Raw genomic sequence first — 45,163 nt, forward strand, 5'->3', positions numbered from 1 at the left:
CCCCAGGATTACAGCATCGCGGCACAAATTGCTGGGGCCGCGTTGCGGCCCTTTCGCGACACAAGGCCTGTGCCAGGCTTTAGATATGGACGGCGACCTTCAGTGCTTCCAGCGCCGGCTCGACCTGGATGCCCAGCGCTGCCCCCAGCTCCATTACCCGGGGTTGATGGGCGGGTTTGCGGTGATGATGTTTCTCGATACCGCGCTAGGCTGAGGCTGAACACCGGCCTGTGGGAGCGGCCTTGTGTCGCGAACGGGCCGCGNGCCCTTTCGCGACACAAGGCCGCTCCCACAATCGGGCCAGCTTTCAGAAATTGAGCAAGACAGTTGCTCCCACAATGAACCGTATCGGCGTTTAGCCCACCATCGGCACATGCCGCGGGTGGCTGCTGACCCGCTCCAGCCAGGCCCTTACCGCCGGGTACTCCGCCAGGTCGAAGCCGCCCTGCTGCGCCACATGGGTGTAGGCATACAACGCCACATCGGCAATCGAGTAGTGCTCACCCACCAGGTAAGGCGTCATCTGCAACTGTCGCTCCATCACCTTCAGCGCCTTGTAGCCGCCCTTGTGCAATTTGCGGTACTCGTCCAAGCGCTCGTCCGGCAGCCCCAGGTAGAACTGGATGAACCGCGCCACGGCAATGTACGGCTCATGGCTGTACTGCTCGAAAAACTGCCACTGCAGCACCTGGGTACGCAGGCGCGGCTCGCTGGGCAGGAACTCGCTGCCATCGGCCAGGAAGTTGAGAATGGCGTTGGACTCCCACAGGTAGCTACCGTCTTCCAGTTCCAGCACCGGTACCTTGCCGTTAGGGTTCATCGCCAGAAACTCGGGCGTTTCGGTCTCGCCCTTGAGGATGTCCACCGGGTGCCATTCATAGGGCCGGCCCAGCAGGCTCAACATGAGCTTGACCTTGTAACAGTTACCCGACTGGTAGTCGCCATAGACCTTGTACATCGACCCTCCCTGCAAAGCAGTTTCGCAATTGCGCCCAATATTTGGCGACTGTACGGCTAAAAGCAATGGCCGCTGTATGGCAAGGATCAACCTTGCTCGCTGTAGTCTGAAAAAACTGCTTACACCTTTACAAGGATTTTATTCATGACCGATGCCACTTCCGCACGCCTGCGGCCCCTGGCAGACACCGCCCCCTCGGCGGTGGTCGCCGGCTTCATTGCCATGCTCACCGGCTATACCAGTTCGCTGGTGTTGATGTTCCAGGCCGGCCAGGCGGCCGGGCTGACCACCGCGCAGATCTCGTCATGGATCTGGGCGCTGTCGATCGGCATGGCGGTATGCAGCATCGGCCTGTCGCTACGCTACCGCACACCGGTCACCGTCGCCTGGTCCACCCCCGGCGCGGCGCTGCTGATCACCAGCCTGGGTGGGGTCAGCTATGGCGAAGCCATTGGCGCCTACATTACCTGCGCCTTGCTGGTGCTGGTGTGCGGCCTGACCGGCAGCTTCGAGCGCCTGGTCAAACGCATCCCGGCCTCGCTGGCCTCGGCGCTGCTGGCGGGCATCCTGTTCAAGATCGGCAGCGAAATCTTCGTGGCCGCCCAGCACCGCACGCTGCTGGTGCTGGGCATGTTCTTCAGCTATCTGCTGGTCAAGCGCCTGTCGCCGCGTTATTGCGTGCTGGCCGCGCTGTTGGTGGGCACGGCATTGTCCGGCGCGTTGGGCCTGCTGGACTTCAGCGGCTTCCACCTAGAAGTGGCCAAGCCGGTGTGGACCACCCCAAGCTTCTCACTGGCGGCAACCATCAGCATCGGCATTCCGCTGTTCGTGGTGGCCATGACCTCACAGAACATGCCAGGCGTGGCCGTCCTGCGTGCCGACGGCTACCAGGTACCGGCCTCGCCGCTGATTTCGGCCACCGGCTTTGCCTCGCTGCTGCTGGCGCCGTTTGGCTCGCATGGGGTCAACCTGGCGGCGATCAGCGCGGCGATCTGCACCGGGCCGCATGCCCATGAAGACCCGGCCAAACGCTACACCGCGGCGGTGTGGTGCGGGATTTTCTACGGCATTGCCGGGGTGTTCGGCGCCACCTTGGCGGCACTGTTCGCGGCATTGCCGAAAGAACTGGTGCTGTCGATTGCGGCACTGGCCCTGTTTGGTTCGATCATGAACGGTTTGACCGTGGCCATGAGCGAGGCGCGTGAGCGGGAGGCCGCGGTGATCACCTTTATGGTGACCGCTTCGGGGCTGACCTTGTTCTCGATTGGTTCGGCGTTCTGGGGGATTGTGGCGGGGGTGTTGGCCTTGGTGATTCTTAACCCGCGCAGGGGGTGAGGGTTGTTGTTGCCTGGGGTGGCCTCTTCGCGGGTAAACCCGCTCCTACGACGGGAAATCACACAACCCGCGAATGGGCCGGCACAGGCAACGAGATTACAACCTGAAATGCCCCACCATGCCCTTCAAATCGGTGCCCAGCTGCGCCAGCTCGACACTGGACCGGGCATTGTCCTGCATCGCCAACGCCGCCTGGTCCGCACTGCCACGAATCTGCGTGACACTGCGGCTGATCTCTTCCGCCACCGAACTCTGCTGCTCGGCCGCTGCGGCAATCTGCTGGTTCATCTGCTGAATCAATGACACCGCTGCGGCAATGCTGCCCAGCGCACTTTCGGTTTGCAGTGCATCGGCCACGGCCAGCCGCACCAGCTCGGTACTGCCGCGGATCTGCGCCACTGACTGCTGGGCATTGCCGCGCAGGCTGGCCACCAAGGTCTCGATCTGCTCGGTGGATTGCCGGGTACGCCGCGCCAGGGCGCGCACTTCATCGGCCACCACGGCAAAGCCGCGCCCCTGCTCGCCGGCGCGGGCAGCCTCGATGGCGGCATTCAACGCCAGCAGGTTGGTTTGCTCGGCCACGCTCTTGATCACTTCCAGCACGTCACCAATGGTGTGGATTTCGGCACTGAGGCTGTCGATGCCGGCACTGGCAGCTTCTGCCGCCGACGCCAGCTGCTCGATGCGCTGCATGCTCTGGCGCACCACCTGCTGGCCGGTGTCGACCTTCTCGTCCGCCGCCTGGGCCGCCTGCGCCGCCTCCTCGGCATTGCGCGCCACATCGTGCACCGTGGCAGTCATCTGCTGCATGGCGGTCGCCACCTGTTCGGTTTCCTCCTTCTGGCTGCCCACCTCGCGGTTGGTCTGCTCAGTCACCGTCGACAACGCCTGGGCGCTGCCGGCCAATTGTTCGATGCCCTGCTGCAAGCCGCTGACAATGCCCGAGAGCCCCGCCGCCATCTGCTGCATGGCCTGCATCAGTTGCCCCACCTCATCCCGGCGCGGCGCCTGGGCGTCGAAGCCCAGCTCACCCGCCGCAATGCGCTGGGCACGGGCAATCACATGCTTCAACGGGCCGACCACAGCCCGGGTAATCAGCCAGGCCGCCAACACGCCTACAAGCAGCGCCAGCGCCGTCGCCAGGCCGATGGCCAAGGCATTACGCTGCAGCTCGCCCTGTAGGGCCTGCTCCTGCCCAAGATAGGCCTGGTCGACACGCCCGGTAACCCGCTCGGCGCTGGCTTGCAACTGCGCCTTGAGCCCCTGCTCGCGGGCCAGCTGGTCGGTGTATTCGTTGAGCTTTTCCGAGAAACTGCCAATGTGCCCAGCCACTTCGCCCAACACACTCTGATAACCGGCATCGCCAACCGCGCCTTGCAACTGGCTGACCAGGCCAGCGGCCTCCACCGTCTGGGCAATACGCTCCTGGCTCACACCCTCCTCGCCCTTGCGGCTTTTTTCCAGGCGTACCCGTGCTTCGTCCATGGCCTGCAGCATCAGCCGCGACACCTGGGCCACCTGCGCGGCTTGCTCCAGAAACTCGCCACCCTGCTGGCCCTGGGACTGCTTGAGGGTGTACACGCCGTCATCGGCCAGGCCGGCCTGCAGCACATCAAGGTTGTTGGACACGTTGGACACCGACCAGCTGGCCATGTCCAGCGCCAGCTCCTTGGCTTGCACGGCCTCGACAAAGGCTTCGAAGGCCTGGCCATAGGCCGCAAGATCGGTTTGCGCCGCCGCCAGCGCCGGCAGGCCTCGGGCGCGCTCCACCAAGCCCTGCAGGCCGCCACGCAAGGCGTCGGCCTGCTGCATGTCGGAGCGCAGGGCAAACGCCTGCTCGTGCTCGCGCAAACGCAGCAAGTCGGTATTGAACTGGGCCAGCTGACGCAAGCTGTCGAAGCGCTGGCCAACGCTGTGCAACGCCGCGACGCCGATAGCCGCCACCGCCAGTGTCAGCAGCAGCACCAAGGCAAAGCCCAGGCCAAGTTTGCGGGCCATGCCCAGGTTGGCCAGCACACCGTGCTTGCTCGCGCCCATCGCCGATCCCCTTTCAGCCAGTGAGGTTATCCCGAAGGCTAAGGGTGGCAACGTTATCTGCCAATGAACAAGGGGCTGACGTCAGAATAGTGTCAAATAGCTATGTCTTGTCGTTTTTGGCTGCAAAAGGGTCGCTTTCAGTGCCAGCTGTAAACGATATCACTAGGCCATCAATGATAGCCCGTCCCTCAACCTTCGGCCGCGCTTGGCCATATTAAATCGACGCAAGTAAAACATTCATTTATTCCAATCCACACTTTATTAATCACTCTTGACGCCATTAAATTTGCGCCAAAAGTGGGGTATTGAAATTTTTTTAAACACCCCTGCACACAATAAAAACGTCGCTATCGTGATCGGTAACTGGCCCGTTCTCCGGACCTGCAGTGCACCCTGGAGCTTGCAATGAAAACAGCCATATTTACTGCTGTGGTCACCCCGTTGCTGCTGTTTACTGTGCCAACCGTTGGCTATGCCGAAACTTCCACCGCCCCGTTGTTCACCCTTGGCTTACAAGGGAGCTACACCCAACTGGAACTCAACGGCCGTAATAATGAAACCGAAGATATGCCCGAAGGGGGCTTATTCCTCAACTACGGCAACAAGATGACGGCCACGCAAGGCCTTGTCTACCAGGCCGAGGCCAGTGGCATGTACTCGAAACAGCATGACCAGAAGCTCAAGGACGGCCAGGCCGACCTGGACCTGGGTTGGCGGTTGGCACTGGCCGAACGGCATTCTGTCGACCTGCTGCTGGGCGCCGGTTACAAATGGAACCGGTTGGAACCCAATACCAGCCGCCATGATGTCGACCTTACCAACCGCACGCCGTTCGCCAAGCTGGCGGCGGGTTACAATTACCGCTTCAATAATGCCACCTTGCGTTTCGAGGCGGGCATACGCCAGGTTATCAATGGCGATTCGCAATTGAAAATACATGGCATCAGCAACGAAGAGCTTGATTTGAAAGATACCACCAACCCCTTTGCCGAACTTAGTGTGCTGTTCAACCAACACGGTACTGTGCCGGTATACGCTTCGCTTTACTTCAGCCGCTACAACTATGAACTGGATGGGCAGTTCCGGATGACTGACTCGGACGAACAAACCCGTGACGAGTATGGCCTGAAAATAGGTGTCAGCTTTTAGCCGGGTGGCCGGCGGACTGCCCGGCTCGCTCAGAACGGTCTGGGCACGTCCATCCTGTCCATGCGCGACATAGTAGGCTTGGGCCTGGTGATCGCATTTGCCAGGGGCGGGCTTGCCCACGCAGCAGCCCGCACGGTATCCACTCAGATCGCCGTAGCCCCACCATCCACCGTCAGGCAATGCCCGGTGGTAAACGCTGCGCCGTCACTGCACAGGTACAGTACAGCGCTGGCGATTTCCTCGACCTTGCCAATGCGCCCCACCGGGTGCATGGCTGCGGCGAACTCGGCCTTGCGCGGGTCGGCCTGGTAGGCGCGGCGGAACATGTCGGTGTCGATCACAGCCGGGCACACGGCGTTCACGCGGATGCCCTTCTTGGCGTACTCGATGGCCGCCGACTTGGTCAGGCCGATGACGGCATGCTTGCTGGCGCTGTAGATGCTCATCTTTGGCGCCGCCCCAAGCCCCGCCACCGACGCGGTATTGACGATGGCCCCACCGCCCTGGGCCAGCAACAAGGGCAACTGATACTTCATGCACAACCACACGCCCTTCACGTTCACGCCCATGATCGCATCGAACTCCGCTTCACTGCCTTCGGCCAGGCGGTGTTGCTCAATCTCGATCCCCGCGTTGTTGAAGGCGTAGTCCAGCCGGCCGTAGGCGGCCATCAGGCGCTCATGCAACTGGCGCACCTCGGCGTCGCGGGTCACGTCGCAAGCAATGAACAGCGCTTCGCCGCCCGCCGCGTGGATCTGCGCCACGGTGGCCTCGCCGCCGACCGGGTCGAGGTCGGCCACCACCACTTTCATGCCCTCGTGGGCGAACGCCAGGGCGGTTGCCCGGCCGATGCCGGCACCCGCGCCGGTCACCAGGGCTACCTGGCCAGAAAAGGTCATGCTCATCGCGTGCTCCTGTGAGGGGTTGGGTGGGGTTCAGAGCATAGTCAGCCACCGCTCGGCCGGGCAGCATCATCACAGCAACGGTTGGGCTACCATGCTTGTCAGTGATTTTAAGGAACCGCCTTCATCAACAAGGTAGATTGAACGCCTTACGCCCTCCACAGCCCACAAGGACCCGCCATGACCCAGACCAACCGCCGCTTCCTGCTTGCCAAACGCCCGGTCGGCGCCGTGCGCCGTGACGACTTCAGCTTCGAGACCGTACCCGCCGAACAACCCGGCGAAGGCCAGGTACTGGTGCGCAACCTGTACCTGTCGCTGGACCCGGCCATGCGCGGCTGGATGAACGAAGGCAAGTCCTACATCCCGCCCGTGGCCCTGGGCCAGGTAATGCGTGCGCTGGGTGTAGGTGAAGTGGTTGCCTCCAATCACCCCGGCTACCAGCCCGGCGACCACGTGAGCGGCGCCCTCGGTGTGCAGGACTACTTCACCGGCGAGCCCCAGGGCCTGCACAAGATCGACCCCAAGCTGGCCCCCCTGCCCCGTTACCTGTCAGCCTTGGGCATGACCGGCATGACCGCCTACTTCGCCCTGCTGGAGGTCGGCCAACCCAAAGCTGGCGATACCGTGGTCATTTCCGGCGCGGCCGGTGCGGTGGGCAGCATTGTCGGGCAGATTGCCAAGATCAAAGGCTGCCGCGTGGTCGGCATTGCCGGCGGTGCCGAGAAGTGCCAGTACTTGAAGGACGAACTGGGCTTTGACGGCGTGATCGACTACAAGGCTGAAGACGTGCTGGCCGGCCTGAAGCGCGAATGCCCCAAAGGCGTGGACGTGTACTTCGACAACGTGGGCGGCGACATCCTCGATGCCGTGCTGACGCGCATCAACTTCAAGGCACGCATCGTGATTTGCGGCGCGATCAGCCAGTACAACAACAAAGAAGCGGTAAAAGGCCCGGCCAACTACCTGTCGCTGCTGGTGAACCGCGCGCGCATGGAAGGCTTTGTGGTGATGGATTACAGCAAAGACTACGGCAAAGCCGCGCTGGAGATTGCCGGCTGGCTGGCCAGCGGGCAGGTGAAGAGCAAAGAGGACGTGGTGGAAGGGCTGGAAACCTTCCCGGAGACCTTGTTGAAGCTGTTCAGCGGGGAGAATTTTGGCAAGTTGGTGTTGAAGGTTTAAACGCCACCGATGGCCCGACACAGGCCGTCGTAGGAGCGGGTTTACCCGCGAAAGGGCCGGTCCTGCGGGCCAATTTCCACAGGCCCTTCACCGTTGCCGCCGCCACCGTATTCGCGGGTAAACCCGCTCCTACACGGATCGGGGGTGCAGCCACATCAATGGTTCGACACAGGCATCGGTGGCCCGAAAGGGCCAGGCCTGCCGACCAATTTCCACCCGCCGTCCACCGTTGCCGCCGCCACCGTATTCGCGGGGGACACACAGCGGTGGCTCGGCACAGGCCGTTGTTGGACAGCCGCAGGTTAATTACCCACGAATCTCCGCCACCACCGCTGCCAACGCTTGCGCAGGGTCTGCAGCCTGGCTGATCGGCCGGCCAATCACCAGGTAGTCCGAACCGGCATCCAGTGCCTGACGCGGGGTGAGGATGCGGCGCTGGTCATCCTGCGCGCTGCCCGCCGGGCGAATGCCCGGGGTCACCAATTGCAACGATGGGTGCGCCGCCTTCAGTGCCGGGGCCTCGAGCGCCGAGCACACCAAACCGTCCATACCCGCTTTTTCCGCCAGCGCCGCCAAACGCAGCACTTGCTCTTGGGGGTCGACATCCAGGCCAATGCCGGCCAGGTCTTCACGCTCCATGCTGGTCAGCACGGTCACGCCAATCAGCAACGGCTGCGGGCCGCTGCGCTTGGCCAGCTCTTCACGGCAGGCCACCATCATGCGCAGGCCACCGGAGCAATGTACGTTGACCATCCACACGCCCATCTCGGCGGCAGCCTTTACCGCCATGGCGGTGGTGTTGGGAATGTCGTGGAACTTGAGGTCCAGGAACACTTCGAAGCCCTTGTCACACAGGGTTTCGACAATGCCCGAAGCGCTGCTGGTGAACAGCTCCTTGCCAACCTTCACCCGGCACAGCGCAGGGTCAAGCTGGTCAGCCAGCTTCAGGGCGGCCTCACGGGTAGGGAAATCCAGGGCGACGATCAGGGGCGTCTGGCAGGCGGACATGGGCAGGGTCTCTTGGCAAGTCGAAAACGGCGCGCATTGTAAACGAAGTGACGCAGGCTTTGGGGCCCGCAGGTCACGGAATTGGCCCTGCACGGCCTGGCACCTATAATTGAACCAACGGAACGGGCAATTGCTCAAAACTTATGTAACCGTTGCCCATGGCCCGATCTAAGGAGAACGACAATGCCCTGGTATGCCTGGCTGATACTCATCATAGCCCTCGGCTCGATTGTCGGCGGGTTGATGATGCTACGCGACACGGCCAAAAAACTGCCGCTGACCGAAGAGCAACTGCGCAAGGTACATGAGCGCAATGCCGAGGCGGATGCCAAGGACGCTCAAGACCGCTAAAACGCCCAGCCCTTCAGGCGCTGCGCCTGCGGGAGCGCGCCATTCCCGGCACACAAAGGCCGGGCCAGGGCATCACCCCGGCCCCTGCCCGCTTACTCCACCATCACCTTGTCCCGGTTGCGCTCCAGCAACGCATTGCCTATGCCCTTTATTTCCAGCAACTCATCCACTGAAGCAAACGGCCCATTGGCGTCGCGGTAGGCCACGATAGCCTCCGCCTTAGCCTTGCCAATGCCGTTCAGCTCCTTTTGCAGGGTGAGGGCATCTGCCGTGTTCAAGTCCAGCCTCGGCGCCTGCTGTGCCTGGGCCACCACCGGCACCGGTTCGGCCACTGCCATGGTGCTGGCCGGGGCGGCGCTAAGGGAGAACGACAAACTGGTGAACAGCGGCAGCAGCAGGTACGACAGAACGTTATTGCGCATGGTCAACACTCCTTGGGTTGGTCATTTTCCAGCAACCGCTTTCCTTCGGCTGCGCAACCAACCCTAGCGGGTAACCCGGCCGCAAAATACCCAACCACCCCGGCGAATGGTTACCGAATCGGTCAGCAAAACGCTCAACTTCGCCCACCCACCAACAGTGGCCGTTTCCTCCTCGCTCGGCCCCGGCCCTTGATGCACAAGACCACGGCCCTGTGCCTGTAGCCAAATCCCGGTTGGTTCGACGCCCACTGCCCACCAATGCCCGGCCATTCTCCTACAACGCCCGCCGAACAAGGCTCACCCCGTAAAGCAGCCGGCCGTGGCGGCTTCAAGCGCATCTGGAACATGGCGATACCAACGCCCCGCTCAACACCCCCGATCGATGTACAGGGCTTCCCCCGCGAATGCGGTGGCGGTTCGCGGGTAAACCCCCGCCGACAACGGTCGGCAATAACGGCGAAGCTACTTGCCTTGGGGTGCACACCCAGCACATCAGACTTTCCTGAAACCCTGCCCCACCTCTTCAGCTCGACAACCAAGCGAACTATCCTACGCGCCAGTCAGAAGCAGCTGAATTGTCGGGGAAATGCCCCAGGGATAACTTCACCGGGTCGCCCTGTTGGTGACCGGGTGTGAGAACTCGTTGTGCACTGCTGCTCTACTGTTCAATGGCAGCCATTCGCGGGCAGGCTTCGGCTTGGCCGGTTTCAGTGCATCGGTTTCTCACCCCGCGCAATGGCTGCCACCTTTGTCCGTGAGAAAGATCGAGGTGGTGAGTTCTAACAACGCACTGGAATCTCACCATGAAAAACAACAACCAATCCCCCCTCCTCACCGCAGGCATCGAAACCTTCCTCGAAGCCGGCAACCCCACCCTGGACCTGCTCCGCGTCCAACCCGGCATCCCCGTCGATGACGCCTATGAACACGTCTCCGTCCTGCTGGGCTACTGCAAGCACTTGGTACGCGAAGGTGACATGGAAGACGACCACAAGATGCTGGGCGCAGCGGACTACCTGCTGGCCACCGCAAAAGCCCTGATGAACGACATCGAGATTGCGAAAAACAGGCAGCACTGAAGGGAATGACGCGAGACCAGGCGAGGCTATGCCTCGCTTGCAGTCAGAAGAGATGGGCTTCATCAGGCCAGTCGTGGCGAGGGCAAACCACTGCATTGACCAAGCCCCCCACACTGTGGGCGCGGGCGCGCCCGCGAACACCGGCACCGCCGGTGGCATCCACCCCATGCCTACAGGATCACAGCCCCCACCCGCCGCTCAAATCTCACTGCGCGGATAAACACTGATAAAAGCCGAAATGGCAATCGCATCCCCATCATCCACCTTCACCCGCGGGCTCTGCCCCGAGCGTTTGATATCCGAGGCAAAATCAGCGGTCTTGAATGCCTGCTCAAGCTCGTCACCGCCCACCCCGGCATAAACGACCACCTGGGTACCGGTATTGTGCTTTTGCAGGGGCAGCTGCTTGATCTGAACCTGCACCCCCGCCTTGGTCAGCGCAACGGCAATTTCCTTGGCAAAGCGCACAGCTTCCTTGTCATCCTTGTGGATATTCAGTAACACCACCGGCGCCAGCGTCTTAGCCTTCAGCTCGCCCGCCAATGCCTTGAACGCATCATGCGCCTGCGGCGTCAGCGCTCTGGGCTTCAGGCTGGCCTCCAGCTTCAACCGCTGGGCCTTCTCACGTTCCAGTTCGGCCCTGAGCGCATCGTTCTGCTCAATGAGTTGTTCGATCTCCAGCCTGGCCTGCACGTCCGACTCGTGGACGACAGTAACCGCCTGCGCCCCACGGGAAACGGTCACTTCGGCTTGCTGGTTTTTTACATCCGAGGTCATATGGGCAATGATCATCGCACTGGCGGCGATCAGCGCAGCGATTACCGCAGTGGCAGAGGCTATGGCATGGATAAGGCTGGCTGCGTCTGCTGAAATATCAGGCATAAACAACTTCTTGAAGTTAGGGGTGTTCATCGGGCGGATGCTCTGGTGCGGATACAAGTCAAGCCAAGAAGGCTAGTGAGTCCTGGCAGAGTGCGATAATTTTTCGGGTTTTGCTGGAAAACACAAATACTCCACCAATGTTGCATGCCACACTGCGCCCTCTACGCTCCCTCTAGTGAATAAACCCAGCGGCCGCGCAAGGACAATGTCGGCTGTTGCCCACTCGCATTCGCGCTGCGCCCCTTCGGAAGTGGACCTGCCTGGCAGCCCTATCAGCCATCACGCAGTTTAATCAGTGGATCTCCCTTAATAGCCTCAGAAGACTTAAGGCTGGTAAGGCGTGAAAACTATCGCGTGGGGTTACAGACTTGATCTGAGAAAGCGATACATCCTCTTACGCGCCAAAAGAGAACCGTACAATGCCGCTCAGGGTGAACAAATAAAATTTTGTACTCAGCTGCGCTCCTTTTGACCTCATCGGTTACCTACGTGAGTGGCCTCACTTAAATATTCACGCCCTGCGTAACCTCATAACAAGGAATCATGAACTAGACAAGTAGCCCCTCATCCTTCCCTATATTGCTTCAGCATGCCCTCAACCAGCCGCAGCCCCCCTGCGCGTAGCGGCACAACGCCAGTTATCCCGTAAGGCTGGCAACCTGACGCGATCTGCTGTATCTATGATGCCCTTTCGACCCGGGGAGAAGGCTGTGGAGTGGTACGAGTCGCTTTTTTTGCAAATGTGTAGTCATGTTCTAACCCAGTCCAAGATGGCAAATCGCCGCGGACTCACTGGGGCTTTGACTATGGACACCCCATCGACTCGCGATCTGGTGGAGAGTTACGAGCGTAATGTGGCAGTAGCGTTCAGCGCAGCAGAAATGAAAGACCATCTTTCACAAGGTGCAAACTGCGTGGTCCTGATCATTGTGAAAGAGCACCAATTTCAGAATTTCTTGACCGATATCAACCGTCAGCAAGAGGTCGTCTTGAGTGCCACATTGCGTACGGATGCCCGATCCACCGAGTTTGCCAATTACCATGTCGACATCGCGATTATCCGACCCACCTCGTCAGGCCCCATGGACATCGCTCACTAAAACATGACGTTCGTTATAGCCCCTAACGCCGGGCAAGCGCCGCTTACACTCATCTTCCGAAAGTGTAGGCGGCAGAAATTGCAGCGCTCACCTGGCGGCGCCCTGAGCATCCTATGAAAACTCCAGCTATGATGCCCCCGGGCCCTGATCGATGTGCAAAGCGACGGCTCATTCAGGGTGAGTAGCCCCCTCGCCTGCATCATGGACCTGAACGCTCGTGGCAATAACCAAGCCATGGCTTTTACAAGCTGGCTCCACCTGCCTCAACGAGGTAGCGCAGCAAAACTCATGCGGCTAATCATTTTGCCCATCATCACCTTCTTGACGGCGCCTTCAGTCGGCACCGCATATGACGAAGGATTGCTCATCAGCCTTTAAAGCACTCCAGGCTGCAGCAGCAAAGCCCAAAGCGTTGACGCAGCCAGCAAGATATAGAAAAGTCTGTGGTAAGGGAGCGCTCCCCCGGCCCAGAACATCCCCGAGAGCATCACCAACCAGCCCAACGGTAGAAGGTAACTGTGGGCCTGTCCTGTGTCGCGGAATCGACTAATACATCGGTCGACCTCTGACTTTCTTGATAGAAAGGGTGAGGTTCACTGGCTGTCTATAGGGTGATGCCGTAACATAGGATTGTGAATATCACGCTTTACGCAAAAGGTCTTTGTTTACTGGCCATTTGACACTCAGTTACGAAATTTCTACCAAGATCGCACCGCGTGTCAGCGCCAGCTTTGCGATCTGGATGCCAACCTTCACCCGGCACAGCACAGGATCTAACTGCTCAGCCAGCCTCAGAGGGGTCTCGGCAGGCGGACACGAGCAGGGGCCCTTAGCTAGTCGAAATAGGCAAGCCGTGTAACCCACTTTGCGCATGCTTTGGAGCCAGCGGGTCACGAAAATGACCGAGCGCTGTGGCATCGCCGAGCGCCTGGGAATATGATGTGATCATCACTTAAAGATGACTATCATACTTCGGCTAGTGAAGCCGGCAGGATTAATACCGAACAAATAATCCCCAGCCTCCTCCTCGGTATCACCGGACCGCGCTACAACGCGGTATCCTCGTGTACTACAGGAGACCTCAGCTCTCTGGTAACAGCGGTCCCATGACGAAGATAGGCCTGAACAGTTGATGTGAACGCCTGTCTTACCTCTCACCGTCTTCATTTCCGAGGACGCAGCGCATCCGGTAAGGGCAATTGCAGCGATTAGCAGAAGTGCATTGTACATTCAGATCCTCTAGTCACAACTGGGACTGAGCCCCATCCAAGAGCATTAGCACTTGGATGGATGACAAAATCTGCGAATTACCTACCCTGTTGACTGTACCACCTCTGCGTCGAAATGCGGCCTGCTATTCACCGCCATGATGCGCTAGTGTTTCCGGCGACCACCAGCTCCGCTCGGACGCCCCTCCCGCCGGGCCAGTATCAAGCAGGGTCAGCCACGGTGTTTACCACGAAAGTAATTGATCAGGCCTTGGGTGGAACCGTCTTCGGCGCTGTCTTCCAGGCTACCGACCAAGCGCTGGTAAACGCCCTTGCCCAGTTCCTTGCCCAGCTCGACGCCCCACTGATCGAAGGCGTTGATACCCCAGATAACGCTCTGTACGAACACCTTGTGCTCGTACATGGCCACCAGCGCACCCAGCCGGCGCGGGCTGATGCGCTCGACCACCAACGTGTTGCTCGGGCGGTTACCCGGGATCACCTTGTGCGGGGCCAGCTTTTCGATGTCTGCTTCGTTGAGGCCTTTAGCGCGCAATTCGGCTTCAGCTTCCTCGCGGGTTTTGCCCAGCATCAGCGCCTGGCTCTGCGACAGGCAGTTGGCGTACAGCCACTGGTGGTGGTCGGCCACCGGGTTGAAGCTCACCACCGGCACGATGAAGTCGGCCGGAATCAGCTGGGTGCCCTGGTGCAGCAACTGGTGGTAGGCATGCTGGCCGTTGCAGCCCACGCCGCCCCAGATCACCGGCCCGGTGTCGGTCTTCACCGGGGTACCGTCTTGCAGCACGCTCTTGCCGTTGGATTCCATGTCCAGCTGCTGCAGGTGCTTGGTGATGTTGCGCAGGTAGTGGTCGTACGGCAGGATCGCGTGGCTGTTCGCGTCCCAGAAGTTGCCATACCACACGCCCAGCAGGGCCAGTAGCACCGGCATGTTCTTGTCGAACGGTGCGGTCTGGAAGTGCTGGTCCATGGTGTAGGCACCGGACAGCAGTTCCTTGAAGTTGGCAGTGCCGATGGCCAGGGCGATCGGCAAGCCGATCGCCGACCACAGCGAGTAGCGCCCGCCCACCCAGTCCCACATCGGGAAGATGTTTTCTTCGCGGATACCGAACGCTACAGCAGCGGCCTTGTTGCTGGAAACTGCAATGAAATGGCGGTACAGCTCGGCTTCCGAGCCGCCTTGGGCCAGGTACCAGGTACGCGCGGCCATGGCGTTTTTCAGCGTCTCGAGGGTGTTGAACGACTTCGACGAGACGATGAACAGGGTGGTTTCGGCGCGCAGGTTGGCCGACAGCTCGTGGAACTCGCTGCCGTCGATATTGGCCAGGTAGTGGCAGCGCACGCCGCGCTGGGCATAGGGTAGCAGCGCTTCGGACACCAGCTCGGGGCCCAGGAACGAACCGCCAATGCCAATGTTGACCACGTCGGTGATCGGCTTTTCGCTGTAGCCGCGCCACAGGCCATCGTGAATGCGRCCRACCAGTTCGGTAATCTGGTTGAGCACCTTGTGCACTTCCGGCATGACGTTCACGCCGTTGACGCTGAGTTTGTCACCTACGGGCCGGCGCAAGGCGGTGTGAAGCACCGGGCGGCCTTCGGAGGCGTTGATGATCTCACCGCTGAACATCGACTTGATGGCGTCTTGCAGGCCCACTTCATTGGCCAGGCTGACCAGCAGGTCGCGGCTTTGCTCAGTGATCAGGTTTTTTGAGTAGTCGAGGAACAGGCCGCAAGCGCTAAGGGAAAACTGGTCGAAGCGCTTGGCATCGGCGGCGAAGGCTTCGCGCATGCTAAAGCTTTGCATGGCGTCGCGGTGTTTCTGAAGCGCCTGCCAGGCGGGCAGGGCCGTCACATCGTGGGGTGTACGGTAATACGCCATTGCGCGGGGTTCCCTTGGTGCGTGGTGAGGGCTTGGACACGGCAGTCGTTGCCGGGTTCAGGCTGGCACCATTATAGGCAAAGGCCACGTGCTGGGAATGGGTATGGCAGGGGGATTTTGGTGGGGCATTGCAAGCAAGCCCGCCCCTACAGGTAAACGTGCAGGAGCGGGCTTGCCCGCGAATGGGCTGTAAGGCAGCCCAGGACCGTTATGCGGTCTTCTCTTCCACATGCAGGTAGAGGTTGTCGATCAACCGTGTGTTACCCAGGTAAGCCGCCGCAATCACCACCAGGTCTCGATCATCGATCATTGCCGGGCGCAAGCTTACGGCATGGCGTACTTCCAGGTAATCCGGGCGGAAACCCGCTGCGCTCAGTTGCGCCTGGCCTTCAGCGACCAGCGCGGCAAAATCCCGCTGTCCACGGCTGATGCCCGCTGCAATGTGCTGCAGTGTGCGGTACAGCGCTGGCGCAACAGTACGCTGCTCTGGCGTGAGGTAGCCATTGCGCGACGACAGCGCCAAGCCGTCTTCGGCACGCACGGTGGGTTCACCGATGATCTGGATCGGCATGTTCAGGTCGCGCACCATGGCGCGGATCACCGCCAACTGCTGATAGTCCTTCTCGCCGAACACGGCAAGGTCTGGCTGGACCATGTTGAAGAGCTTGTTGACCACGGTGGCCACGCCCTCGAAATGCCCAGGCCGGCTGGCGCCGCACAGGCCTTCGGAAAGCTGGGGCACGCTGACGCGTGTTTGCACGCTCATGCCGTCGGGGTACATCTCTTCCACGGTGGGCGCGAACAGCAGGTTGCAGCCGGCCTGCACCAGGCGCTCCTGGTCGGCTGCCAGGGTGCGTGGGTATTTGTCGAGGTCTTCGTTGGCGCCGAACTGCAGCGGGTTGACGAAGACACTGGCGACCACGAAGTCGGCGCGCTGGGCAGCCTTGGTCACCAAGGCTGCATGGCCGCTGTGCAGGTTGCCCATGGTCGGCACGAAACCGATGCGTTTGCCCTCACCGCGCGCGCGGGCCACTGCCGCGCGCAGTTCGCGGACGGTCTTGACTGTATTCATGCACTGAACCCGTGTTCGCTGCCTGGGAAACTGACTTGCTTGACCGCCTCGACGTAAGCGACGAGGGCGCTATGGATATCCGGTTGGCCCTGCATGAAGTTCTTCACGAACTTCGGTACCCGGCCGCTCAGCGACAGGCCGAGCATGTCGTGCAGTACCAGTACCTGGCCATCGGTGGCGCTGCCGGCGCCAATGCCGATTACCGGGATGCCAACGGCATTGGTGATTTCCGCTGCCAGCTCGCTGGGTACGCACTCGAGCAGCAGCATGGCCGCACCGGCCTGTTCCAGGGCAATGGCGTCGGCGCGCATCTGCCGGGCCTGGGCCTCCTGGCGGCCCTGCACTTTGTAGCCGCCCAGCACGTTGACGGTTTGCGGGGTCAGGCCCATGTGCGCGCACACCGGCACACCACGCTCGGCCAGCAAGCGGATGGTTTCGGCCAGCCAGGCTGCGCCTTCGATCTTGACCATGTGGGCGCCGGCCTGCATCAGCGTGGCGCTGTTGGCAAAGGCCTGCTCCGGCGTGGCGTGGGCCATGAACGGCAGGTCGGTGAGGATCAGCGCGCCGTCGTTGCCGCGTTTGACGCTGGCGGTGTGGTAGGCCATCTCCGCCGTGGTGACCGGCAAGGTGCTGTCGTGGCCCTGCAGGACCATTCCCAGCGAGTCGCCCACCAGCAACACTTCAACGCCGGCCTGGCTGGCGGCCTTGGCGAAGGTCGCGTCGTAGCAGGTCAGCATGGTGATTTTTTCACCCTTGGCCTTGAGGCCGTTAAGGGTGGTAAGGGTTACTTCAGGCATGTAGGAAATTCCTCGTTCAGGCGCTGTAAAAAACGACTGCATTCAACGCGTGTAGTCATCTTCCGGAGCGGCACATCATCGCGCGTGATGTTCGGGCACAGGTCCGTCCGGGCCTAAATACGGGTATGCGGCACTTTGGTGCCACACGGGACGCCTATAGTCGTGAGCGAGGTGGGGGAAGTCAATCACCCTGTTACCGCATTGTTACGATCAGGGTGTTACTGGCGTTACCGAGGTGGTAATGCAGGCTGGAACGCCCGGTCTACAGGCGTTCCAGGCCGACGAATGGGCATTCGTCGAGCAGTTGCGCGAGGGCACGACCATCGGCCAGGCGGAAATCGCCCGGTACCAGCTCGGCCAACGGATACAGCACGAAGGGGCGGGCATGCATGTGGTAATGCGGCACTTTCAGGCGTGGCTGGTCGAGCACCTGGTCACCGAACAGTAAGATGTCCAGGTCCAGCGTACGTGGGCCCCAGCGTTCCTTGCGCACGCGGCCCTGGTCGTTTTCGATGGCCTGCAACGCATCGAGCAATGCCAGTGGCGCCAGGGCGGTGTCCAGGGCGGCGACAGCGTTGGTGTAGCGCGGTTGGCCGGGCAGCAGCGAATCACTGGTGTACAGGGCCGAGGCGGCTACCAGGCGCGTGGCTTCGACCTGGTCCAGCGCCTGCAAGGCGCTACGCAACTGCTCGGCAGGTGCGTCCAGGTTGCTGCCCAGACCTACGTAGGCGCGAATGGTCACTCGAACGCCTCGTCGCCACTGCGCTTGCGTTTGCTGCCGCTGCGCTTGCGCTTGCGCGGGCCGGCACTTTCGTCACGGCTACCAAGCTCGCGGATCATCTCGCGGCGCTCGCTGTCGTTTGCCTCCTGGTAATCGGTCCACCACTGGCCCAGGTCGTCGGTTTCTTCCCCGGCGCTTTCACGCAGCAGCAGGAAGTCGTAACCGGCGCGGAAACGCGGGTTGTCCAGCAGCATGTCGGCGCGCTTGCCGCTGCGGCGCGGCAGGCGCTCCTGCATGTCCCAGATCTCGCGGATCGGCAGGGTGAAACGCTTGGGGATGGCAATGCGCGCGCACTGCTCGGCGATCAGGTCGTGGGCTGCACCGTTCATGGCCGGGATCGGCGGCACGCCCTGGTTCTGCAGGTGCAGCACACGGGCCGGCAGAGCTGGCCAGAGCAGAGCAGCAAACAGGAAGGCTGGCGTCACCGGCTTGCCCTGCTTCACGCGCAGGTCGGTGTTGTTCAGTGCCTGGCTGATGAGCGTGTGGGTGTAGGTTGGCCGCTCATCCAGCGCGTGGGCACTGGCCGGGAACAGCGGTTCGAATAACTCCAGGTCAACCAGCATTTCGAAGGCGATGGCACCTTGGCCGCTGAGGAACAGCTTGAGGCATTCCTCGAACAGGCGCGCGGGTGGAATTTCGCGCAGCATCGGGGCCAGGCCGCGAATCGGCAGGTAGGTGTGCTTTTCGATGCCAAAGTCGAGCTTGGCAGCAAAGCGCACCGCGCGCAGCATGCGCACCGGGTCTTCCTGGTAGCGGTGGGTCGGGTCCCCGATCAGCCGCAGCAGGCGATTGCGCACGTCGTGCACACCGTTGGCGTAATCGAGAATGCGCTCGCTGACCGGATCGTAGTACAGGGCGTTGATGGTGAAGTCGCGGCGTTGCGCGTCCTCTTCCAGGGTGCCGTACACGTTGTCTCGCAGAATGCGGCCACTGGCGTTATGCGACGAACGGTGGGCATCGCCCTGGTCGTCCTCGGAGTGGTGGGCGCGGAAGGTGGCGACTTCAATGATCTCACGGCCGAAATGCACATGGACCAATTTGAAGCGACGACCAATGATGCGGGCGTTGCGGAACTCGGCACGGACCTGTTCGGGGGTGGCGCTGGTGGCGACGTCGAAGTCCTTCGGCGTGATGCCCAGCATCAGGTCGCGGACACAGCCACCGACCAGGTAAGCCTGGTAGCCGGCGCTTTGCAGGCGCTCCACGATGTTCACCGCATGACGGCTGAACTGGTGGCGCTGCAGCGAGTGCTGGCTCTTGTTGATCACCTCGGGCGTGGTGCGCCTGTGGTGCGGGCCCGGTACGGGCGGGCGGAAAGACTGGAACAGCTTCTTCAGCATGGGATGCACTGTGTGAAGGAATGTTCGGCCAAGAATAGGAGAATGGCCGCATGATGGGCGGGGATTCTAGCATTTACTCGGGGAATGGTGTAGGCGGGTAGCAGGATGCCTGCCAGAAGGGTAGAAACGACAAGGGGAGCCTAAGCTCCCCAAGAAGTCGTTACGTGCTCTTATTGTTTTTTTGCTGGGCTTCTTGTTTTTGTTGAGTGCCCTGTCCACAAATCTCGAAGCTTGTGGACGACCCCCAAACCGGGGGTAAAGAGCAAACGGATTGCTTTGGCCGCTGATGACACGTTGATCTGTTGATCCAACCAGTTCAGGCGCTGCTTTTAGTGCAGTTTTTGTTGTTCTCTGCCTGGTTGTGGGGCAAGCCCCAAACACGCATCCTCTCCAAAAGAATCAGTTAGCTGCGCCTCCGCCATCTTGTTTTTATTGTGCGTGAGCCGTTTCGTCTTGTTCTTATTTTAGATTTCAGTGCTTGTTATTGTTTTTGTACTAAGCATATAGCAGGTGCCGTGCCAACTTTTGGAAACTCAGTAAAATCAATGGGTTGAGAGGGTTCGACGATTTTCGATAGGTCGAAAATGTCGGGATTTCGTTACCGTACGCCTCGGGAACTGTTACGGCGGAAAGGTTGGGTAACAGATTTTTACGGGAGGTGAGGTGTTACCTGGGGTGTTCGCCGTAACACGTTCAGCGCCTGTGAGGCCGAGCGCCGCCCGCGCGGCGCTTCGCGGCTAAAGCCGCGCCTACATGTGTTCGGGCTAATTTTTTCTGTGGGATTTGAGCGCGAACGCCTTGGCGCATGGCTCGAGATTGCGTCGTACAACAAGGCGGTCGCGCGTGCGTGGCACAGGAGGGACTGGCCCGAAACAAATGTAGGCGCGGCTTCAGCCGCGAAGCGCCGCGCGGGCGGCGCTCGATCTCACCGACGCCGCATAGGCTACGGCGTACGGTGCGCAGGTCGGTTATTCGCTGGTAGCGTTGCTCTTGCGCCGTGGTATGCCCAGGCGTTGGCGGCGTTCCCACAGGCACTTGCGGCTGACGCCGAGCTTGCGTGCCAGTTCGGTCTCGGTCATGTGGTCCTGGTGCTCAAGCACGAAGTGCTGGAAGTAGTCTTCCAGCGACAGATCTTCGGTCGGCTCGTGGCTGGCATTGCCTGCGTTGGCCACCACCAGGGCATTGTCGAGGATGTCATCCTCTTCCAGGTCGCTCAGCTCGATGTCGATGCCCAGCAGCTCGGCGGAAATTTCTGCGCTCTCGCTGAGAATCACCGCGCGCTCCACGGCGTTTTCCAGTTCTCGCACGTTACCGGGCCAGCTGTAGTGACGAATGGCTTGCTCGGCCTCGGCCGAGAAGTGCAGGTCGTCGCGGCCGATGCGAGCACTTTGGCGGGCGAGGAAGACGCTGGCGATCTCGTTGACGTCGCTGCCACGCTCGCGCAGGGCCGGCAGCTTCAGGGCGATGACGTGCAGTCGGTAATACAAGTCTTCACGGAACTGGCCGGCCTTGGCCAGGTTCTTCAGGTCGCGGTGGGTCGCGGCGATCAGGCGCACATCGACCTTTTGCGACTGCACCGAACCTACCCGGCGTATCTCGCCTTCCTGCAGCACACGCAGCAGGCGAGCCTGGGCTTCCAGCGGCAGTTCGCCAATTTCATCGAGGAACAGCGTACCGCCATCGGCGGCCTCCACCAAGCCGGCGCGCCCGGCGCTGGCGCCGGTGAACGCGCCTTTTTCGTGGCCGAACAGTTCAGATTCGATCAGCGTTTCGGGGATGGCCGCGCAGTTCACCGAGATCATCGGTGCCTTGGCCCGGCGAGACAGGTTGTGCAGGGCGCGGGCCACCAACTCTTTACCGGTGCCGGACTCGCCCTGGATCAGCACATTGGAGTCGGTAGGCGCGACTTTGCGGATCTTGCTGTACATGTCCTGCATGGGCTGGCACGAGCCGATGATACCGATCTCGCCATTGGCCGTTGCCGCGCTGCCTTTGTCGGACGCTGTAGCCTTGCCATTGCTTGCGCGTGGCTCGGCAGGCGGTGCAGCAGCGGGGGCGTTCTGCCGGTCACGCAGAATACGCGCTACTGCCTGCAGCATCTCGTCATGGTCGAAGGGCTTGGCAATGTAGTCCACCGCGCCCATTTTCATCGAGTCCACCGCTGAGCGCAGGCTGGCGTAACTGGTCATGATCAGCACCGGGGTGCCCTGGCCGAGCTTGATCAGCTCGGTGCCGGGCGCGCCTGGCAGGCGCAGGTCGCTGACGATGAGGTCGAAAGTGGCAATGCTGAAGCGTTCCTGGGCTTCCTGCACCGAGCCGGCCTCGCTGACCTGGTACTGGTTCCGCTCAAGCAGGCGACGCAGGGCCGAGCGGATGATGGTTTCGTCTTCGACGATCAGAATGTGCGGCATTGATTCAATTCTCTCGACGGTCTCGAATTTCAGGGGACGTCGCTACGACATGCCGGGGCAGGGTCACGCGGATCCGGGTGCCACGTTGCCGTTCGATATCGGCCGGGCTGTCGATGGTGATTTGCCCATAATGCTCTTCCACGATGGAATAGACCAGAGCGAGCCCCAGTCCGGTTCCTTCGCCCGGGTCCTTGGTGGTGAAGAAGGGTTCGAACAGGCGGTCCATGATGTTCTTCGGAATCCCGCTGCCTTCGTCTTCGACGATCAGGTCGACGGTGTGCTCGTTAACCTCGCTGCGCACGCGCACGGCGCTACCGGGCGGCGAGGCATCGCGGGCGTTGGAGAGCAGGTTGATCAGCACCTGGGCCAGGCGCTGCGGGTCACCTTCGGCCCAATGGTCCGGGTCGCAAAGGTTGAAGAACTGTACTTCGAAATTGCGCCGGTTCAACGCCAGCAGACCGATGGCGTCTTGTGCCACTTCGGCCAGGCACACCGGTTCCTCGCTGTTCTGGTGGCTGCCGCCAGCATGGGCGAAGCTCATCAGCGACTGGACGATGCGCGATACGCGCTTGGTCTGGTCAAGGATCTGGCTGGACAACTCGATGATTTCACCATCGCCTTCGCGTTCCTCGCGCAGGTTTTGCGCCAGGCAGGCGATGCCGGTGATCGGGTTGCCGATCTCGTGGGCCACGCCGGCGGCCAGTCGGCCGATGCTGGCCAGGCGCTCGGAGTGCACCAGCTTGTCTTCCAGTGCCTGGGTTTCGGTAAGGTCCTCCACCAGCAATACCAGCCCGCTGTTACCGGGTGCCAGTGGCTCGTCGATGGCTGCCTTGTGCAGGTTCAGCCAGCGTGGCTGGCCGTCCAGCGCCAGGCGCTGTTTGTGCAGGTGCTCGTCGGGCACGTTGATGAAGCCTTGCAGCAGGCCGCGCCAAGGCTCGTCGATGGTGACCAGGCGCGAGCCGACCACATGCTTGGCGGCGATGCCGGTGAGCTCTTCCATGGCCTTGTTCCACATCAGGATTTCCTGGTCCTTGGCCAGTGAGCAGACGCCCATGGGCAATTCCTGCAGGGTCTGGCGATGGTAGCGGCGCAAGGCATCGAGTTCGGCGGCCAGCCCGGTCAGGCGCGAGTGGTAGTCTTCCAGGCGGCTTTCGATGAAGTGGATGTCTTCGGTCACGTAGTTTTCGTTGCCGGACTTGTACGGCAGGAAAGTCTCGACCATGTCCTGGGCCACGCTCGGCCCCATCAGGCCGGACAAGTTGGCTTCGATGCGGTCGCGCAGGCGGCGCAGGGCATAGGGGCGGCGTTCGTCGAACGGCAGGTAGAGGTCGCGCAGTGCTTGCTCGACTTCCTTTTGCGCGGCCTTGGCGCCCAGCGGCTTGGCCAGCTGGGTGGCGAATTCCTGCGGCGAGGCGGCGTGCAGCTCGCGGCGCTGCGGACGGCGCACGTTATCCACGGCACAGGCTTCGGCCGCGCTGACCTCTTCGGTGCTGGCGTTGGTGAACAGTGAGATCAGGGTGAACAGCAGCACGTTGGCCGCCAACGAGGCGATGGCTGCCATGTGCCAGCTGGTGTCGTCCAGCACATAGATCATGTCCAGCAGCGGGATGTAGAAACCCTGCAAGTTGCCGAGAAGCGGCAGCAGCATGGTCACCATCCACACCAGAGTGCCGGCCAGCAGCCCGGCGATGAAACCGCGGCGGTTGGCGGTTGGCCAGTAGAGTACCGACAGCACCCCAGGCAGGAACTGCAAGGTGGCGACGAAGGCGACGATGCCCAGGTTGGCCAGGCTCTGGTGGTAGTTCTGGCTCAGGTAGAACATGAAGCCGGCAGTGATGATGGCGACGATCAATGCACGGCGGGTCCACTTCAGCCAACGGTAGATGTTGCCTTCGGCCGGGGGCTGGTAAAGCGGCAGCACCAAGTGGTTCAGGGCCATGCCCGACAGCGCCAGGGTGGTGACGATGATCAGGCCGCTGGCTGCCGACAGGCCGCCAATGTAGGCCAGCAGTGCCAATGCCTGGTTGTTGGCGGCGATGCCCAGGCCCAGGGTGAAGTACTCGGGGTTGGTGCTGGCGCCCAGGCGCAGGCCGGCCCACAGCACCAGCGGCACGGCAAGACTCATCAGCAGCAGGAACAGCGGCAGGCCCCAGCTGGCGCTGACCAGCGAGCGCGGGTTGAGGTTTTCGGTAAAGGCCATGTGGTACATGTGCGGCATGACGATGGCCGAGGCGAAGAACACCAGCAGCAGGGTGCGCCATGGGCCTTCCTGCAGGGGGGTGTGCAGGGCGGCAAGGGCGGTCTGGTTCTGCAACAGCCAGACTTCCAGCTCGTGCGGGCCGCCGAATACGCCATACAAGGCATACAGGCCGATGCCGCCCAAGGCCAGCAGCTTGATCACCGACTCGAAGGCGATGGCGAAAACCAACCCCTCATGTTTCTCGCGCGTGGCGATGTGCCGCGAGCCGAAGAAGATGGTGAACAGAATGATCAGCGTGCAAAAGGCAAAGGCCACCCGGGCCTTGACCGGTTCACCGGTAAGGATGCTGATCGAATCGGCCACCGCCTGGATCTGCAAGGCCAGCAATGGCAGCACGCCAATCAGCATGATGATGGTGGTCAAGGCCCCGGCCCAGGTACTGCGGAAGCGGAAGGCCAGCAGGTCGGCCAGCGATGACAGCTGATAGGTGCGGGTGATCTTGAGGATCGGGTAGAGCAGCACCGGCGCCAGCAGGAATGCGCCAGACACCCCCAGGTAACAGGCAAGGAAACCGTAGCCGTACTGGTAGGCCAGGCCAACCGAGCCATAGAAGGCCCAGGCACTGGCGTAGACGCCCAGCGACAGGGTGTAGGTGAGTGGGTGGCGAATGATCGAACGCGGGATCAGCCCGCGCTCGCTGATCCAGGCCACGCCGAACAGCACCATGAGGTACCCGGCGCTGATCAGGATCATCTGGGTCAGGCTAAAGCTCATCGGCATCTCTTTGGCTCTGCAGGATGAAGGTGACGACGATCAGGATCAGCCAGAGCAGGTAGGGGCGGTACCAGGCTCCGGTCGGTTCGATCCACCAGTCCATGATGGCCGGGGAGAACAGGTAGATCCCCACGACCAGAAGCAGGACCAAACGATAGATGTACATGCTGGCCTCGATGGTTGGGCGCTGCGGGCTTGAACTTATTATTGGCGCAAATGGCAGGGGGGATGCTAGCGGGAATCCACAGCGTTCGCCAAGGGTTTGAATTTATTGGGCTTTTGTTTTTAGGGGGGCTTTACCTGTGCCGGCCCTTTCGCGGGCATGCNCGCGCCCGCGAAGAGGCCGGTAAAGGTTCAGCGCAGATCAGCCTCTGGCACCGTGGTCCGCTGCGCGATGGCTTCCGGCCGCCATTGCGTGCGCGCGACTGCCAGCACCTCTGCCGGCGTCGCCAACAGCAGTTCCGGGTCTGTCTCCTGCCCCAGCGCCCGAAGTGCCCGCAGCAGCAGGGGGGTAGCATGCTCCGCCTGCAGTGGCGGTGAACGGTACGACTTGCCCAGCTTGTGCCCATCCGGCTGCACGATCAGCGGAATATGCAGGTAACGCGGCTGTGAGAAGCCCAGCAACTCCTGCAGGTACAGCTGGCGCGGAGTGTTGTCGAGCAGGTCGGCACCCCGCACGATGTCGGTAACACCCTGCCAGGCATCGTCCAGCACCACGGCCAACTGGTAGGCGTACAACCCGTCACGACGCTGGATGACGAAATCGCCCACCTCACGCCCCAGGTGTTGCTGGTACTCACCCTGCACCCGGTCGGTAAAGCGGTAGATCAGCTCTGGCACCCGCAAGCGGATGGCCGCCCCTTCACGGGCATGCCCGGCGTTACGGCAAAAGCCCGGGTAGATGCCGTTGTAGCGTTCCAGTTGCTTGCGCGAGCAGGTGCATGCATACGCCAGGCCCATGTTGAACAGGCGGTCTACCACGGCAGCATAGGCATCGTGGCGCTGGCTCTGGAATACCACCTCGCCATCCCAGTGCAGGCCATAACGTTCCAGCGTCTGAAGGATGGCATCGCGGGCGCCGGGCATTTCCCGGGGCGGGTCGGTGTCTTCCATGCGCAGCAGCCAACGGCCGTTGACGGCGCGGGCATCGAGCCAGGAGGCGAGGGCGGCGACCAGCGAGCCGAAGTGCAGGAAGCCGCTGGGGGTGGGGGCGAAGCGCCCGATGTAGCTGGAGTCGGTCATGGTCAGGCTGGGCATATAAATGAAACGGGGCGCATGATGCGCCCCGTTCAGGTGGAAGAAAGATCAGCCTTTGCCGACCGTTTTTTCCTTTTTCTCGGCAATTTCCTTGCAGTCGAAGCACAGGTCGGCGGTAGGGCGGGCTTCCAGGCGGCGCAAGCCGATCTCGATGCCGCACGACTCGCACCAGCCGTACTCTTCGTCCTGAATCTTCTGCAGGGTTTTATCGATTTTCTTGATCAGCTTGCGCTCGCGGTCGCGGTTGCGCAGTTCGAGGGCAAACTCCTCTTCCTGGGATGCGCGGTCTGCGGGATCTGCGAAGTTGGCTGCTTCTTCTTTCATATGGTCAACGGTCTTGTCGACGCCGACCATCAGCTCTTGCTTCCAGCCAGTGAGGATCTTGGTGAAGTGCTTGCGCATGGGCTCACCCATGTACTCCTCACCCTTGGTCTCCTGATAGGGTGCAACCCCATAAAGATTCTGGTTGGCTTTTTGCTTTTCTAGGGTGGACATGAATAGACCGCCTCTCACTCATCTGATCCAATGCGCAGGATGCTCCATCTCCGGCGACCGCCGGCCCTGCGACTGCGAGCCGCCGAACTTACCAGATAGATCGGGGGTGCGCTACCCCGCCCGATCCTGCTAATTGACACCGGCCTGAGCGGTACGTTCGGTGGTGTGCAGAGGTAGAATCTCCAGTTTAGACCCAATTGAGAGAAGGTCATGGCCCAACCCTACAGTGCGCGCAGCCGCGCCATCGAACCTTTCCACGTCATGGCGCTGCTGGCCCGGGCCAACGAGCTGCAGGCGGCCGGGCACGACGTGATCCACCTGGAAATCGGTGAGCCGGACTTCACCACGGCCGCACCCATCGTCGCGGCCGGCCAGGCCGCGCTGGCCGCCGGGCACACGCGCTACACCGCCGCACGCGGTCTGCCGGCACTGCGTGAGGCAATTGCCGGTTTTTATGGGCAGCGCTATGGCCTGAACATCGACCCGGAACGCATCCTTATTACCCCAGGTGGCTCCGGCGCGCTGCTGCTGGCCAGCAGCCTGCTGGTGGACCCGGGCAAGCACTGGCTGCTGGCCGATCCGGGTTACCCGTGCAATCGCCACTTCCTGCGCCTGGTCGAGGGCGGGGCCCAATTGGTACCGGTGGGCCCGGACGTGAACTACCAGCTGACTGCCGACCTGGTTGAGCGCTACTGGGACAAGGACACTGTCGGAGCCCTGGTCGCTTCGCCGGCTAACCCGACCGGTACCGTGCTGGGGCGCGAAGCATTGGCCCGCCTGGCCAAAACCACCCATGAGCGGCATGGCCACTTGGTGGTGGACGAGATCTACCACGGCCTCACCTATGGCATGGACGCGCCGAGCGTGCTGGAAGTCGACGACTCGGCATTCGTCCTAAATAGTTTTTCCAAGTATTTCGGCATGACCGGTTGGCGCCTTGGCTGGTTGGTGGCCCCGCCCGGTGCGGTCGCCGACCTGGAGAAACTGGCGCAGAACCTGTACATCAGTGCGCCGAGCATGGCCCAGCATGCCGCGCTGGCCTGTTTCCAGCCCGAGGCGCTGGCCATTTTCGAAGAGCGCCGCGCCGAATTCGCCCGCCGTCGCGACTACCTGCTGCCCGCCCTGCGTGAACTGGGCTTCCGCATCGCCGTCGAGCCGCAAGGCGCGTTCTACCTGTATGCCGATATCAGCGCTTTTGGCGGGGACGCGTTCGCATTCTGCCGACACTTCCTGGAAACCGAGCACGTGGCGTTCACGCCGGGCCTGGACTTCGGTCGCCACCTGGCCGGGCACCATGTGCGCTTCGCTTATACCCAGAGCCTGCCGCGCCTGGAAGAAGCGGTGCAGCGTATTGCCCGTGGCCTGCAGAGCTGGCAAGGCTGATGCGTTTCTCTCCTTCACTCGAGCAGGGCCGCCTGTTGCGTCGCTACAAGCGCTTTCTGGCCGATATCGAACTGGCCAGCGGCGAGCAGATGACTATCCACTGCCCGAATACCGGCTCCATGCTCAACTGCATGCGTGAAGGTGGGCAGGTGTGGTTCAGCCGCTCCAACGACCCCAAGCGCAAGCTGCCAGGGACCTGGGAAATCAGCGAAACCCCCCAGGGGCGGTTGGCCTGCGTGAATACCGGGCGGGCCAATGCGTTGGTCGAAGAGGCCCTGCGCGCCGGCACAATCACTGAACTGGTCGGTTTCACTGCACTCAAGCGTGAAGTGGCCTATGGCGAAGAAGGCAGCCGTATCGACTTTCGCCTGGAGTTCGAGGGTGCCCCGGCCTATGTCGAGGTCAAGAGTGTGACGCTGGGCTACCCCGACACTGCAGTTGCGGCCTTCCCTGATGCGGTGACTCAACGCGGTGCGAAACACCTGCGTGAGCTGGCAAAGCTGGCCCGGCAGGGCGTGCGGGCCGTGCAGCTGTATTGCGTGAACCTGACCGGTATCGACGCTGTGCGCCCGGCTGAAGAAATTGATACAGCCTACGCCCAGGCGCTGCGCGCTGCCGTAGCGGACGGGGTGGAGGTGCTGGCCTACGGCACTCGGCTGGACGCCGAGGGTATCGTCATCGATCGCCGCTTGCCGGTGCTGCTTACCCCATGAACCAGAGGCCCTGGCTGTCTTCGTGGCAGCCCAGGGGCTGCAGCTGCTCACCCTCGCAGGGGCCTGCCACGCATTCGCCGCTTTCTATCAGGAACAGGGCTCCGTGATGGGCGCAGTGGATGAGGCTGGCGCTGTCATCCAGAAACGCGTCCTCTGCCCAGTTCAGCGGGATGTCCCGGTGCGGGCAGCGGTTGCGGTACAGGTACACCTGGCCTTGGCGACGCACGCCGAACAGTTCGAGGCCGTCTACGCTGAAGGCGCGGCTTTGGCCCTCGGCCAGGCCGAGGGATGTACAAAGGAAGTGCATGGCAAGGATGACCCGTGAAACACGTGATGGCTTGACGCTCCAATGCGAATAATTATCAAATTGATCGCATTCGCTGCGCCTGGCTGCCTATGGTGCGCAGTTCCGCTGCTCGCCACAAGGCGTGTAGCCCGCCTTCAGAAGGAACCCGATGATGCGCCGTCCAGCTGCTTTTCTCGCTCTGTGTGCAAGCCTTGTGCTCTCTACCCAAGCCTTGGCAGCCGAGCTGCCGCAACGCTGGGTCAGCGCGGGTGGCGCCTTGAGCGAGTGGATAACCGCATTGGGAGGTGAAGCGCGCCTGGTCGGTGTGGACACTACCAGTCAGCACCCGGCCTCGTTGAAAGCCTTGCCCAGTGTGGGTTATCAGCGACAACTGTCGGCCGAGGGCATTCTCAGCCTGCGCCCGGATGTGCTGGTCGGCACCGAGGAAATGGGGCCGCCACCGGTACTGGCGCAAATCCGCAAGGCCGGCGTGCGGGTCGAGTTGTTCTCCAGCAAGGCCGAGCTGCCGGCTGTAGATGAAAACCTCAGGCACCTGGGGCAGTTGCTCGGTGCAGAGCAGCAAGCGTCCGCGCTTGCTGCGGACTACCGCCAGCGGCTCGATGCGTTGCATGCCAACGTCAAGCTGGCCCAGGCCGGGCAGCAGGCTCCTGGGGTGTTGCTGCTGGTCGGCCATGCCGGGGCCAAGCCGCTGATCGCCGGGCAAGGCACTGCCGGTGACTGGCTGCTGGACCAGGCGGGTGGGCGTAACCTGGCCGCGCACCCAGGCTACAAGAACTTCTCCAACGAAGCCTTGGCGGCGCTTGACCCGGATGTGATCGTGTTTTCCGACCGGGCGCTGGCCGATGAGCAGGCCTTGCAGGCGCTGTTGAAAGAAAACCCCGCGCTGGCTGCTTCGCGGGCCGTGCGTGAGAAACGCCTGGTCTCACTGGACCCGACGCTGCTGGTCGGCGGGCTCGGGCCTCGGCTACCGGCGACCTTGCAGTCGCTGGCAGCCACCTTCTACCCGGCTGCTCAGGCCAGCTTCGCACAATGAAACAGCGGGTCTCTCCACGTACGTTGTTCATTAGCCTGAGCCTGCTGTGCCTGTTGGCAATCTGGCTGTCACTGGCGCTGGGGCCAGTCAGCCTGCCGATGTTCGATACGCTGCGCGCTGGCCTGCGCCTGTTGGGACTGCCCGTTTCCGAAGATGGCCTGCAGCAGGCCGAGATGATCCTTGGTCAGATCCGCCTGCCGCGCACCCTGTTGGGGTTGGCGGTGGGCGCGGTGCTGGCGCTGTCCGGGGTGGGCATGCAGGGGCTGTTCCGCAACCCGCTGGCCGACCCCGGGCTGGTAGGGGTTGCCGCCGGCGCTGCGATGGGGGCAGCGGTTGCCATTGTTGGCGGCGCCTGGTTTGGCGGCATGCCGGATGCTTTCGCGCCTTATCTGCTGTCGTTCTGCGCGTTTGTCGGCGGGCTTGGGGTAACTGCGCTGGTCTACCGCCTGGGGCGCCGCGATGGCCAGACCAACGTCGCCACGATGCTATTGGCTGGCGTGGCCATGACCGCGCTGGGGGGCGCGGCCGTGGGGCTGTTCTCTTACCTGGCCGATGACGCCACCTTGCGCACGCTGACGTTCTGGAACCTTGGCAGCCTCAATGGCGCCAGCTATGAGCGGCTGTGGCCATTGTTGCTGGTGGCGACAGGGGTGGCGGTGTGGCTGCCGCGCCGGGCCAAGGCGCTGAATGCCCTGTTGCTGGGTGAGTCGGAGGCGCGTCACCTGGGCGTTGACGTGGAGCGGCTCAAGCGTGAGCTGGTGTTCTGCACGGCGCTGGGCGTGGGGGCGGCAGTGGCGGCAGCCGGGTTGATCGGCTTCATCGGCCTGGTGGTGCCGCACCTGGTACGTCTGCTGGCCGGGCCTGATCACCGTGTGGTGCTGCCTGCCTCGCTGCTGGCCGGCGGTGTACTGATGTTGTTCGCCGACCTGGCGGCGCGGCTGCTACTGGCGCCTGCCGAGCTGCCGATTGGTATCGTAACGGCCTTCATTGGTGCGCCGTTCTTCCTGTTCCTGCTGATGCGAGGGCGCGGCTGATGTTGCATGTAGAGGGCCTGTACCTGCGCAGGGGCAGCAATGAGGTGCTGCACGACATTCACCTGCAGTTGCCTCCGGGGCAGGTCGTGGGTGTGCTCGGTCCCAACGGTGCCGGCAAGAGCAGCTTGCTGAGTGTGCTGTGCGGTGAACTGGCGCCCGACCGCGGGCGGGTAACGCTGCAGGGCCGCCCGCTGGCCGATTGGGCCGGACAGGAACGGGCAAGGCGCCTGGCAGTGTTGCCGCAGGTGTCCAGCCTGGGTTTCTCGTTTCGGGTGGAGGAAGTGGTAGGCATGGGGCGCATGCCTCATGGCACCGGTCAGCGGCGCGATGCGGAAATTGTCGAAGCGGCGTTGCGGGCGGCAGATGCCTGGCACCTGGTAGAGCGCAGCTACCTGGCGCTTTCCGGTGGCGAGCGGCAACGGGTACACCTGGCCCGCGTGCTGGCGCAACTATGGCCGGGGGAGGAGGGCAGCACGTTGTTGCTCGACGAGCCGACCTCAATGCTCGACCCGCTGCATCAGCACACCACCCTGGAAGCCGTACGCCGCTTCGCCGACTGCGGTGCTGCAGTGTTGGTGATCCTGCATGACCTGAACCTGGCAGCACGTTACTGTGACCGTATCCTGTTGCTGGAACAGGGGCGCTGCCACGCGTTTGCCACGCCCGAAGAGGCACTGACCCCAGCGGCACTGAAGGCGGTGTACGGTATTGACGTGTTGGTGCAGGCGCACCCCGAGCGCGGGCACCCGCTGATCATCACCCGTTGATGTTCTCAACGCGTGCAGGGCCTTTGTGAAAGTGGCCTTGTCTTGCGACCGGCCCGCCCCCGGTGCAGGCCATTGAAAGTGTGGATGACATGGAGTAACTGCCGATGCGACACCCGATGCTGTCCGGTTTCTCGCTGTGCCTGGTACTGGCGATAGGCGGCTGTCAGGCCAGCCTGCCGCCGTTGCCCGCCTGGCAGAGCAGTGAAGGTCGCACGCACGCCGAGCTGGGAAAGATTGTCGACCTGTCCAATGAGCAGGTCATAAGCCCTGAAACGCTGGTGCAGCGCCTGGCTGATGCACCCCGAGTGCTTGTCGGCGAGAAGCATGACAACCCTGACCATCACGCGCTGCAACTGTGGCTGCTGCGCGCTCTTCAAGGCCAGCGCACTCAGGGCAGCCTGTTGCTGGAGATGCTGCAGCCCAGCCAGCAATCGCGGGTGGACAAGCTGGTGGGGCAGCCTTTGCCGGAAGACTTGCCCAAGGCACTGGCCTGGCAGGAGGGCTGGGATTGGCAGTTGTACGGGCCGATTGTCACCGAAGCCTTGCAGCATGGGGTGACGTTGCTGGCCGCCAACCTTTCGCCCGCCGAGATGCGTCAGGCCTATCGACAGCCGGCGCCGGTGCAGGGCGAAAAGTCCAATGCACCCGCGGTAAAGGCTGCCTTGCTGGAACAGGTGCGCGCCGGGCATTGCGGGATGCTGCCGGAAAACCAGTTACCGGCGATGCTGGCCGTTCAGCAGCAGCGCGACCGGCGCATGGCCGAGCGCTTGCAGGCGGCACCGCAACCGGCACTGCTGTTTGCCGGGGCTTACCATGTGCGCAAGGACCTGGGCATACCCTTGCATCTGGCTGACCTCGGGGCGACGGGGGAGAGCAAGGTATTGCTGCTTGCTGAGGTGGGCGAGCGAATCGAGCCTGGCGAGGCTGATTATGTGTGGTACACGGCGGCGATGCCGGAGCAGGATTATTGTGCGCAGCTGCGGCGTTGATCCTGAAAAAGCACAGGCAAAAAAAGACCCGGCAAATTGCCGGGTCAATAACCGTGATTAGCCTGATGAGGAGATAATCTGAGAGTCCGAACCAGGGGCTCTTAGCTCATCCAACCAGTCTCGCGACCAGTTGTGATAATCATAACAATTCTCATTTAGCCGTCAATCCCTTTACCCCTATTATTTTGGTTTTTTTTGCGTAGGGTTTTTCGCGTCCAATTGTTGGTTGAGTGCTTCCTTGCGTTCGAGCGGCAAATCGTTCCAGTGCATGTCCAGCAGGGCGCCTTCAATGGCATACAACAGCACCTTCGATGCACGGAACCCTCGTGTCTTCACGGCCTGGTACGCACCCACCGCGCCCAGGCGGCGCAAATCCGATGCACTGTGGATGCCGGCTGCATGCAGCCACTGCGCAGACGTCTTGCCAAGGTTCTTCAGATGCTGCAATTCATCGTTCATCGAGCCTCCTTGCGATGGCTGAACGGGAATGGGGGATAAATCGCGAGCAGGTCTGAGAGGAGTGTAGCGGGCGTTGGGAAATATGCGGCTTTTTGCCATCGGGTGATGAGCGGCCTGNGGGCAGGCACGGGAAGATGACGAACTTACAGGCCAGGCAACCGCTGGCGAATCTGCTCGATCACTTGATCCATGCTGCCGGCAGCATGGGTATCGACGCGGGTGCTGTGCACCAGCTCCTGCGCATCCAGCGCCTCACGGCTGGCCTGCTGGGCCTTGATCACCTCCAGCGTGGCATCCGAGGGGTCGCTGTTTTCAGCCTGGCGCTGCTCCAGCCAACTGGCGATGACCGCCTCTGGCGCGTGGCAGTCGAGGATGAGGAACGGCACGCCGGTCTGGCTGGCAACCTCTGCCGCAGCCTGGCGTTGTTCACGCTTGAGGTAGGTGGCGTCCAGCACCACCGGGAAGCCGGCGCGCAGCACGGTCGCAGCTATCTCGTGCAGGCGCAGATAGGTCGCAGCGCTGGCGTCCTGGTCATAGATGCCTGTGCTCAGTTGGCCGGCGTCGGCCTGCTGTTGTTCGCCGAACAGGCGTTTGCGCTCCACGTCCGAACGCACGCGCACTGCACCCAAGGCCTCGACCAGGCGCATGGCCACGTGACTTTTGCCCACCGCCGAAACACCATGGGTGATGGCCAGCAGGCGCGACGGGATGGCGCTGTAACTTTCGGCCAGGTTGGCGTAGTTGCGGTAGGTGCGCAGGGTGGTGGCACGTTGCACGCCATCGGCGTCGGCCGGCATGCTGAACAGTGCGACCTTGGCCCGCACCAGCGCGCGGTAGGCTTTGTAGAAGTTGAGCAGTTCCAGGCCTTCGTAGTCCCCTGTCAGTTCCAGGTACTGGCTGATGAAGCGTCGGGCCAGGCACTTCAGGCCACGGTCTTCCAGGTCCATGGCCAGGAAGGCGGTGTCGGCGTAGACGTCGGTCAGTCGGAAAGGCTCGTTGAATTCGATGCAATCGAAGATCACCACCTTGCCATCGATCAAGGTGGCGTTGCCCAGGTGAATGTCACCGTGGCACTCACGGATGAAGCCATTGGCCTTGCGCTTTTCCAGCAGCCCTTGCAGGCGCTCGAAGCTGCTGCGGGCCCAGGCCTGCAGGGCGTCAAGTTGCTGCAGATCGGCTTTGTCGCTGAGGAATGGGCGAATTTGCTCGAAGTTCTGCTCCACCGGGGCCATCACGCTCTCTGGCGTGCCCAGCGGGTGCTCCATCGGCACACGCGGAGCCTGAAGGTGAAAATCGGCAATCTGCCGGGCCATCTGGTCGATGTGCGTGGCGTTCAGTTCGCCATTGGCCTGCAGGGTGTTGAGCATCTGCCCTTGGGGGAACTGGCGCATCTTCAGCGCGTACTCGATGGCTACGCCTTCGCCACCGATCTGCGGTGCGTCGACGCTACCGGTGATGGGCAACACTTCCAGGTACAGGCCTTCGGTCAGGCGTTGGTTCAGGCGCAATTCTTCGTTACAGAAATGCTGGCGCTGGTCCAGTCCGGTGAAGTCCAGGAAGCCGAAATTCATCGGTTTCTTGATCTTGTAGGCGTATTCGCCAGTGAGCAGGACCCAGGAGATATGCGTCTCGATGAGCTGAAACCCCTCCACGGGGTGAGGGTACAGGGCAGGGTTCTGCAACGCAGTAATAAGAGCTTGGCTCACGGCAAATCCTTCCGGGGCAAGGGAATTCGAATGCGCCATTATGGTCAATGGTGCCGTCCCTGCCTACCGCCGGGCCGTCTGCCCAGCCTTTATAAAGTGCGTATAATCCGCCGCCATGACCCGAACCCGAAATTCCCGCACCCCTCAGAAACGCCCGACCGGCCGCTCCCGCGCCTGGCTGGGCTGGGCTTTGAAGCTCAGCCTGGTTGGCCTGGTGATCGTCGCCGGCTTCGCGGTTTACCTCGATGCCGTCGTCCAGGAAAAGTTCTCCGGCAAGCGCTGGACCATCCCGGCCAAAGTGTATGCCCGACCGCTGGAGCTGTTCACCGGCCAGAAGTTGAGCAAGAACGACTTCCTCACCGAGCTCGATGCGCTCGGTTACCGTCGCGAAAACGCGGCCAACGGCCCGGGCGCTGCGTCCGTCAGCGGCAATACCGTCGACCTCAATACCCGTGGCTTCCAGTTCTACGAGGGCATGGAGCCGGCGCAGTTCGTCCGTGTACGCTTCTCTGGCGATTACGTTGCGGGCCTTTCCGGTGCCAACGGCAAGGCGCTTGACGTGGTGCGGCTGGAGCCGCTGATGATCGGCGGCATCTATCCGAAAAATCTCGAAGACCGCATCCTGATCAAGATCGATCAGGTACCCAAATATCTGCTCGAAACCTTGGTGGCCACGGAAGACCGCGAGTTCTACAGTCACTTCGGCGTGTCGCCAAAGTCCATCGTCCGGGCCATGTGGGTCAACACGTCGTCCGGCTCGATGCGCCAGGGTGGCAGTACCCTGACCCAGCAGTTGGTGAAGAACTTCTACCTCAGCAGCGAGCGCAGCCTCAGCCGCAAGCTGACCGAGGCGATGATGGCGGTCCTGCTCGAACTGCACTACGACAAGCGCGAAATCCTTGAGGCTTACCTCAACGAGGTGTTCGTCGGCCAGGACGGTCAACGCGCGGTGCACGGCTTTGGTCTGGCGAGTCAGTTCTTCTTCAGCCAGCCGCTGTCCGAGCTGAAACTGCATCAGATCGCCCTGCTGGTGGGCATGGTCAAAGGCCCGTCCTACTACAACCCGCGGCGTCACCCCGAGCGTGCCTTGGCTCGCCGCAACCTGGTGCTCGACCTGGTGGCCGAGCAGGGCGTGGCCAGCCAGGCAGAAGTCGATGCGGCGAAGAAAATGCCGCTGGGCGTGACCAAGCGTGGCAGCCTGGCCGACAGCTCGTTCCCTGCCTTCCTCGACCTGGTCAAGCGACAGTTGCGCCAGGATTACCGCGACGAAGACTTGACCGAAGAAGGCCTGCGCATCTTTACCAGCTTCGACCCTATCCTGCAGATGAAGGCCGAAACCTCGATGAGCGAGACCTTCAAGCGCCTGGCGGGCCGCAAGGGGGCAGACGATGTCGAGGCGGCAATGGTCGTGACCAACCCTGAAACCGGTGAAGTACAAGCGCTGATCGGTAGCCGCCAGGCAGGTTTTGCCGGCTTCAACCGGGCCATCGATGCTGTACGGCCGATCGGCTCCCTGGTCAAACCGTCGGTATACCTGACTGCGCTGGAGCAGCCGAGCAAGTACACCCTGACCAGTTGGGTGCAGGACGAGCCATTTTCGGTCAAAGGGGCTGACGGCCAGGTCTGGCGCCCGCAAAACTATGACCGCCGCCCGCATGGCACGATCTACCTGTACCAGGGGCTGGCCAACTCTTACAACCTGTCGACCGCCAAGCTCGGCCTGGAAGTGGGTGTGCCGAACGTGATCAAGACCATTGGTCGCTTGGGCGTGAATGTCGACTGGCCAGCGTTCCCGGCCATGTTGCTGGGGGCGGGTGGCATGTCGCCGATGCAGGTCGCAACCATGTACCAGACCATCGCCAACGGCGGCTTCAACACGCCGATGCGCGGTATCCGCAGCGTGCTCACCGCCGAGGGCGAGCCGCTCAAGCGCTACCCGTTCCAGATCCAGCAAACCTTCGACCCGGGTGCCATTTACCTGGTGCAGAACGCCATGCAGCGTGTAATGCGCGAAGGTACAGGGCGTTCGGTGTACAACACCTTGCCACGCTCGCTGACCCTGGCGGGCAAGACCGGTACCAGTAACGACTCGCGTGACAGCTGGTTCTCCGGCTTCAGTCAGGATCTGCTGGCCGTGGTGTGGATGGGCCGTGACGATAACGGCAAGACACCGTTTACCGGCGCCACCGGCGCCTTGCAGGTGTGGACCAGCTTCATGAAGAAGGCCGACCCGCTGCCGCTGGATATGCCGCAACCTGACAACGTGGTGCAGGCCTGGATCGACCCCTACAGTGGCCATGGGTCTGATGCCAGCTGTCCGGGAGCGGTGCAGATGCCGTATATTCGCGGGAGTGAGCCGCCGGCCGGCGCAACCTGTGGCGGCGAGCAGGACCCAGTCGAATCGGTCATGGACTGGGTCAAGGGCTGGATGAATTAAGCACAGGCTGCATTGATGAGGTGTGACGTGAACAAGTGGCTGTTTCCTGCCGTGACGGCGTTGGCTGTGCTCCAGGGGTGCTCCAGCGTCCCGCGTGGCAATATTCCGGTGGTCGACTCGAGCACCCGCGTGTCCAACAGCGAACGCGTGACGGCCAACCGCTCGGCGGGTGGCTATAACACCGGCACCGCCCAGGCGCAGACGCTGCCGGAGGATTCCGGTGTCACCGTGATGATCCCGCAGGGCGCAGGCGCATCGGGCATCCAGACATTCCCGGCGGGCAATGGCGCTGCGCCGATCAGTACCTCGCCGATCACCCCGGGGCCGATCAGTACAGGACCTGTCAGTTCGGCGCCGATGACCACCAATCCAAACCCGATTGCCGATGAACCCTTCGACATTGCCGCGATGAACAGCACCCCGCAAAGTGCCAGTGCGCCAACCGGTATTCCGCGCAGCACCGCCACCGGTGGCCTGTCGGCCGACGAGCAGCTGGACGGTCCTGTGCTGGCACTGCTGACCACTGCGAAGACGCAGCAGGGCAGTGGCGACTTCAACGGTGCCGCCTCGAGCCTGGAGCGTGCCCAGCGCATTGCTCCGCGTGAGCCGCAGGTGCTGTATCGCCTGGCCCAGGTGCGCCTCTCGCAAGGTGATGCGGCGCAGGCCGAGCAGTTGGCGCGCCGCGCCCTGACCTACGCCAACGGCCGCCCAAGCCTGCAGGCAGAGCTTTGGAACACGATCGCCCAGGCCCGTGAAAAGCAGGGTGACAGCGCCGGCGCTGCGCTGGCCCGGCAAAAGGCGCGGGTCAATTCGTGATGATCGAGCAACGCGTGCTGGATATTGCCGACCACCTGCTCTTGATCGAGCGTGAGCTGCAGGTGCAAGGCTGGTGGGATGACGAGCCGCCAAGCGACGAGGCACTGGCCAGTACGGTGCCGTTCGCCGTGGATACCCTCAGTTTTGAGCAGTGGCTGCAATGGATCTTCCTGCCACGCATGAAGATCATCATCGAGCTGGGCCACCCGCTGCCCAACGCATCGAGCATCCTTGTCATGGCCGAAACCGTGTTTACCGACCGGCCGGAGCAAAGTCGTGAGCTACGCCGCCTGTTGGCAGCTTTTGACCAATTGATCGCTCCTTCCGCCTGATTTCTTCAGTTTTTCCGTCAAGGGCCGCAGATTGTGGCCCTTTTTTTTGGAAATCTTCTTAATTCTGCTGCTGAAGCGATTTTTAGTGGTGGCAGGAATTCATCTTGGGGAAAAATTGGCAATAATTTTTCTTGACTTGTTGGCGCCGAATCACAAGAATCCAACTTCCGCTGTAGAGGGACTGCCAGAAGCAGACCCGCTAAGCAGATCATGAGGTGCACACCCGCGCCGACCTGTTACACCCCGCAACGCGTTACCTCGCGCTGGGTGGGAAACCCCCGCAACACTCTGGGGATTTCCCAATACTTGCTCAGTCAGTGCTGACGTTCGCTCATGCTCTGCTTGGCAGTAAACCTATTAAGACCCGTCCAGTGAGGGCGGTATTCTGGCGTTTTAGAGGTGAACAACGTGGAGCTTTTATCTGGCGCTGAGATGGTCGTCCGCTTTTTGCGTGACGAAGGCGTTAAGCACATCTACGGGTACCCTGGTGGTGCTCTCCTGCATGTTTACGACGCTTTGTTCAAAGAACCGGAAGTGGAACACATCCTGGTTCGTCACGAGCAGGCGGCCACCCATATGGCGGACGGCTACGCTCGCGCCACCGGCAAGGCCGGTGTGGTGCTGGTAACCTCCGGTCCTGGCGCGACCAATGCCATTACCGGTATTGCCACCGCCTACATGGACTCGATTCCGATGGTCATCCTGTCCGGCCAGGTGCCTAGCACCATGGTGGGCACCGATGCCTTCCAGGAAACTGACATGATCGGTATCTCGCGGCCGATCGTGAAGCACAGCTTCATGATCAAGAATCCGACCGAGATCCCTGAAGTTCTGAAAAAAGCTTTCTACCTGGCGCAATCCGGTCGTCCAGGTCCAGTCGTGGTCGACATTCCAAAAGATATGACCAACCCGGCTGAGAAGTTCGAATACGTCTACCCGAAAAAGGTCAAGCTGCGCTCCTACAGCCCGGCGGTCCGCGGTCACTCCGGCCAGATCCGCAAGGCTGCCGAGATGCTTCTGGCGGCCAAGCGCCCGGTCGTCTACTCCGGTGGCGGTGTGATCCTCGGCGGTGGCTCCGAAGCCCTGACTGAAATTGCCAAGTCGCTGAACCTGCCGGTCACCAATACCCTGATGGGGTTGGGTGGCTTCCCGGGGACCGACCGCCAGTTCCTCGGCATGCTTGGCATGCATGGCAGCTACACCGCCAACATGGCCATGCACAATGCCGACGTCATTTTTGCCGTCGGTGCGCGTTTCGACGACCGCGTTGTAAACGGTCCGGCCAAGTTCTGCCCGAACGCCAAGATCATCCACATCGACATCGACCCGGCGTCGATCTCGAAGATGATCAAGGCCGACGTGCCAATCGTCGGCCCGGTCGACAGCGTGCTCAGCGAAATGCTCGGCATCCTCAAGGAAATCGGCGAGCAGCCTGACAAGGCTTCGCTGGATGCCTGGTGGAAGCAGATTGACGAATGGCGTGGCAATGGCGAGTTGTTCCCTTACGACAAGGGCGATGGCAACGTCATCAAACCGCAAAAAGTCATCGAGACACTGTGTGAAGTGACCAATGGCGATGCCTTCGTCACTTCCGACGTGGGCCAGCATCAGATGTTTGCCGCGCAGTACTACCGCTTCAACAAGCCAAACCGCTGGATCAACTCCGGTGGCCTGGGCACCATGGGCTTCGGCTTCCCGGCGGCGATGGGCGTCAAGCTCAACTTCCCGGATCAGGACGTGGCCTGTGTGACCGGCGAAGGCAGCATCCAGATGAACATCCAGGAGCTGTCCACCTGCATGCAATACGGCCTGCCGGTGAAGATCGTCAACCTGAACAACGGTGTGCTGGGCATGGTCCGCCAGTGGCAGGACATGGCCTACAACGGTCGTCACTCGCACTCGTACGTCGAGTCGCTGCCTGACTTCATCAAGCTGGCCGAGGCCTATGGCCATGTGGGTATCCGCATCACCAGCCTGAAGGACCTCAAGCCGAAGCTGGAAGAAGCGTTTGCGATGAAGGACCGTCTGGTGTTCATCGACATCGCGGTTGACCGCAGTGAGCACGTCTATCCGATGCAGATCAAGGATGGCTCGATGCGTGACATGTGGCTGAGCAAGACGGAGCGTACCTGATATGCGGCACATCATTTCCCTGCTGCTGGAAAACGAACCAGGTGCGTTGTCCCGCGTGGTCGGCCTGTTCTCCCAGCGCAACTACAACATTGAAAGCCTGACTGTAGCGCCAACCGAAGACCCGACCCTGTCGCGTCTGACGCTGACCACCGTTGGCCATGACGAAGTGATCGAACAGATCACCAAGAACCTGAACAAGCTGGTCGAAGTGGTCAAGCTTGTCGACCTGTCGGAAAGCGCTCACATCGAGCGTGAACTGATGCTGGTCAAGGTCAAGGCCACCGGTGCCCAGCGTGCCGAGATCAAGCGCACCACGGATATCTTCCGTGGCCAGATCGTCGACGTGACCGCCAGCGTGTACACCGTGCAGCTGAGCGGTACCAGCGACAAACTGGACAGCTTCATCCAGGCGATCGGCACTGCATCGATTCTGGAAACCGTGCGCAGCGGCGTTACCGGCATTGCCCGTGGCGACAAAGTGCTCAGCATCTAAATCCAAAAAATTAGCGATGGCTCCGCAGGGGCCGAGATATAACCAGGGGTATTTTCATGAAAGTTTTCTACGATAAAGACTGCGACCTTTCCATCATCCAGGGTAAGAAAGTCGCCATCATCGGTTACGGCTCCCAGGGCCACGCTCAGGCGTGCAACCTGAAAGACTCCGGTGTAGACGTTACCGTCGGTCTGCGTAAAGGTTCGGCTACCGTTGCCAAGGCTGAAGCCCACGGCCTGAAAGTTGCCGATGTTGCTACCGCTGTCGCTGCGGCTGACCTGGTCATGATCCTGACCCCGGACGAGTTCCAGGGTGCTCTGTACAAGAACGAAATCGAGCCGAACATCAAGAAGGGCGCTACCCTGGCCTTCTCTCACGGTTTCTCGATCCACTACAACCAGGTTGTTCCGCGTGCCGACCTCGACGTGATCATGATCGCGCCGAAAGCCCCGGGCCACACCGTTCGCTCCGAGTTCGTCAAAGGCGGCGGCATCCCTGACCTGATCGCTATCTACCAGGACGCTTCCGGCAACGCCAAGAACGTCGCACTGTCCTACGCTTCGGGCGTGGGTGGTGGCCGTACCGGTATCATCGAAACCACCTTCAAGGACGAAACTGAAACCGACCTGTTCGGTGAGCAGGCTGTTCTGTGTGGCGGTACCGTCGAGCTGGTCAAAGCCGGTTTCGAAACCCTGGTCGAAGCTGGCTACGCGCCGGAAATGGCCTACTTCGAGTGCCTGCACGAACTGAAACTGATCGTAGACCTCATGTACGAAGGCGGCATCGCCAACATGAACTACTCGATCTCCAACAACGCCGAGTACGGTGAGTACGTCACTGGCCCGGAAGTCATCAACGAAGAATCCCGCAAGGCCATGCGCAATGCCCTGAAGCGCATCCAGGACGGCGAGTACGCGAAGATGTTCATCTCCGAAGGTGCTACCAACTACCCATCGATGACCGCCAAGCGCCGCAACAACGCCGCTCACGGCATCGAAATCATCGGCGAGCAGCTGCGCTCGATGATGCCGTGGATCTCGGCTAACAAAATCGTCGACAAGACCAAGAACTAAGTCTTATCGAAAGATGAAAAACGCGGCTTCGGCCGCGTTTTTTCGTTCTGGCATCCAGCTTCTGGTATAAAGCAGACCAGTGGCTCGCTGTCAGAACCTGTTTCGCGGGCCCGTGTCGAACATTTTCCATCCTGTTGCAAGGTACCCTCCATGAGCGAACGTCCCGAAGAGCCGAACAAGCCCTCCGACGCCGAAAGCCTGCTACCTGTCGATGAGCACGTTGAAGAAGGGCATGACGCCGAAGGCCGCAAGGTGCGCCACCGCGGCATCTACCTGCTGCCCAACCTGTTTACCACCGCCAACCTGTTTGCCGGTTTCTATTCCATCATCAGCTCGATGAGCGCACAGAGCGCCCTGAGTGCCGGCGACCCGCGCGAGGCGAGCAAGTACTTCGCTTTTGCCGCTATCGCCATCTTCGTGGCCATGGTGCTCGATGGCCTGGACGGCCGCGTTGCGCGCATGACCAATACCCAGAGTGCCTTCGGTGCCGAGTATGACTCGCTGTCGGATATGGTCGCCTTTGGTGTGGCCCCGGCTTTGCTGGCCTTCGGTTGGGCGCTGGGTGACATGGGCAAGGTCGGCTGGATGGTTGCCTTCATCTATGTGGCCGGTGCCGCGTTGCGCCTGGCGCGCTTCAATACCCAGGTCGGTACCGCCGACAAGCGCTACTTCATCGGCCTGGCCAGCCCGGCTGCCGCAGGTGTGGTGGCGGGCACCGTATGGGCGTTCAGCGACTACGGCATCCAGGGCTCCAAGCTGTCGTTCCTGGTCGCGCTGCTGGTGGCTGCTGCTGGCATGCTGATGGTCAGCAACATCAAGTACAACAGTTTCAAGGAGCTGGACCTCAAGGGGCGCGTCCCGTTCGTGGCGATCCTGGCTGTGGTGCTGGTGTTTGCCGTCGTGTTCAGCGACCCGCCGCGTATCCTGCTGTTGATCTTCCTCGCCTATGCAGCATCGGGGCCGATCCAGTTCCTGCTGAAGGCACGCCGTCGCAAAGCGTGAGAATCACTTAACGCTGGAATAACCTCACGGCTCCATAGTCTTACTGGTACATCCGTTACTCAGTGCTATGGAGCCGTTCATGCTTATCAAGCTTCCCAGGTCTTCCGAGTGCAAGGCGTCGGAGATCACCCCCGAAGGCATTTACCTTTCCCGTCGTACCCTGCTGGGTGGCTCATTGGCTGGCTTGGCGCTAGGCGCATTGCCGGGCGGGGTGGGCGCGGCGCAAGGGTCGCGTTATGCCGATGTGCAGGCTGGAGCCGCGCCGGCCTGGTTCACTGACAAGCTCGCGGCCACGCGCTGGCAAGCGGTGACGGTGAAGGACGAGGCGATTACGCCGTTCAAGGATGCCACTCACTACAACAACTTCTACGAGTTCGGGCCCGACAAGGGCGACCCGGCGGCCAATGGCGACAGCCTGAAGACCGAACCGTGGTCCATTGTGGTGGATGGTGAAGTGGGCAAGCCCGGACGCTATGCACTGGAGGACTTCGTCAAACCCTATCAGCTTGAGGAGCGGATCTATCGGCTGCGCTGCGTAGAGGCGTGGTCGATGGTCATTCCGTGGCTGGGGTTCCCTTTGGCTCAGGTGCTCAAGCAGGTCGAGCCGACTTCCAGTGCGCGTTATGTGCGTTTCGAAACGCTGAAGGATCCGCAGCATATGCCGGGGCAACGTTCTGGCTTCGCCTTGATCGACTGGCCTTATAGAGAAGGGTTGCGCCTGGATGAGGCGATGCACCCGCTGGCAATTCTCGCAGTGGGTATGTACGGCCGGGAACTGCCCAACCAAAACGGTGCGCCGTTGCGTTTGGTGGTGCCTTGGAAGTATGGCTTCAAGAGCATCAAGTCGATTGTGCGCATCAGCCTGGTCGCGGAGCAGCCCGGCACTACCTGGGAAGGGCTGGCGCCGGATGAATATGGTTTCTATGCCAATGTGAACCCGACAGTCGACCACCCGCGCTGGAGCCAGGCGCGCGAACGTCGTTTGCCCAGCGGGTTGTTCAGCCCCAACGTGCGGGAGACACAGATGTTCAATGGCTATGCCGATGAAGTGGCGTCGCTGTATACCGGGCTCGATCTGCGGAAGAACTACTGATGCGTTACCCCTGGTTTCGCTTGGCCATCTTTGTCGTAGGCTGCCTGTTCCCGGTGTGGTGGCTATATGAAGCGGCGATGAACCTGCTGGGGCCTGATCCCGGGAAGATCATGATGGATCGTCTTGGGCTTGGGGCGCTTACCTTCCTGTTGGTGACCTTGAGCATGACGCCACTGCAGAAGCTGACGGGCTGGTCTGGCTGGATCGTGGTTCGCCGGCAGCTGGGGTTATGGGTGTTCGCCTATATAGTGCTGCATATTCTGGCCTACCTGTTTTTTATTCTAGGGCTGGATTGGGGGCAGTTGGCGGTGGAGTTGCGCAAGCGCCCCTACATTATTGTGGGGGCGCTGGGGTTCCTGGGGTTGCTGGCGCTGGCGGTCACCTCGAACCGGTACAGCCAACGGCGGCTGGGCGCGCGGTGGAGGAAGCTGCACAGGTTGGTGTACGCGGTGCTTGGGTTGGGCTTGCTGCATTTCCTGTGGATCGTGCGTTCCGACCTTCGGGAATGGGCGATCTATGCGTTTATTGGGGCTGTGTTGATGGTATTGCGGATACCTGCTGTTGCGCGGGCTCTTCCCAGGGTTGCCAGGAAGCAGGGTAGGGCGGTTTGAGAGAGGGATGGGGGCTGCCAAGGGCCTGTCTTGAGATAGCAATGGCTGTGGGAGGGTGCCCGCCTTTGTTTCTCTGGCGCCTGCGAGATCGGGCGCCGCGCGCGTCCGGCTTGAGACATTCACCGCCTATGAGATCGAGCGCCGC

The 45,163-nt window shown here is 61.6% G+C and carries 42 protein-coding genes and 1 pseudogene; 22 read left to right on the forward strand and 21 right to left on the reverse strand.

The window, feature by feature from the left end; genetic code table 11:
* Positions 1 to 85: 85 nt before the first annotated feature.
* Positions 86 to 214, forward strand: a complete 129-nt coding sequence (locus ACTJJN_RS18010) for a hypothetical protein (RefSeq protein WP_259536755.1) — start codon at positions 86 to 88, stop codon at positions 212 to 214.
* A gap of 141 nt (positions 215 to 355) precedes the next feature.
* On the opposite strand, the gene ACTJJN_RS18015 is transcribed toward ACTJJN_RS18010, so the two are convergent.
* A complete protein-coding gene (locus ACTJJN_RS18015) occupies positions 356 to 958 on the reverse strand; it encodes a glutathione S-transferase family protein (RefSeq protein WP_003252786.1) in 603 nt (200 codons plus the stop codon).
* 144 nt (positions 959 to 1,102) lie between these two features.
* On the opposite strand from ACTJJN_RS18015, the gene ACTJJN_RS18020 reads away from it, so the two are divergent.
* Positions 1,103 to 2,293: a benzoate/H(+) symporter BenE family transporter gene (locus tag ACTJJN_RS18020; RefSeq protein ID WP_221100880.1), complete on the forward strand. Its 1,191-nt coding sequence runs from the start codon at positions 1,103 to 1,105 to the stop codon at positions 2,291 to 2,293.
* A gap of 96 nt (positions 2,294 to 2,389) precedes the next feature.
* Here the strand turns inward: ACTJJN_RS18020 and ACTJJN_RS18025 are convergent, their stop codons facing one another.
* A complete protein-coding gene (locus tag ACTJJN_RS18025; protein WP_371264248.1) occupies positions 2,390 to 3,271 on the reverse strand; it encodes a methyl-accepting chemotaxis protein in 882 nt (293 codons plus the stop codon).
* Positions 3,272 to 3,298: 27 nt separating this feature from the next.
* Positions 3,299 to 4,330, reverse strand: a pseudogene (locus tag ACTJJN_RS18030) (methyl-accepting chemotaxis protein); the annotation flags it as partial.
* A gap of 405 nt (positions 4,331 to 4,735) precedes the next feature.
* Between ACTJJN_RS18030 and ACTJJN_RS18035 the strand changes: the two are divergent.
* Positions 4,736 to 5,479 carry a hypothetical protein gene (locus tag ACTJJN_RS18035; RefSeq protein ID WP_440781481.1) on the forward strand — a complete coding sequence of 248 codons (744 nt, stop codon included), beginning with the start codon at positions 4,736 to 4,738 and terminating at the stop codon, positions 5,477 to 5,479.
* 143 nt (positions 5,480 to 5,622) lie between these two features.
* On the opposite strand, the gene ACTJJN_RS18040 is transcribed toward ACTJJN_RS18035, so the two are convergent.
* Positions 5,623 to 6,384 carry an SDR family oxidoreductase gene (locus ACTJJN_RS18040; RefSeq protein WP_003252780.1) on the reverse strand — a complete coding sequence of 254 codons (762 nt, stop codon included), beginning with the start codon at positions 6,382 to 6,384 and terminating at the stop codon, positions 5,623 to 5,625.
* 177 nt (positions 6,385 to 6,561) lie between these two features.
* Between ACTJJN_RS18040 and ACTJJN_RS18045 the strand changes: the two genes are divergently transcribed.
* Positions 6,562 to 7,563 carry an NADP-dependent oxidoreductase gene (locus tag ACTJJN_RS18045; RefSeq protein ID WP_003252767.1) on the forward strand — a complete coding sequence of 334 codons (1,002 nt, stop codon included), beginning with the start codon at positions 6,562 to 6,564 and terminating at the stop codon, positions 7,561 to 7,563.
* A 306-nt stretch (positions 7,564 to 7,869) separates the two neighbouring features.
* Here ACTJJN_RS18045 and pyrF read toward each other — a convergent pair whose 3' ends face one another.
* Positions 7,870 to 8,571, reverse strand: a complete 702-nt coding sequence (gene pyrF, locus ACTJJN_RS18050) for an orotidine-5'-phosphate decarboxylase (RefSeq protein WP_003252765.1) — start codon at positions 8,569 to 8,571, stop codon at positions 7,870 to 7,872.
* A 183-nt stretch (positions 8,572 to 8,754) separates the two neighbouring features.
* On the opposite strand from pyrF, the gene ACTJJN_RS18055 reads away from it, so the two are divergent.
* Entirely contained in the window at positions 8,755 to 8,922 is a 168-nt protein-coding gene (locus tag ACTJJN_RS18055) for a DUF2897 family protein (protein WP_003252762.1), read from the forward strand.
* A 92-nt stretch (positions 8,923 to 9,014) separates the two neighbouring features.
* Here the strand turns inward: ACTJJN_RS18055 and ACTJJN_RS18060 are convergent, their stop codons facing one another.
* Complete coding sequence (locus tag ACTJJN_RS18060; protein WP_440781482.1) at positions 9,015 to 9,344, reverse strand: ComEA family DNA-binding protein; 330 nt, start codon at positions 9,342 to 9,344, stop codon at positions 9,015 to 9,017.
* A gap of 803 nt (positions 9,345 to 10,147) precedes the next feature.
* Between ACTJJN_RS18060 and ACTJJN_RS18065 the strand changes: the two genes are divergently transcribed.
* Positions 10,148 to 10,423, forward strand: a complete 276-nt coding sequence (locus ACTJJN_RS18065) for a DUF3077 domain-containing protein (protein ID WP_003252758.1) — start codon at positions 10,148 to 10,150, stop codon at positions 10,421 to 10,423.
* 198 nt (positions 10,424 to 10,621) lie between these two features.
* Here ACTJJN_RS18065 and ACTJJN_RS18070 read toward each other — a convergent pair whose 3' ends face one another.
* On the reverse strand, positions 10,622 to 11,305 hold the full coding sequence (locus tag ACTJJN_RS18070; RefSeq protein WP_440781483.1) for a hypothetical protein: 684 nt from the start codon (positions 11,303 to 11,305) through the stop codon (positions 10,622 to 10,624).
* A gap of 806 nt (positions 11,306 to 12,111) precedes the next feature.
* Between ACTJJN_RS18070 and ACTJJN_RS18075 the strand changes: the two genes are divergently transcribed.
* Positions 12,112 to 12,405, forward strand: coding sequence for a hypothetical protein (locus ACTJJN_RS18075; protein ID WP_223279208.1), 294 nt, complete (start codon positions 12,112 to 12,114; stop codon positions 12,403 to 12,405).
* A gap of 948 nt (positions 12,406 to 13,353) precedes the next feature.
* On the opposite strand, the gene ACTJJN_RS18080 is transcribed toward ACTJJN_RS18075, so the two are convergent.
* From ACTJJN_RS18080 to dksA, 11 genes are all read right to left on the reverse strand, one after another.
* Positions 13,354 to 13,635, reverse strand: coding sequence for a hypothetical protein (locus ACTJJN_RS18080; protein WP_440781484.1), 282 nt, complete (start codon positions 13,633 to 13,635; stop codon positions 13,354 to 13,356).
* A gap of 210 nt (positions 13,636 to 13,845) precedes the next feature.
* Positions 13,846 to 15,510 (reverse strand): glucose-6-phosphate isomerase, encoded by a 1,665-nt coding sequence (gene pgi / locus ACTJJN_RS18085; protein WP_440781485.1) that lies wholly within the window; start codon positions 15,508 to 15,510, stop codon positions 13,846 to 13,848.
* A gap of 208 nt (positions 15,511 to 15,718) precedes the next feature.
* Positions 15,719 to 16,582 (reverse strand): pantoate--beta-alanine ligase, encoded by an 864-nt coding sequence (panC, locus tag ACTJJN_RS18090; protein ID WP_440781486.1) that lies wholly within the window; start codon positions 16,580 to 16,582, stop codon positions 15,719 to 15,721.
* Positions 16,579 to 17,379 (reverse strand): 3-methyl-2-oxobutanoate hydroxymethyltransferase, encoded by an 801-nt coding sequence (gene panB, locus ACTJJN_RS18095; protein WP_003249992.1) that lies wholly within the window; start codon positions 17,377 to 17,379, stop codon positions 16,579 to 16,581. The genes panC and panB overlap by 4 nt, the downstream gene beginning before the upstream one ends.
* Positions 17,380 to 17,641: 262 nt before the next feature.
* A complete protein-coding gene (gene folK, locus ACTJJN_RS18100; RefSeq protein ID WP_010955348.1) occupies positions 17,642 to 18,121 on the reverse strand; it encodes a 2-amino-4-hydroxy-6-hydroxymethyldihydropteridine diphosphokinase in 480 nt (159 codons plus the stop codon).
* Positions 18,118 to 19,500, reverse strand: coding sequence for a polynucleotide adenylyltransferase PcnB (locus ACTJJN_RS18105; RefSeq protein ID WP_070096298.1), 1,383 nt, complete (start codon positions 19,498 to 19,500; stop codon positions 18,118 to 18,120). Before ACTJJN_RS18105 ends, folK begins: the two co-directional genes overlap by 4 nt.
* A 968-nt stretch (positions 19,501 to 20,468) precedes the next feature.
* Positions 20,469 to 21,911, reverse strand: coding sequence for a sigma-54-dependent transcriptional regulator (locus tag ACTJJN_RS18110; protein ID WP_012053739.1), 1,443 nt, complete (start codon positions 21,909 to 21,911; stop codon positions 20,469 to 20,471).
* 4 nt (positions 21,912 to 21,915) lie between these two features.
* Positions 21,916 to 24,891, reverse strand: a complete 2,976-nt coding sequence (locus tag ACTJJN_RS18115) for a sensor histidine kinase (RefSeq protein WP_012053738.1) — start codon at positions 24,889 to 24,891, stop codon at positions 21,916 to 21,918.
* Positions 24,875 to 25,051: a hypothetical protein gene (locus ACTJJN_RS18120; protein WP_003250005.1), complete on the reverse strand. Its 177-nt coding sequence runs from the start codon at positions 25,049 to 25,051 to the stop codon at positions 24,875 to 24,877. Before ACTJJN_RS18120 ends, ACTJJN_RS18115 begins: the two co-directional genes overlap by 17 nt.
* A 188-nt stretch (positions 25,052 to 25,239) precedes the next feature.
* The gene (gene gluQRS, locus ACTJJN_RS18125) at positions 25,240 to 26,127 is read right to left on the reverse strand and encodes a tRNA glutamyl-Q(34) synthetase GluQRS (protein WP_003250007.1); all 888 of its coding nucleotides are present in this window, start codon (positions 26,125 to 26,127) and stop codon (positions 25,240 to 25,242) included.
* 63 nt (positions 26,128 to 26,190) lie between these two features.
* Complete coding sequence (gene dksA, locus ACTJJN_RS18130) at positions 26,191 to 26,637, reverse strand: RNA polymerase-binding protein DksA (protein ID WP_003250009.1); 447 nt, start codon at positions 26,635 to 26,637, stop codon at positions 26,191 to 26,193.
* Between the two features lie 210 nt (positions 26,638 to 26,847).
* Between dksA and ACTJJN_RS18135 the strand changes: the two genes are divergently transcribed.
* Both ACTJJN_RS18135 and sfsA read left to right on the forward strand, forming a co-directional pair.
* Positions 26,848 to 28,020, forward strand: a complete 1,173-nt coding sequence (locus ACTJJN_RS18135; protein ID WP_012053736.1) for a pyridoxal phosphate-dependent aminotransferase — start codon at positions 26,848 to 26,850, stop codon at positions 28,018 to 28,020.
* Entirely contained in the window at positions 28,020 to 28,733 is a 714-nt protein-coding gene (gene sfsA / locus ACTJJN_RS18140; RefSeq protein ID WP_012053735.1) for a DNA/RNA nuclease SfsA, read from the forward strand. The genes ACTJJN_RS18135 and sfsA overlap by 1 nt, the downstream gene beginning before the upstream one ends.
* Here the strand turns inward: sfsA and ACTJJN_RS18145 are convergent.
* Positions 28,723 to 29,040: a Rieske (2Fe-2S) protein gene (locus ACTJJN_RS18145; protein ID WP_012053734.1), complete on the reverse strand. Its 318-nt coding sequence runs from the start codon at positions 29,038 to 29,040 to the stop codon at positions 28,723 to 28,725. The two genes, sfsA and ACTJJN_RS18145, sit on opposite strands and share 11 nt — an antisense overlap.
* 148 nt (positions 29,041 to 29,188) lie before the next feature.
* Between ACTJJN_RS18145 and ACTJJN_RS18150 the strand changes: the two genes are divergently transcribed.
* The 4 genes from ACTJJN_RS18150 to ACTJJN_RS18165 all read left to right on the forward strand — a co-directional run bounded on the left by ACTJJN_RS18150 (position 29,189) and on the right by ACTJJN_RS18165 (position 32,863).
* Entirely contained in the window at positions 29,189 to 30,073 is an 885-nt protein-coding gene (locus ACTJJN_RS18150; RefSeq protein WP_192907668.1) for a heme/hemin ABC transporter substrate-binding protein, read from the forward strand.
* 50 nt (positions 30,074 to 30,123) lie between these two features.
* Positions 30,124 to 31,107: a FecCD family ABC transporter permease gene (locus ACTJJN_RS18155; RefSeq protein ID WP_178085903.1), complete on the forward strand. Its 984-nt coding sequence runs from the start codon at positions 30,124 to 30,126 to the stop codon at positions 31,105 to 31,107.
* Positions 31,107 to 31,874, forward strand: a complete 768-nt coding sequence (locus ACTJJN_RS18160; protein WP_003250021.1) for a heme ABC transporter ATP-binding protein — start codon at positions 31,107 to 31,109, stop codon at positions 31,872 to 31,874. Before ACTJJN_RS18155 ends, ACTJJN_RS18160 begins: the two co-directional genes overlap by 1 nt.
* A 104-nt stretch (positions 31,875 to 31,978) precedes the next feature.
* The gene (locus ACTJJN_RS18165) at positions 31,979 to 32,863 is read left to right on the forward strand and encodes a ChaN family lipoprotein (protein ID WP_012053731.1); all 885 of its coding nucleotides are present in this window, start codon (positions 31,979 to 31,981) and stop codon (positions 32,861 to 32,863) included.
* 180 nt (positions 32,864 to 33,043) lie between these two features.
* Here the strand turns inward: ACTJJN_RS18165 and ACTJJN_RS18170 are convergent, their stop codons facing one another.
* Both ACTJJN_RS18170 and ACTJJN_RS18175 read right to left on the reverse strand, forming a co-directional pair.
* Complete coding sequence (locus ACTJJN_RS18170) at positions 33,044 to 33,322, reverse strand: TfoX/Sxy family protein (protein WP_010955337.1); 279 nt, start codon at positions 33,320 to 33,322, stop codon at positions 33,044 to 33,046.
* Positions 33,323 to 33,465: 143 nt separating this feature from the next.
* The gene (locus tag ACTJJN_RS18175) at positions 33,466 to 35,028 is read right to left on the reverse strand and encodes an AAA family ATPase (RefSeq protein WP_440781488.1); all 1,563 of its coding nucleotides are present in this window, start codon (positions 35,026 to 35,028) and stop codon (positions 33,466 to 33,468) included.
* Positions 35,029 to 35,143: 115 nt separating this feature from the next.
* Here ACTJJN_RS18175 and mrcB point away from each other — a divergent pair, with 115 nt between their 5' ends.
* From mrcB to msrQ, 9 genes are all read left to right on the forward strand, one after another.
* Complete coding sequence (gene mrcB / locus ACTJJN_RS18180) at positions 35,144 to 37,465, forward strand: penicillin-binding protein 1B (protein ID WP_012053729.1); 2,322 nt, start codon at positions 35,144 to 35,146, stop codon at positions 37,463 to 37,465.
* Between the two features lie 15 nt (positions 37,466 to 37,480).
* On the forward strand, positions 37,481 to 38,281 hold the full coding sequence (locus tag ACTJJN_RS18185) for a tetratricopeptide repeat protein (protein ID WP_012053728.1): 801 nt from the start codon (positions 37,481 to 37,483) through the stop codon (positions 38,279 to 38,281).
* Positions 38,281 to 38,613 (forward strand): YqcC family protein, encoded by a 333-nt coding sequence (locus ACTJJN_RS18190; protein WP_003250034.1) that lies wholly within the window; start codon positions 38,281 to 38,283, stop codon positions 38,611 to 38,613. Before ACTJJN_RS18185 ends, ACTJJN_RS18190 begins: the two co-directional genes overlap by 1 nt.
* A 408-nt stretch (positions 38,614 to 39,021) precedes the next feature.
* Entirely contained in the window at positions 39,022 to 40,746 is a 1,725-nt protein-coding gene (locus tag ACTJJN_RS18195; RefSeq protein WP_003250036.1) for an acetolactate synthase 3 large subunit, read from the forward strand.
* A 1-nt stretch (position 40,747) separates the two neighbouring features.
* Positions 40,748 to 41,239: an acetolactate synthase small subunit gene (gene ilvN, locus ACTJJN_RS18200; protein ID WP_003250040.1), complete on the forward strand. Its 492-nt coding sequence runs from the start codon at positions 40,748 to 40,750 to the stop codon at positions 41,237 to 41,239.
* A gap of 56 nt (positions 41,240 to 41,295) precedes the next feature.
* Positions 41,296 to 42,312 (forward strand): ketol-acid reductoisomerase, encoded by a 1,017-nt coding sequence (gene ilvC, locus ACTJJN_RS18205; RefSeq protein ID WP_003250043.1) that lies wholly within the window; start codon positions 41,296 to 41,298, stop codon positions 42,310 to 42,312.
* Positions 42,313 to 42,462: 150 nt separating this feature from the next.
* Positions 42,463 to 43,314 carry a CDP-diacylglycerol--serine O-phosphatidyltransferase gene (gene pssA, locus ACTJJN_RS18210; RefSeq protein ID WP_003250045.1) on the forward strand — a complete coding sequence of 284 codons (852 nt, stop codon included), beginning with the start codon at positions 42,463 to 42,465 and terminating at the stop codon, positions 43,312 to 43,314.
* A gap of 79 nt (positions 43,315 to 43,393) precedes the next feature.
* Entirely contained in the window at positions 43,394 to 44,407 is a 1,014-nt protein-coding gene (msrP, locus tag ACTJJN_RS18215; protein WP_017147957.1) for a protein-methionine-sulfoxide reductase catalytic subunit MsrP, read from the forward strand.
* The gene (msrQ, locus tag ACTJJN_RS18220; protein ID WP_012053726.1) at positions 44,407 to 45,018 is read left to right on the forward strand and encodes a protein-methionine-sulfoxide reductase heme-binding subunit MsrQ; all 612 of its coding nucleotides are present in this window, start codon (positions 44,407 to 44,409) and stop codon (positions 45,016 to 45,018) included. Before msrP ends, msrQ begins: the two co-directional genes overlap by 1 nt.
* Positions 45,019 to 45,163: the final 145 nt, after the last annotated feature.

This window comes from Pseudomonas sp. 22515 (genome assembly GCF_052044625.1).
Lineage (GTDB): Bacteria > Pseudomonadota > Gammaproteobacteria > Pseudomonadales > Pseudomonadaceae > Aquipseudomonas > Aquipseudomonas alloputida.

What these genes read in the sequence shown, in the direction of transcription:
- sfsA (WP_012053735.1), top strand. Translation starts at nt 28,020, where the DNA reads ATGCGTTTCTCTCCTTCACTCGAGCAGGGCCGCCTGTTGCGTCGCTAC.
- msrP (WP_017147957.1), top strand. Translation starts at nt 43,394, where the DNA reads ATGCTTATCAAGCTTCCCAGGTCTTCCGAGTGCAAGGCGTCGGAGATC.
- ilvC (WP_003250043.1), top strand. Translation starts at nt 41,296, where the DNA reads ATGAAAGTTTTCTACGATAAAGACTGCGACCTTTCCATCATCCAGGGT.
- ACTJJN_RS18070 (WP_440781483.1), bottom strand. Translation starts at nt 11,305, where the DNA reads ATGCCTGATATTTCAGCAGACGCAGCCAGCCTTATCCATGCCATAGCC.
- ACTJJN_RS18075 (WP_223279208.1), top strand. Translation starts at nt 12,112, where the DNA reads ATGGACACCCCATCGACTCGCGATCTGGTGGAGAGTTACGAGCGTAAT.
- gluQRS (WP_003250007.1), bottom strand. Translation starts at nt 26,127, where the DNA reads ATGACCGACTCCAGCTACATCGGGCGCTTCGCCCCCACCCCCAGCGGC.
- ACTJJN_RS18025 (WP_371264248.1), bottom strand. Translation starts at nt 3,271, where the DNA reads ATGCAGGCCATGCAGCAGATGGCGGCGGGGCTCTCGGGCATTGTCAGC.
- ACTJJN_RS18160 (WP_003250021.1), top strand. Translation starts at nt 31,107, where the DNA reads ATGTTGCATGTAGAGGGCCTGTACCTGCGCAGGGGCAGCAATGAGGTG.
- ACTJJN_RS18170 (WP_010955337.1), bottom strand. Translation starts at nt 33,322, where the DNA reads ATGAACGATGAATTGCAGCATCTGAAGAACCTTGGCAAGACGTCTGCG.
- ACTJJN_RS18135 (WP_012053736.1), top strand. Translation starts at nt 26,848, where the DNA reads ATGGCCCAACCCTACAGTGCGCGCAGCCGCGCCATCGAACCTTTCCAC.
- ACTJJN_RS18150 (WP_192907668.1), top strand. Translation starts at nt 29,189, where the DNA reads ATGATGCGCCGTCCAGCTGCTTTTCTCGCTCTGTGTGCAAGCCTTGTG.
- ACTJJN_RS18020 (WP_221100880.1), top strand. Translation starts at nt 1,103, where the DNA reads ATGACCGATGCCACTTCCGCACGCCTGCGGCCCCTGGCAGACACCGCC.
- ACTJJN_RS18190 (WP_003250034.1), top strand. Translation starts at nt 38,281, where the DNA reads ATGATCGAGCAACGCGTGCTGGATATTGCCGACCACCTGCTCTTGATC.
- ACTJJN_RS18045 (WP_003252767.1), top strand. Translation starts at nt 6,562, where the DNA reads ATGACCCAGACCAACCGCCGCTTCCTGCTTGCCAAACGCCCGGTCGGC.
- dksA (WP_003250009.1), bottom strand. Translation starts at nt 26,637, where the DNA reads ATGTCCACCCTAGAAAAGCAAAAAGCCAACCAGAATCTTTATGGGGTT.
- ilvN (WP_003250040.1), top strand. Translation starts at nt 40,748, where the DNA reads ATGCGGCACATCATTTCCCTGCTGCTGGAAAACGAACCAGGTGCGTTG.
- ACTJJN_RS18115 (WP_012053738.1), bottom strand. Translation starts at nt 24,891, where the DNA reads ATGCCGATGAGCTTTAGCCTGACCCAGATGATCCTGATCAGCGCCGGG.
- mrcB (WP_012053729.1), top strand. Translation starts at nt 35,144, where the DNA reads ATGACCCGAACCCGAAATTCCCGCACCCCTCAGAAACGCCCGACCGGC.
- ACTJJN_RS18035 (WP_440781481.1), top strand. Translation starts at nt 4,736, where the DNA reads ATGAAAACAGCCATATTTACTGCTGTGGTCACCCCGTTGCTGCTGTTT.
- ACTJJN_RS18040 (WP_003252780.1), bottom strand. Translation starts at nt 6,384, where the DNA reads ATGAGCATGACCTTTTCTGGCCAGGTAGCCCTGGTGACCGGCGCGGGT.
- ACTJJN_RS18165 (WP_012053731.1), top strand. Translation starts at nt 31,979, where the DNA reads ATGCGACACCCGATGCTGTCCGGTTTCTCGCTGTGCCTGGTACTGGCG.
- ACTJJN_RS18065 (WP_003252758.1), top strand. Translation starts at nt 10,148, where the DNA reads ATGAAAAACAACAACCAATCCCCCCTCCTCACCGCAGGCATCGAAACC.
- ACTJJN_RS18060 (WP_440781482.1), bottom strand. Translation starts at nt 9,344, where the DNA reads ATGCGCAATAACGTTCTGTCGTACCTGCTGCTGCCGCTGTTCACCAGT.
- msrQ (WP_012053726.1), top strand. Translation starts at nt 44,407, where the DNA reads ATGCGTTACCCCTGGTTTCGCTTGGCCATCTTTGTCGTAGGCTGCCTG.
- panB (WP_003249992.1), bottom strand. Translation starts at nt 17,379, where the DNA reads ATGCCTGAAGTAACCCTTACCACCCTTAACGGCCTCAAGGCCAAGGGT.
- ACTJJN_RS18145 (WP_012053734.1), bottom strand. Translation starts at nt 29,040, where the DNA reads ATGCACTTCCTTTGTACATCCCTCGGCCTGGCCGAGGGCCAAAGCCGC.
- ACTJJN_RS18080 (WP_440781484.1), bottom strand. Translation starts at nt 13,635, where the DNA reads ATGTACAATGCACTTCTGCTAATCGCTGCAATTGCCCTTACCGGATGC.
- ACTJJN_RS18010 (WP_259536755.1), top strand. Translation starts at nt 86, where the DNA reads ATGGACGGCGACCTTCAGTGCTTCCAGCGCCGGCTCGACCTGGATGCC.
- ACTJJN_RS18110 (WP_012053739.1), bottom strand. Translation starts at nt 21,911, where the DNA reads ATGCCGCACATTCTGATCGTCGAAGACGAAACCATCATCCGCTCGGCC.
- ACTJJN_RS18055 (WP_003252762.1), top strand. Translation starts at nt 8,755, where the DNA reads ATGCCCTGGTATGCCTGGCTGATACTCATCATAGCCCTCGGCTCGATT.
- pyrF (WP_003252765.1), bottom strand. Translation starts at nt 8,571, where the DNA reads ATGTCCGCCTGCCAGACGCCCCTGATCGTCGCCCTGGATTTCCCTACC.
- ACTJJN_RS18185 (WP_012053728.1), top strand. Translation starts at nt 37,481, where the DNA reads ATGAGGTGTGACGTGAACAAGTGGCTGTTTCCTGCCGTGACGGCGTTG.
- ACTJJN_RS18015 (WP_003252786.1), bottom strand. Translation starts at nt 958, where the DNA reads ATGTACAAGGTCTATGGCGACTACCAGTCGGGTAACTGTTACAAGGTC.
- panC (WP_440781486.1), bottom strand. Translation starts at nt 16,582, where the DNA reads ATGAATACAGTCAAGACCGTCCGCGAACTGCGCGCGGCAGTGGCCCGC.
- pssA (WP_003250045.1), top strand. Translation starts at nt 42,463, where the DNA reads ATGAGCGAACGTCCCGAAGAGCCGAACAAGCCCTCCGACGCCGAAAGC.
- ACTJJN_RS18120 (WP_003250005.1), bottom strand. Translation starts at nt 25,051, where the DNA reads ATGTACATCTATCGTTTGGTCCTGCTTCTGGTCGTGGGGATCTACCTG.
- ACTJJN_RS18105 (WP_070096298.1), bottom strand. Translation starts at nt 19,500, where the DNA reads ATGCTGAAGAAGCTGTTCCAGTCTTTCCGCCCGCCCGTACCGGGCCCG.